At 63.6% G+C, this 57,671-nt stretch carries 55 protein-coding genes and 2 pseudogenes (1 of these 57 running past the window's edge); 36 read left to right on the plus strand and 21 right to left on the minus strand.

Annotated features, from left to right (window positions below; genetic code table 11):
- Window positions 1–767 precede the first annotated feature (767 nt).
- The gene (locus VJV41_RS09490; RefSeq protein ID WP_325333050.1) at window positions 768–1,079 is read left to right on the plus strand and encodes a DUF3303 domain-containing protein; all 312 of its coding nucleotides are present in this window, start codon (window positions 768–770) and stop codon (window positions 1,077–1,079) included.
- A gap of 157 nt (window positions 1,080–1,236) precedes the next feature.
- Here VJV41_RS09490 and VJV41_RS09495 read toward each other — a convergent pair whose 3' ends face one another.
- From VJV41_RS09495 to VJV41_RS09520, 6 genes are all read right to left on the minus strand, one after another.
- Window positions 1,237–1,986 carry an amino acid ABC transporter permease gene (locus tag VJV41_RS09495; RefSeq protein WP_325333051.1) on the minus strand — a complete coding sequence of 250 codons (750 nt, stop codon included), beginning with the start codon at window positions 1,984–1,986 and terminating at the stop codon, window positions 1,237–1,239.
- A complete protein-coding gene (locus VJV41_RS09500) occupies window positions 1,986–2,660 on the minus strand; it encodes an amino acid ABC transporter permease (protein ID WP_325333052.1) in 675 nt (224 codons plus the stop codon). The genes VJV41_RS09495 and VJV41_RS09500 overlap by 1 nt, the downstream gene beginning before the upstream one ends.
- Entirely contained in the window at window positions 2,660–3,538 is an 879-nt protein-coding gene (locus VJV41_RS09505; protein ID WP_325333053.1) for a transporter substrate-binding domain-containing protein, read from the minus strand. Before VJV41_RS09505 ends, VJV41_RS09500 begins: the two co-directional genes overlap by 1 nt.
- A gap of 73 nt (window positions 3,539–3,611) precedes the next feature.
- The gene (locus VJV41_RS09510; RefSeq protein ID WP_349254683.1) at window positions 3,612–4,337 is read right to left on the minus strand and encodes an amino acid ABC transporter ATP-binding protein; all 726 of its coding nucleotides are present in this window, start codon (window positions 4,335–4,337) and stop codon (window positions 3,612–3,614) included.
- 363 nt (window positions 4,338–4,700) lie between these two features.
- Complete coding sequence (locus VJV41_RS09515) at window positions 4,701–5,729, minus strand: asparaginase domain-containing protein (protein ID WP_325333055.1); 1,029 nt, start codon at window positions 5,727–5,729, stop codon at window positions 4,701–4,703.
- Window positions 5,730–5,759: 30 nt separating this feature from the next.
- On the minus strand, window positions 5,760–6,530 hold the full coding sequence (locus VJV41_RS09520; protein WP_325333056.1) for an IclR family transcriptional regulator: 771 nt from the start codon (window positions 6,528–6,530) through the stop codon (window positions 5,760–5,762).
- A gap of 176 nt (window positions 6,531–6,706) precedes the next feature.
- Here VJV41_RS09520 and VJV41_RS09525 point away from each other — a divergent pair, with 176 nt between their 5' ends.
- Window positions 6,707–7,963, plus strand: coding sequence for a lyase family protein (locus VJV41_RS09525; RefSeq protein WP_325333057.1), 1,257 nt, complete (start codon window positions 6,707–6,709; stop codon window positions 7,961–7,963).
- A 237-nt stretch (window positions 7,964–8,200) separates the two neighbouring features.
- Here VJV41_RS09525 and VJV41_RS09530 read toward each other — a convergent pair whose 3' ends face one another.
- Complete coding sequence (locus VJV41_RS09530) at window positions 8,201–8,830, minus strand: FKBP-type peptidyl-prolyl cis-trans isomerase (RefSeq protein WP_325333058.1); 630 nt, start codon at window positions 8,828–8,830, stop codon at window positions 8,201–8,203.
- A 281-nt stretch (window positions 8,831–9,111) separates the two neighbouring features.
- Here VJV41_RS09530 and VJV41_RS09535 point away from each other — a divergent pair, with 281 nt between their 5' ends.
- From VJV41_RS09535 to VJV41_RS09550, 4 genes are all read left to right on the plus strand, one after another.
- Entirely contained in the window at window positions 9,112–9,690 is a 579-nt protein-coding gene (locus VJV41_RS09535) for a dihydrofolate reductase family protein (RefSeq protein WP_325333059.1), read from the plus strand.
- A 257-nt stretch (window positions 9,691–9,947) separates the two neighbouring features.
- Window positions 9,948–10,709, plus strand: coding sequence for an alpha/beta hydrolase (locus VJV41_RS09540; protein ID WP_325333060.1), 762 nt, complete (start codon window positions 9,948–9,950; stop codon window positions 10,707–10,709).
- A 499-nt stretch (window positions 10,710–11,208) separates the two neighbouring features.
- The gene (locus tag VJV41_RS09545; RefSeq protein WP_325333061.1) at window positions 11,209–11,838 is read left to right on the plus strand and encodes a maleylpyruvate isomerase family mycothiol-dependent enzyme; all 630 of its coding nucleotides are present in this window, start codon (window positions 11,209–11,211) and stop codon (window positions 11,836–11,838) included.
- A gap of 279 nt (window positions 11,839–12,117) precedes the next feature.
- Window positions 12,118–12,657 (plus strand): GNAT family N-acetyltransferase, encoded by a 540-nt coding sequence (locus VJV41_RS09550; RefSeq protein ID WP_325333062.1) that lies wholly within the window; start codon window positions 12,118–12,120, stop codon window positions 12,655–12,657.
- Between the two features lie 304 nt (window positions 12,658–12,961).
- Here VJV41_RS09550 and VJV41_RS09555 read toward each other — a convergent pair whose 3' ends face one another.
- Both VJV41_RS09555 and VJV41_RS09560 read right to left on the minus strand, forming a co-directional pair.
- Window positions 12,962–13,417, minus strand: coding sequence for a DUF742 domain-containing protein (locus tag VJV41_RS09555; RefSeq protein WP_325333241.1), 456 nt, complete (start codon window positions 13,415–13,417; stop codon window positions 12,962–12,964).
- 3 nt (window positions 13,418–13,420) lie between these two features.
- Window positions 13,421–13,948, minus strand: a pseudogene (locus tag VJV41_RS09560) (peroxiredoxin); the annotation flags it as partial.
- A gap of 526 nt (window positions 13,949–14,474) precedes the next feature.
- Here VJV41_RS09560 and VJV41_RS09565 point away from each other — a divergent pair.
- From VJV41_RS09565 to VJV41_RS09585, 5 genes are all read left to right on the plus strand, one after another.
- A complete protein-coding gene (locus VJV41_RS09565; protein WP_019971094.1) occupies window positions 14,475–14,708 on the plus strand; it encodes a hypothetical protein in 234 nt (77 codons plus the stop codon).
- A complete protein-coding gene (locus tag VJV41_RS09570; RefSeq protein ID WP_325333063.1) occupies window positions 14,698–15,009 on the plus strand; it encodes a type II toxin-antitoxin system PemK/MazF family toxin in 312 nt (103 codons plus the stop codon). The genes VJV41_RS09565 and VJV41_RS09570 overlap by 11 nt, the downstream gene beginning before the upstream one ends.
- Before the next feature lie 56 nt (window positions 15,010–15,065).
- Window positions 15,066–15,461 (plus strand): hypothetical protein, encoded by a 396-nt coding sequence (locus tag VJV41_RS09575; RefSeq protein WP_325333064.1) that lies wholly within the window; start codon window positions 15,066–15,068, stop codon window positions 15,459–15,461.
- A 1,994-nt stretch (window positions 15,462–17,455) separates the two neighbouring features.
- Window positions 17,456–18,106, plus strand: coding sequence for a TetR family transcriptional regulator (locus VJV41_RS09580; RefSeq protein WP_325333065.1), 651 nt, complete (start codon window positions 17,456–17,458; stop codon window positions 18,104–18,106).
- A gap of 4 nt (window positions 18,107–18,110) precedes the next feature.
- Window positions 18,111–18,953 (plus strand): class I SAM-dependent methyltransferase, encoded by an 843-nt coding sequence (locus VJV41_RS09585; protein ID WP_325333066.1) that lies wholly within the window; start codon window positions 18,111–18,113, stop codon window positions 18,951–18,953.
- A 693-nt stretch (window positions 18,954–19,646) separates the two neighbouring features.
- On the opposite strand, the gene VJV41_RS09590 is transcribed toward VJV41_RS09585, so the two are convergent.
- The gene (locus VJV41_RS09590) at window positions 19,647–20,627 is read right to left on the minus strand and encodes an alpha/beta hydrolase (protein ID WP_325333067.1); all 981 of its coding nucleotides are present in this window, start codon (window positions 20,625–20,627) and stop codon (window positions 19,647–19,649) included.
- 83 nt (window positions 20,628–20,710) lie between these two features.
- Between VJV41_RS09590 and VJV41_RS09595 the strand changes: the two genes are divergently transcribed.
- The 8 genes from VJV41_RS09595 (at window position 20,711) to upp (ending at window position 32,985) form a co-directional block, all read left to right on the plus strand.
- Window positions 20,711–21,499, plus strand: coding sequence for a TetR/AcrR family transcriptional regulator (locus tag VJV41_RS09595; protein WP_325333068.1), 789 nt, complete (start codon window positions 20,711–20,713; stop codon window positions 21,497–21,499).
- A 1,030-nt stretch (window positions 21,500–22,529) separates the two neighbouring features.
- The gene (locus VJV41_RS09600) at window positions 22,530–25,283 is read left to right on the plus strand and encodes a helix-turn-helix transcriptional regulator (protein ID WP_325333069.1); all 2,754 of its coding nucleotides are present in this window, start codon (window positions 22,530–22,532) and stop codon (window positions 25,281–25,283) included.
- 401 nt (window positions 25,284–25,684) lie between these two features.
- Window positions 25,685–27,514: a phospholipase D-like domain-containing protein gene (locus VJV41_RS09605; protein ID WP_325333070.1), complete on the plus strand. Its 1,830-nt coding sequence runs from the start codon at window positions 25,685–25,687 to the stop codon at window positions 27,512–27,514.
- A gap of 496 nt (window positions 27,515–28,010) precedes the next feature.
- Window positions 28,011–28,415 (plus strand): hypothetical protein, encoded by a 405-nt coding sequence (locus VJV41_RS09610; RefSeq protein WP_325333071.1) that lies wholly within the window; start codon window positions 28,011–28,013, stop codon window positions 28,413–28,415.
- 405 nt (window positions 28,416–28,820) lie between these two features.
- Window positions 28,821–29,579: a hypothetical protein gene (locus tag VJV41_RS09615; protein ID WP_325333072.1), complete on the plus strand. Its 759-nt coding sequence runs from the start codon at window positions 28,821–28,823 to the stop codon at window positions 29,577–29,579.
- A 236-nt stretch (window positions 29,580–29,815) separates the two neighbouring features.
- Window positions 29,816–31,090 (plus strand): GTP cyclohydrolase II, encoded by a 1,275-nt coding sequence (locus tag VJV41_RS09620; protein ID WP_325333073.1) that lies wholly within the window; start codon window positions 29,816–29,818, stop codon window positions 31,088–31,090.
- Window positions 31,087–32,337, plus strand: coding sequence for a URC4/urg3 family protein (locus VJV41_RS09625; RefSeq protein WP_325333074.1), 1,251 nt, complete (start codon window positions 31,087–31,089; stop codon window positions 32,335–32,337). Before VJV41_RS09620 ends, VJV41_RS09625 begins: the two co-directional genes overlap by 4 nt.
- An 18-nt stretch (window positions 32,338–32,355) precedes the next feature.
- The gene (gene upp, locus VJV41_RS09630) at window positions 32,356–32,985 is read left to right on the plus strand and encodes a uracil phosphoribosyltransferase (protein ID WP_325333075.1); all 630 of its coding nucleotides are present in this window, start codon (window positions 32,356–32,358) and stop codon (window positions 32,983–32,985) included.
- Between the two features lie 3 nt (window positions 32,986–32,988).
- Here the strand turns inward: upp and VJV41_RS09635 are convergent, their stop codons facing one another.
- The 5 genes from VJV41_RS09635 to VJV41_RS09655 all read right to left on the minus strand — a co-directional run bounded on the left by VJV41_RS09635 (window position 32,989) and on the right by VJV41_RS09655 (window position 37,305).
- Window positions 32,989–33,810, minus strand: a complete 822-nt coding sequence (locus tag VJV41_RS09635) for an acyl-CoA thioesterase domain-containing protein (RefSeq protein ID WP_325333076.1) — start codon at window positions 33,808–33,810, stop codon at window positions 32,989–32,991.
- 28 nt (window positions 33,811–33,838) lie between these two features.
- Window positions 33,839–34,540 (minus strand): SDR family NAD(P)-dependent oxidoreductase, encoded by a 702-nt coding sequence (locus VJV41_RS09640; RefSeq protein ID WP_325333077.1) that lies wholly within the window; start codon window positions 34,538–34,540, stop codon window positions 33,839–33,841.
- Window positions 34,541–34,673: 133 nt separating this feature from the next.
- The gene (locus tag VJV41_RS09645; protein WP_325333078.1) at window positions 34,674–35,771 is read right to left on the minus strand and encodes a CapA family protein; all 1,098 of its coding nucleotides are present in this window, start codon (window positions 35,769–35,771) and stop codon (window positions 34,674–34,676) included.
- A 4-nt stretch (window positions 35,772–35,775) separates the two neighbouring features.
- Window positions 35,776–36,744, minus strand: a complete 969-nt coding sequence (locus VJV41_RS09650) for a substrate-binding domain-containing protein (protein WP_325333079.1) — start codon at window positions 36,742–36,744, stop codon at window positions 35,776–35,778.
- A gap of 72 nt (window positions 36,745–36,816) precedes the next feature.
- Window positions 36,817–37,305, minus strand: a complete 489-nt coding sequence (locus VJV41_RS09655) for a TspO/MBR family protein (protein ID WP_325333080.1) — start codon at window positions 37,303–37,305, stop codon at window positions 36,817–36,819.
- An 86-nt stretch (window positions 37,306–37,391) separates the two neighbouring features.
- On the opposite strand from VJV41_RS09655, the gene VJV41_RS09660 reads away from it, so the two are divergent.
- From VJV41_RS09660 to VJV41_RS09675, 4 genes are read left to right on the plus strand one after another with little or no spacing between them, the layout of a single operon-like run.
- The gene (locus VJV41_RS09660; RefSeq protein WP_325333081.1) at window positions 37,392–38,549 is read left to right on the plus strand and encodes an NAD(P)/FAD-dependent oxidoreductase; all 1,158 of its coding nucleotides are present in this window, start codon (window positions 37,392–37,394) and stop codon (window positions 38,547–38,549) included.
- Window positions 38,546–39,439 (plus strand): RNA polymerase sigma-70 factor, encoded by an 894-nt coding sequence (locus VJV41_RS09665; protein WP_325333082.1) that lies wholly within the window; start codon window positions 38,546–38,548, stop codon window positions 39,437–39,439. The genes VJV41_RS09660 and VJV41_RS09665 overlap by 4 nt, the downstream gene beginning before the upstream one ends.
- A gap of 54 nt (window positions 39,440–39,493) precedes the next feature.
- On the plus strand, window positions 39,494–40,006 hold the full coding sequence (locus VJV41_RS09670) for a GNAT family N-acetyltransferase (RefSeq protein ID WP_325333083.1): 513 nt from the start codon (window positions 39,494–39,496) through the stop codon (window positions 40,004–40,006).
- 35 nt (window positions 40,007–40,041) lie between these two features.
- On the plus strand, window positions 40,042–40,938 hold the full coding sequence (locus VJV41_RS09675) for an alpha/beta fold hydrolase (protein WP_325333084.1): 897 nt from the start codon (window positions 40,042–40,044) through the stop codon (window positions 40,936–40,938).
- Here VJV41_RS09675 and VJV41_RS09680 read toward each other — a convergent pair.
- Window positions 40,868–42,244 carry a purine-cytosine permease family protein gene (locus VJV41_RS09680; RefSeq protein WP_325333085.1) on the minus strand — a complete coding sequence of 459 codons (1,377 nt, stop codon included), beginning with the start codon at window positions 42,242–42,244 and terminating at the stop codon, window positions 40,868–40,870. The genes VJV41_RS09675 and VJV41_RS09680 overlap by 71 nt on opposite strands.
- 37 nt (window positions 42,245–42,281) lie before the next feature.
- On the opposite strand from VJV41_RS09680, the gene VJV41_RS09685 reads away from it, so the two are divergent.
- From VJV41_RS09685 to VJV41_RS09710, 6 genes are all read left to right on the plus strand, one after another.
- Window positions 42,282–43,415: a P1 family peptidase gene (locus VJV41_RS09685; RefSeq protein WP_325333086.1), complete on the plus strand. Its 1,134-nt coding sequence runs from the start codon at window positions 42,282–42,284 to the stop codon at window positions 43,413–43,415.
- A gap of 170 nt (window positions 43,416–43,585) precedes the next feature.
- Entirely contained in the window at window positions 43,586–45,052 is a 1,467-nt protein-coding gene (locus VJV41_RS09690) for an MFS transporter (RefSeq protein ID WP_325333087.1), read from the plus strand.
- A gap of 515 nt (window positions 45,053–45,567) precedes the next feature.
- Window positions 45,568–46,596, plus strand: coding sequence for an ABC transporter ATP-binding protein (locus VJV41_RS09695; protein ID WP_325333088.1), 1,029 nt, complete (start codon window positions 45,568–45,570; stop codon window positions 46,594–46,596).
- Window positions 46,597–46,645: 49 nt separating this feature from the next.
- Window positions 46,646–47,827: a spermidine/putrescine ABC transporter substrate-binding protein gene (locus VJV41_RS09700; protein WP_325333089.1), complete on the plus strand. Its 1,182-nt coding sequence runs from the start codon at window positions 46,646–46,648 to the stop codon at window positions 47,825–47,827.
- 4 nt (window positions 47,828–47,831) lie between these two features.
- The gene (locus tag VJV41_RS09705) at window positions 47,832–48,707 is read left to right on the plus strand and encodes an ABC transporter permease (RefSeq protein WP_325333090.1); all 876 of its coding nucleotides are present in this window, start codon (window positions 47,832–47,834) and stop codon (window positions 48,705–48,707) included.
- Window positions 48,704–49,561 (plus strand): ABC transporter permease, encoded by an 858-nt coding sequence (locus VJV41_RS09710; RefSeq protein ID WP_325333091.1) that lies wholly within the window; start codon window positions 48,704–48,706, stop codon window positions 49,559–49,561. The genes VJV41_RS09705 and VJV41_RS09710 overlap by 4 nt, the downstream gene beginning before the upstream one ends.
- A 149-nt stretch (window positions 49,562–49,710) precedes the next feature.
- Here the strand turns inward: VJV41_RS09710 and VJV41_RS09715 are convergent, their stop codons facing one another.
- Entirely contained in the window at window positions 49,711–50,064 is a 354-nt protein-coding gene (locus VJV41_RS09715) for a hypothetical protein (RefSeq protein ID WP_325333092.1), read from the minus strand.
- Window positions 50,065–50,077: 13 nt separating this feature from the next.
- Window positions 50,078–50,944: an EamA family transporter gene (locus tag VJV41_RS09720; RefSeq protein WP_325333093.1), complete on the minus strand. Its 867-nt coding sequence runs from the start codon at window positions 50,942–50,944 to the stop codon at window positions 50,078–50,080.
- Window positions 50,945–51,028: 84 nt separating this feature from the next.
- On the opposite strand from VJV41_RS09720, the gene VJV41_RS09725 reads away from it, so the two are divergent.
- The 6 genes and pseudogenes from VJV41_RS09725 (at window position 51,029) to VJV41_RS09750 (ending at window position 54,529) form a co-directional block, all read left to right on the plus strand.
- Entirely contained in the window at window positions 51,029–51,949 is a 921-nt protein-coding gene (locus tag VJV41_RS09725) for a LysR family transcriptional regulator (RefSeq protein ID WP_325333094.1), read from the plus strand.
- A 166-nt stretch (window positions 51,950–52,115) separates the two neighbouring features.
- Entirely contained in the window at window positions 52,116–52,424 is a 309-nt protein-coding gene (locus VJV41_RS09730) for a hypothetical protein (protein WP_325333095.1), read from the plus strand.
- A gap of 132 nt (window positions 52,425–52,556) precedes the next feature.
- Window positions 52,557–52,733: pseudogene (locus VJV41_RS09735) on the plus strand (sigma factor-like helix-turn-helix DNA-binding protein); the annotation flags it as partial.
- A gap of 22 nt (window positions 52,734–52,755) precedes the next feature.
- Window positions 52,756–53,211, plus strand: a complete 456-nt coding sequence (locus VJV41_RS09740) for a plastocyanin/azurin family copper-binding protein (protein ID WP_325333096.1) — start codon at window positions 52,756–52,758, stop codon at window positions 53,209–53,211.
- On the plus strand, window positions 53,208–54,134 hold the full coding sequence (locus VJV41_RS09745) for a metallophosphoesterase family protein (RefSeq protein ID WP_325333097.1): 927 nt from the start codon (window positions 53,208–53,210) through the stop codon (window positions 54,132–54,134). Before VJV41_RS09740 ends, VJV41_RS09745 begins: the two co-directional genes overlap by 4 nt.
- On the plus strand, window positions 54,131–54,529 hold the full coding sequence (locus tag VJV41_RS09750; protein WP_414684922.1) for a hypothetical protein: 399 nt from the start codon (window positions 54,131–54,133) through the stop codon (window positions 54,527–54,529). Before VJV41_RS09745 ends, VJV41_RS09750 begins: the two co-directional genes overlap by 4 nt.
- A 216-nt stretch (window positions 54,530–54,745) precedes the next feature.
- Here VJV41_RS09750 and VJV41_RS09755 read toward each other — a convergent pair whose 3' ends face one another.
- From VJV41_RS09755 to xylB, 3 genes are all read right to left on the minus strand, one after another.
- A complete protein-coding gene (locus tag VJV41_RS09755; protein ID WP_325333101.1) occupies window positions 54,746–54,976 on the minus strand; it encodes a DUF6400 family protein in 231 nt (76 codons plus the stop codon).
- 67 nt (window positions 54,977–55,043) lie between these two features.
- The gene (locus VJV41_RS09760) at window positions 55,044–55,736 is read right to left on the minus strand and encodes an MBL fold metallo-hydrolase (RefSeq protein WP_325333102.1); all 693 of its coding nucleotides are present in this window, start codon (window positions 55,734–55,736) and stop codon (window positions 55,044–55,046) included.
- Window positions 55,733–57,130: a xylulokinase gene (gene xylB / locus VJV41_RS09765; RefSeq protein ID WP_325333103.1), complete on the minus strand. Its 1,398-nt coding sequence runs from the start codon at window positions 57,128–57,130 to the stop codon at window positions 55,733–55,735. The genes VJV41_RS09760 and xylB overlap by 4 nt, the downstream gene beginning before the upstream one ends.
- Before the next feature lie 53 nt (window positions 57,131–57,183).
- On the opposite strand from xylB, the gene VJV41_RS09770 reads away from it, so the two are divergent.
- Window positions 57,184–57,671, plus strand: partial view of a dihydrofolate reductase family protein gene (locus VJV41_RS09770; protein ID WP_325333105.1) — the 5' portion only. Its footprint extends 61 nt past the window's final position; 488 of the gene's 549 nt are visible here — the first part of the coding sequence; its start codon is at window positions 57,184–57,186; its stop codon lies beyond the right edge, outside the window.

Raw genomic sequence — 57,671 nt, forward strand, 5'->3', positions numbered from 1 at the left:
GACACCAGCTACTAGCCGCGAGAATTCCTCGAGCGTGACCATCGCCCGGTCCTTGATTCGCTGGCTCGTATCCGCATGGGTTCCTCGCTCGCGTCGCCTGTGAAGACTAACTGGATCTCATCTATTCAGATGAGGTATTGGGCATCTCATGGTGCTTCTCTCATAAGTGCTCATTGAGGTGGTCGTCGTGCCAACCGCCAAAACGCAAGCGACAGTTCGAGGACCGCCGTTTTGAACCGACATCCAATCTTTGACTCCGGTAGGAGCCACCGACCTTCGGAGGAGGTATCTGCAAATGAGGCAACTATTACCGGGATCTACCGTGACATCGGACGCCGAGTCCGCTGTGTCAGCGGTGGGCTCCACTCAACGCAGCCGGATACCGATTCTTGTTACAGAACAGGAACTTTCACTCAGTACCGCAGCGGCGATATCGGTACCGTTAGCAACGACTGGCCACCGGTGGTGGCCAGGCGCAACACTGACCGCAGCAATCGGCCGCATTCTCACGCTGCCTGAGCCGCGACCGCACTATGTGCATCGTGAAGCAAATTATTTCGAGACGGCACGCATGTCTCGCGCGATGGATCACCTATGACGGCGGACACCGCCTGTGTGAGAAGGCAACCAACGCTAGAGCCAACGTTGTCATGACATGCAGGTCGGCTTGCAATGAATGGCTCTCGGTCGATTGTTTCGAAGTGAAAAAGCGCGGCGGGGACGGGACGGCGCGCTCGGACATACGGCTCACAACCTAGGAGGTACAAATGAAGTACGTCATGACTTGGACTCCCCGGCTAAACGGCTCCGCTGAAGAGAATGAAGCGGCCACGCGGCGCGGATTGGAACTGTTTTCAAAGTGGCAGCAGCCAACCAGCACCACGTTCCACCAATTCGTCGGCCGAGTTGACGGGATTGGAGGGTTCGCTGTTGTGGAGACTGACAATCCGGCGGACCTCCTAGAGGGCAGCGCTAAATTCGGTCCTCTCAACGAATTCCACCTTTACCCGGTCGTGGACGTCCCTGACTGGATGCAGGCGGCACAGGAAGGTGTGGAGTTCAGGGAGTCCATCAGCTGAGCCAGCAACCACATTGGCGCTGTTCGATAGGGATGGGCAATGCCGGTGTCGGCGGCGTACGCACGAACATCGGCACATACGTGCCTGCGCGTCTGGATCAGTCATGTCGATCGTGACAGGCTCATGTCTGTCGACAACAGCTGTTGTCCGGCGCATCTCAGGCTTGCTCGACAGGCTTACCTTGGAGTTCCCGTACGGGCGTTGAGGATTGGCGGGACGGTGACCGTGGCCGAATCGATTTGCGGCGCTCCATTCGACTCGCCAACAGGGTAAGCGGGTAGCACACGAGGAAGAAGAACAGCAGCACGGCGGCGAAGACTGGTGTGGCATGCCCGTCACCGGACGAGAGCTGGTAGTACTCAACCGCCTGGCGTGCCCTTTGAAGGATCTCGAGGACGCCGATCAGGGAGGCCAGTGTGGTTGCCTGGATCAGGTCGACTGTCAGGTTGACGATCGGAGGAAGCATTCGTCGCATTGCCTGTGGCAGGACAACCAGCCGCATGATTGACGTCCACCCAAAGCCGAGTGCAGATGCGGCTTCGAACTGCGCCCTGGGAATTGATCGAACAGCGCCGCGCACAACCTCCATCACGTTCGCGCTGCCCCACAATGAGAGCCCGACGATCGCGGCCGGGATTGACCCCAATTCCAGTCCCAGGGACGGCGAAACGAAGAAAACGATGAACAGGGTGACCAATACCGGCAGGCCGCGGAACAGCTGCAGGTAGGCGATCAGCCCCCACCTCACCAGGTCCGTCCAGCGCCCCTTGGGTAGGCACAGCAGCACGCCAAACGCGACGCCGAGGATGACTGAAACCGCCACGGACACGGCACCGATGATCACCGTCCACAGAGCGCCTTCGGCACCGAGGTCAAGTGTTGGTTTGATCCAGGTCAGGTCGTCCATCAGACTCCGGCTCCCAATGCGTAGCGGCGGCTGAGTAGATGCATGAACGAACTGAGGATCAGCACAAGCACGAGGTACACCACGCCCAGCACGATGAACAGTTCCACCGTCCGGAAGGTCTCGGCGGACAGCCGTTGCACCACGAAAGTCAGCTCGGCCAGTCCGATGCCCAGCATGAGCGCCGAGTTCTTCAGTACCGAGATCAACGTATTCGTAAGTCCGGGAAGGGATAGCCGAATCCCGATGGGGACGGTGATGTGAAGGAACGCCCGCCGTTTGGAGAACCCAAGCGCGCGCGCTCCTTCCAGATAGCGCACGCCGACCGCGGCCAGTCCAGCTCTGAAGTTCTCGACGTTGTAGGCACCGCCCCAGACGACGAGGGCGATGCAGCCGACAGCGAACGCGCTGAGGGTCACGCCGAGTGTTGGTGCGACGAAGAAGAGAAAGAAGACCTGGACCAGCAGGGGGGTGTTGCGGATGACTTCGACATAGATGCGCACGGCTTGCCGGATGACGGGCACACGCAGCTCTCCCGCTGCGGCGCCCGCCAAGCCGACGACCACGGACCCGATGATGCCGATCGCGCTGATTTCAAGGGTCATCAATAACCCCGCCCACAAGACGTCGGCGTACTTTACTGCGACGAAGTCAGTGGCCGCGAAAAGAGTTGTCATCAGCTGCAATCCGCGAGTGTGTCCTTGTCGGTGTATGCGACGTTGTGGTCGGGGCGAGGCATGTTCTCGGCGAACGCCTGGACCGCCTGCTGGTCCTTGACTGCGTTGCCGAAGATGTCCCAGAGGGTGTCCTTGCGCTGCATGTCAGCGAGCGCGGCATCCACCCACTTTTTGGATGCTTGGTCCCCTTGCCGGATGCCGATGCCCCACGGTGTTTGGGCCTTGTCCTCGCCAACGACCTTGAGGCTGTCGTCGTTCAGGGTCAGCCCGAGCAGCAGCGTGCTGTCTTCGGCGAATGCCACGGCACGTCCAGCCTTCAGCGCCTTCACCGCATCGCTGGTGGAATCGAGTAGCAGCTGCTCGGAATCGGGGTAGCAGTTTGTCAGGTAGGTGCTGGAGGTCGTACCGGTCTTGGTGGTAACCGGTTTTCCGTGGATATCGTTCCAGCCTTTGATTTGGGAATCGGCTGGCACCAGTAGCTTCGCGCCGCTGGTGAAGTACGGCGTCGAGTAGTCGATGGTCTCGTCTCGCTCTTTGGTGTAACCAAGGGTGGAGATGATGAGATCTATCTTGTTGGTTTCGAGATAGGGAATGCGGTTCTGGGGTGTCACGCAGGTGAACGAGACCTTGGTGCCGTCGCCGAACGCGTAGGCGGCCAGACTGCGCGCGACCTCGGCGTCATAGCCAGCATTCTGTCCCTGTATGTCGGTGTAGCCGAACGGTGGATAGTCGCAGGCGATTCCGACCCGGATCAGTCCCTGGTCCTTCCACTGCGTGGGCGTCGGGACGCCGACGTCGACCGCGGTGGTGGGCTTGGACGTCGAGGACTCGTTCGACGCGCTACAACCACTGAGTGCAAGCGCCAGTGTCAGTGCCATACAACCGATTACGGCGTGGATGATTCTCACAGGTCGGCCTTCCTTGTTTTGTGACGGTGAGGGACTGGGTTCGTCATGCCAAAACTTTTCGTAAAAAGCGCTGGGCGCGTTCACTGGTGGGGTTGGTCAGCACTACCTGAGGGTCGCCATCCTCGACGATTTCGCCACCATCGATGAAGATCACGCGATTGCCGACCTCGCGCGCGAATCCCATTTCATGTGTGACGGCAAGCATGGTCATCCCGCTGCCGGCGAGCTCGCGCATGACATCGAGAACTTCTCCGACCAGTTCGGGGTCGAGCGCTGAGGTCACTTCGTCGAACAGCATGACGTGGGGTTCCATCATCAGCGATCGGGCGATCGCCACGCGCTGCTGCTGACCTCCGGACAACTCGTGGGGCATGCTCCGTTCCTTGCCGGTGAGTCCGACGCGAGTCAGTAGCGCCTGGGCCTGTTCCTCTGCCGCCCGTCGTGGCTTCTTCAACAACTTGCGCGATGCCAAGGTGAGGTTGTCCATCACGTTGAGGTGTGGAAAGAGGTTGAACTGTTGAAAGACCATTCCAACGCGGCGGCGGACGGCATTTAAGTCCGTGGAGCGCGCGGTGATATCGACGCCCTCGATCAGCACCTGGCCGGCCGTGGGCTGCTCCATCAGGTTGACGCATCGCAACAGAGTGCTCTTGCCTCCGCCTGATGGGCCGATGACGGCGACAACGTCTCCGCGGTTGACCACCAGATCAACCTCGCGCAGAACGACGTGATCGCCGAACTGCTTTCGAACGCCCCGGAGCTCGATCATCGGTTCTCGCTCGGGTCTCTGGCCATTCGCTGTGCGTTGGAGTCGGTCGCCGGTCATTTGTGTTCCTCACCGCATATGTGCTGCGCGTCACCTGTCGTGGGCACCAAGGTAAGGCGGCGGGTGAGGCACGCACACACTTGTTGCTGTAGCAGCAACAGTTTCGGAAAGCAGCGGTGAGGCGGTGCCTCAGCGGCATCCCAACGGCACGTCCGGACGCGGCAGGCTGACGTAGTTGGCGGGCTGTAGACGCCCGAGCGCCGCAAGCTCTGGCCACCAGTGTCACGATGGCCCGGGAATGTCCCGTTGCAACCACAACAACCCCCGGCGAAGGCGCGCCGTCCCTGCGGTCCGGTTTCAGCGACCCTAGGCGACGCGCTGCGCAACGAACTTCGGACGCTGTCCGCTGCTGGTAGGGACGTCGAACATGTCCCAGATCGTCTGCATCGCGGCCGCGTCCGCGTCGCTGGCCAGGAGCAGTCCGAGGAGCAGGCGCGCCTTCAGGCCGTCGAGCAGCCCTGCCGGAGTTAACCCCATGCGGCGCAGATGGAGTTCAGCGCCAGTTCCGCCGTAGGTGGACCGCAACGTGGGTCCAGCTAGCGTGCGGGAGGTATAGACAACCGGCATCGTGGCGGTGAGTCGTTCGAGTCCCGGTGCCCAGTCGGGGGGTATCGAGCCTCCGCCCATGGTTTCCACGACGAGCCCGCGATAGCCCAGCTCATCGATGACTGCCAGCGAGCGGCCGTCGTCAGCCAGCGAAGCCTTCACAAGAGCGACAGCGGGGATTGAGGCGGCGGGGCCAAGTTTGAACGTCGGTCGGTCGATCACCGAAACCGATGTCATGCGAACCGTCTCCTCCTGCACCGATCCTGCTGGACCTCCTACCGTGGACTCGAATGCCGACAACAAGCCGGTGTGGCTCTTGCGCACCTGCCACGCCTGGTGAATCTCGCCGTTCATAACCACCAGACATCCCAGTCCGCGAACGCCGTCATGGGCTGCGACGCGCAACCCGTCCTGGAGGTTCGCAGATCCGTCAGCACCGGGCAGGCCTCCATGGCGCATGGCACCGAGGACGACGACCGGCTCTTCCCGGCACCAAAGAAGGTCGAGGAGGAAGCCAATCTCTTCGAGGGCATCGGTGCCGGTGGTCACAACCAGTCCGCAGGCTCCTTCGTCGACCAGTCCCTCGAACCGTCCGATCAATGCGGACAAGTCCATTGCATCCAATGCGGCTGAAGCCACCGAGGGCCCCGCCAGGAGGCGAGTCTCAGGCAGATCTGTCCCGGATCGAATGGCCTCGCCGAGCACGCTCGCCATGAACTCGGGATCAGTCGATGGCGTGACTCCGCCCTGCGGATCGGATACGCAGGCGATGGTGCCGCCCAGCGTCACGACTCCAACGGTCCTGTCGCAACCCATGGCCTAGCCCTGTCGCTTGCCAAGGGCCCGGGTGATCGTCGCGCTCGCGGCGATGAGCAGCCGGGCGGTGTTGCCCACGTGGTCGATCATCCGCGGGGTGGGGCCGGAGACGTTCACGACGGCGACGATGTGCCCCTGTGTGTTGCGTACGGGGGTGCCAAGCGACGTCAGTCCGACTTCGATTTCCTCCGAGGCCACCGCGTACCCTTGCCGACGCTCGGCGTGAAGCCGCTCGAGCAGTTCCTCGAGATTCCGCGGCGCGTTGCGTGCAGATCGGGTATGCGGGCCGAAGTCTTCGGCGGTCAGTGCCTCGACGAGCTCGTCGTCGGCGTCGAACATCAGGGCACGACCCGAAGCTGTGTAGTGCATGGGTGAGCGACGGCCGACCCATCCACCGCCTTGCAGTGAGTTCTGCGACTCCTCTCGCATGACCGTCAGCGACCTGTTGGCCTCTTGCACCGATAGCAGTGCTACTTCGCCGGTGCGGGCGACCAGGGTCTGCAGCATGGGACGAGCTGCCCGGAGAAGCATTTGGTCGCCGGCTCCGGCGGCCATCACGCGCACTCTCCAACCGAGCCGGTAGCGGCGAGTCTCGGGATCTTGTTCGACGACATGGGCTTGCCGCAACGACTGCAACATCCGGGAAACCTGGCTTCGCTCCCGGCCGACAATTCGGGCGAGGTCGCTCACCGAGCGATCAATGCTCCCACCGGCGCTGTCGACCTCGAACGCGAGTAACAGCTGCGCGACCTTCTGCGCGGTCGACGTTGCCATGGATTCCTGCGACCTTTCGCGATTGTGTGCCGTCATAACAACACTCCCTTCCCTATTTCAGTCCGGCGTGGCAGAGCCGTGCACATTTGTTGCTCTCACAGCAACAGAATGCCTCGGCGGCGAGGCCCTGACCTAGCCTGGCCTCACCGATGTCCACCTCGAAGGGAACCCGTCACGTGTCGAAAGATCCTTCGGCCAAGCAGACGCCAGAACCGCTGTATGGAACGCAGACCCGGTTGTCGCTGCAGAACTTCCACCCACGTGGTCGCCGCGTTGGCGACATCCCCGCCTTCATCCGCAACTACGCGCTCGTGAAGAAGGCGGCGGCCGCGGCGAACCGGGCACTCGGCGTCCTCGATTCGTCTCGCGCCCAGGCAATCATCGACGCCTGCGACGAGATCGCTGCCGGCTCCCATGCAGGACAATTCCCCACCGCTTTGGTGCTGGGGGGAGGTGGCACCACCACCAACATGAACATCAACGAGGTCATCGCCGCGCGCGCCACGCAGTTGGCCGGCATTCCGGTTCACCCGAACGACCACGTCAACGCTTCGCAATCGACAAATGACACATTCCCCACGGCAATGGCGCTGACGATCATGGAATTGGCCGAAGGCCCGCTGAGTGCGCTTGACGAGCTGGCCGAGACCCTCGAGGGGAAGGCCGCCGAGTACGCCGAGACCCGGTACCTAGGGCGGACATGCCTACAAGACGCCGTCAGCGTCCGCGCGGGGCAGACACTGCGGGGGCAAGCGCGTGCTGTCCGTCGCGGTGCCGATCAACTGGGGGAGGCCGTTGGCAACCTGAGTGCACTACCGCTCGGAGCGACCGTCCTCGGCACCTCCATCGGGTCTCCGGATGGATTCGCGGCGACATGCTTCGATGAACTGACGCGCCTAATCGACCAAAATGTGACGCTCTCAGAAGACTTCTTCGATGCCCTGGCCCATCTCGATCCCTACGCCGCTGTGGCCGACGCGGCGAGCCGGTCCGCCATCACAGTCGCCAGGATCGCCGCCGACCTGCGATTGCGGTCCTCTGGCCCACACGGAGGCTTGGCGGAGGTAACCATCCCCAGGCTTCAGGCGGGGTCGTCGATCATGCCCGCCAAGGTCAATCCCGTCGTGCCCGAGTTCGCCATGCAGCTGAGCTACCGCGTACGTGGAGCTGCCTACACCATCAGCTGCGCTGTTGCTGCCGGAGAGTTGGAGCTGAACGTCATGGAGCCGGTCATCATCGACTCGCTGCTCGACATCTTCGAAGACCTCCAGCAAGCCGCTCGGACGATGGCGACCCTATGCGTCAGTGGACTCGAATGGAGCGGGGCGCGACGGGAAGAGAACCTTGCGCACGCGGTAGACAGATGGGTGGAACTCGCCGGCGTTTCCGGGTACGACGAAGCCTCCCGCCATGTAATGACCATGCGCGACTGAACATCTCGCCAATCAGACCGGGACGACGTCGATCAGGTCGTCGAAGCCGTGGAAGTCGTCGGCGTTGCGGGTGTAGAGCCGCGCTGAGTGTGCGTGCGCGGTGGCTGCGATCAGGAGGTCCATCGATCGCGCTCGTGGTTGACGCCCCGCATCTACCGTCGCAGCCGCCAACTGGCCGTAGCTTGCTGCCACGGAGGCGGGTGCCGAATCAGCGTGCGCGGCTCAGATCGTCGCAGCTCAACTCGAGGCGTCGAGGATCTTGATCGCGAAGATGAGCGTGTCACCCTTCTGAATTCCAGCGCTGGGCTGACCGTCGGGGTAGCCGTCGGCAGAGGTCATTGCGACAGCGACCGTGGACCCGACCTTCTGTCCCGCGATGGCCTTCTGGAAGCCCGGCACGACTCCGCCGAGAGGAAATTCGGCCGGTTCGCCACGTTCGTAGCTGCTGTCGAACACGGACCCGTCACGTCCATTGACGCCCATGTAGCAGACCGACACTTTTGCAGTGTTTGCGACAACCGGCCCGTCACCGGCCTTCAGCGTGTGGACCTGGGTTTCGGTCACGCTGAACGGTCCGTCCACCTTTACGAGCGGCGCCGCCGCATCCGTGGATCCGGTGACCGCGACGCTGCCGGTGGTCCCGGACAGCGTCCATTCGGGTGTGCCGCTGCTCGCCGGCGCTGCCGTCGGGCACGTGCTGGCTTCGGTTGCCGTTTCCGCAATCGAGGGCGGTGTGAAGACGTCGGAGACGGAGGATGAGCTTGCCGCCGGAGGTTTCGTGTCGGAGCCGCACGCGGCGAGCGTCACAACGATTGACGCAGCACAGGCCACGAGCGCGACGAAAGAAGGCACAGGAGAGGGGGTCACGGTCGTTACGTTAACTGAAGAAGGGCGGGGAGCGAGCAACCCGACAAGCTGCGAGTTGACTCGCAGCGAAAGCTCATGCGGGGCCGTGATTCATCTGACGAAAATGGCGAGTGGCACCGACGAGCCATGTCGCCCGTCTTGCCGACCGCGCCTTGGCCATGGTCGAGTCTTGGGCCGCATGCGGGGCGACCGGACTGCAGGAGTCGAACGGCGATGAGTTTCGGCGTGGTGCCTCGTCTGTATCCACACACACTCAATCAACGGCACCCGAGGAGAGCATTGTGACTGCCACTTACACCTTCGACGTCTTTTCCAGCCTTGACGGCTACGGTGGCGTCAGCAGCGGTGACTGGGGCGGCTACTGGGGCAAGCAAGGCCCCGAACTGCTCGGACACCGCCTCGCCTTGTACAGCGAGGAGCAGCGGATGGTCTTCGGGGCCAACACATATCGGGCGTTTACGCAGTTGCTGGCCTCGGGCACCGAGGAGTCGGTGCGTGACCCATGGGTCACCCGGATGAGGAGTCTGCCGGCTACGGTGGTCTCCACGACTCTGCATGGGCCTCTCGACTGGCCGGACGCGATCGTCGTGAGCGGTGACGCCGTCGACGTCGTCGCCCGGCTCAAGGAAGAGTCCGAGGTGCCGTTGCGCTCGCACGGCAGCCTGTCGATGAACCGGGCGCTGATGGCCGCCGGCCTGATCGACCGCGTCCAGGTGACGCTCTTCCCCGTGACCACCGGTCAGACCGGCGATGACCCGATCTTCCAAGGTGCGGCCGACTTCGACCTCGAGCTGATCGAGAGCCGCACGCTCGACGGCGACATCCAAGAGCTCATCTACCGGCCCACCCTGCACGTCTGAGTCCATCCATGCACTGATAACCCGCCATATTCGCGCGGATCTCGGCAAGATTCCGAGGTCGGATTGGTGGGCAGGAAAATGGGTTGGACGGCATTCGGTGCAGGTTGATAGCGTGCGCGAGACCGTGACATCTCGCGAGGAGGTGAGACCCATGAACGCAGTAACCATGTGGGTGCTCCCACTCGTGTTCACGGTCGAGCGATAGACGTAGGTGTCGCCGGGAGCGCCTGAACAAGGCAATCCCGAAAGGCAACACCATGCAATTCACCTCTGAGGCATCGTCGAACGGCGTCATCGAACGTAATTTCATCCTGGATGAGATCACCGGCGTGCTCTGGTCGCCCGCATCCGGAACCGTCGGCTCACCACTGCTGCTGGCGGGGCACGCCGGCGGTATGCACAAGAAGGCGCCGGGGCTGGTAGCCAGTGCACTTCACAGCGTGACCACCCATGGGTTCACGGTCGCCGCCATCGACGCGCCCGGACATGGTGACCGGCCGCGAAACCTTGAGGATCAACGGTGGGCAGAGGCGATCCATCAGGCCCGGGCGGCGGGCGAGCCGATCGCCCCGATCGTCATCGACTACAGCATGTCGCTGGCCGACCGTGCGGTGCCCGAATGGCAGGCGACCCTGGACGCCCTGCAGGCGCTGCCCGAGATCGGCGTCGAAACGCCGATCGGCTACGGCGGCGTGTCGTTGGGTGTCGTGACCGGGCTGATGTTGACGGCGGTCGAATCCCGGATCGCTGCCGTGAGCTTCGGTGGGGTTTTCGTAGACGACGATCTGATCGAGGCGGCAGGAAAGATCACCGTCCCGGTCGAATACCGGATTCCTTGGGACGACGAGGAATTCGACCGCACATCCGGGGTCGCGTTGTTCGACGCTTTCGCCTCGAAGGAGAAGACACTGCACGCCTACTCGGGCAGGCACTACCCAGTGCCCGAATACGAGCGCGACAGCTCGGCTCGGTTCTTTGCCCGCCACCTCGGCCGGGCCGACGACACGGCCGCGGACTGACGTGAACAGGTATCGGCGTCCGGCCCCGCGCCGGGGCGCAGTTACCGCCATTGGCGCCCTCCTGCCGGCCTGGATCAGAACAGCGTGTCGCGTAAACGCAACGGTCGGTAGCCGGTCGATCCGCGACGTTCCTGTTTCCCGATCAGCACCCGGCCGCGATCGTTGGCCACGATGGGCTGCGTATAACCCACTCGACCACTTATGTGCTCGCCGTCGCACCCCGACTAGCGGCGAGGCCGCAACCCGAACGTTGGCGGTGTCGTTCTCAATATCGCTCGTCCGTTGAAACATGTTGCTGCACAACATCATAGCGATTACGGCGAACTCTAATGGTAATGCGTCATATTCAAACCCATCGTAACGTCCCGCAGGGGAGTCCTCACGGAATCGGTGGCAGGAGGTGCCGGTTCGGTGGCCATTCGCACCAGCCCTTGGGGGATTGGACGAATCTGAAGTCGGATGCGGTCGCGTCGTGTCGCGGTGTGGTTTGCTGATCTTCATGGCTGCCGCGACGCGCGATGTGTGGGCGGACGTGCACGTTGAGCGAAGCGCACTCGTCGAGGACTTGGCAGGGCTCAGGCCAGCACAGTGGGAGGCCGCCTCATTGTGCAATGGGTGGTCGGTTCGCGACGTGGTGGCCCATCTGGCCGCCACAGCTGCTCTGTCAAAGCGCGGTTTCGCCCGAGAGTTTATTCGCGCGGGTTTCAGCTCTGATCGAATAGTGCAACGGCAGGTGGCGGCTGGCCGCAGGCACGACCCCGCGGAACTGTTGGCGGCAATGCGGGCATCGGTGACATCCACTGCGTCCCCGCCGCTTCCCACAATCACGCGCATCACTGAGATCGTTGTTCACGGTGAGGACATTCGGCGCCCGCTTGGCCTGCGACGCGCCTACTCCGCGGACCACATTCGTGCTGCTATCGCTTACCTAGCTGGCGACCGATTGTCCGGCGGCAGAAAGCGACTCGCTGGCTTGCGGTTGATCGGAACCGACGCCGGCTTCACCGTTGGTGACGGGCTAGCGGTCGAGGGGCCGGCGGTGTCGGTTCTCCTTGCGGCTTGCGGTCGTCGTGTTGCGCTGCCAGAGCTATCCGGACCAGGCGTAGCAGAGTTGGCTCGACGGATGTGATTAGGGGAGCGTTGGGTCCTGACGTGAAGAACCGGGGCCGGCCGATGCCGCGCCGACGCGGCGAACTCGTGCGGGGCAGACGCACAACCTCTGCGGGATCCCGGTCTTTGCGGGCATACCCTTCGCTGGCCTGTCTCAATAGCGATTTCTGAGCGGACGCCCCCACTGCTCGACCACCGATGCGGCGAATGGTCCAGTTACTGCGTAGAAGGCGTGGGGGTGGGGATCGCGCGCGCCATCCCCACAGAAGCCATGCCTGCGTGGCATTCTGGGCTAACTGTGGGCGTACTGATCGCGGAAGCGGACGAACTGAGCCAACACGACTTGGACGCCGCTGAAGCGTTGGTTCGATTGGCATTCGGTGACAGCTTTCGTGCCCACGACTGGCTCCATCGTGTTAATGGTGTTCACGTGTTGGTCGCCGAGGACGGTGTGCTGTTGGCTCACGCTTCTGTGGTCACTCGCACCCTGCGCCACGATGGCGAACTCTTCGATACCGGTTACGTCGAGGGGGTTGCTGTGCGCGGCACCGAACAGGGCCACGGGTTGGGATGTCTCGTGATGGATCACACCGAGTCCATCATTCGCACACGGCACGCCATCGGTGCTCTGAATGCCGTGGAGAGTGCGGCGCCGTTCTATGCCAGTCGTGGCTGGAAACCTTGGGATGGTCCTACCCAGGCCGATACGCCCAATGGGTTAATCGATACCTACGACGCTGCCGACCGGATCTTCCTTTTGACGCCGGCAAAAGCGCCGCCCGGTTTCGCGAAATCAACACCGTTGACCTGCGATTGGCGCGTCGGCGATCTCTGGTAGCAGGCCGACAGGTTTGGTGACGTGGGCATCGTTTACGACTACACAGACATCCACGCGTTCAAAGGTGCCGTGGAGAACGCGGCACTGTGGGCCACCGACTTCAGGTGCCTCAACAACTCCCGTGAGCTTGTCTACCCTTCAAGTCCTGATTGCTGAAGAGCATCGGTTACCGCCCCACCGATTCCGCAGTGAGGTCGGCCGTGACGAACCTGTTCGGAGCAGCTCAGTAGCGTCGGGTGATTCCTTTTGCCGGCCCCGAACCCGCCGGAGATGACGATCTTCGTCGAGGCGGCGGCCCCTACCCTCAGAGTGCTCGTAGGCCACGCAGGGTCCTTCTAATCAGTTCACGTCGGTCGTCGATGGTCATCGAGTCACCGGGGCTGGCGTGCACTCGCACGTAACCCTGCGTCACCAGGTCGTCGACCAGGAACCGCGTCGCACCGAGCGGCATGGCCAGTCGAGCGGCGATCTCTGCGACCGAGGTGCTGTGCATGCACCACGTCAGGATCTGGCCCCGCACATCATTTTTCGGCCAGTGCGGCGGCTTCGCTGTGGCGTTCAGCGTTTCGACCGGAGCCTCGAGTGCCAGCTCGACGCCGGAGTCGATACGACCTGCCGTCAGCTTGTATCGCCGGACCAAGCTCGGCTCGTCCACGGTTTCCGGTTCTGTGAACCAGTCGCCGATCGGTTCGCCCTTGCCCTCCGACTGCCGATGCGTGTCGGCGTGCTTCCCCCGGAGATGTGGCGAACTGTGCGGCACGTTGCGGTTCTCCAAGAACCACAAGGTCTGGTCGGCATGCACCGATGCGCGCACCTCGTTGGAGACGACCTTGAGTACGGTGCGGTCGGTGTCGATGACGAATGTGGTCCGTCTGACCGGCAGCAGCCGGGCAAGCAGGCCACGGCGCCGAGTGTGCCGGGCATGCCGGGCCTTCTCACGCGCAACGACGGATCTACGCAGCTTGGCGAACCTGCCTCGGCGCACCCCGAACAGCTCGGATACCACGCCGTCCGCGTCGGAGAGCAGCGGGTAGTCGAACGAGCGCTGTTGGGCAAAGTGAGCCTGCCTGCCGACGGTGTCGGTGCTGATGCCGACCCGCTGGGCGCCCACTCTGGCGAATTCGTTGCTCAGGTCCCGAAAATGACAAGCCTGAGCTGTACAGATCGGTGAGGACGCCAATGGGAAGAAGAACAGCACAACCGGCCCTTCGGAAAGGAGCGCGGACAGAGTCCGAGGCCGACCGGTGTGATCCAACAGGGTGAAGTTAGGCGCCTTGTCGCCCGCGATCATCGGCAAAGAGTAACGCGGGGAAGCTCTGCGCGATCGCCGCTCGGAGAATTCGGTCATCGCCGAACAGCTACCAGGTGGGAACCGCCAAATGTGTTGCGAAAATCCCCAGGTATATCGAGGCAGCCAAGGTTGACCGAGAATTCTGATGCGCTCGGTCGACCGCCAGGTTTGATGCGAGAACTACCAAATTAACTGAGACCGGACACGGCAGGAGAGGGGACGTATTCGCATCGCATGCGAATAACCAACTTACTACTGGTAACCCGCCATATTCGATTCCGCCGTATTCCTTCTTGGATCGAGCGCCGAGGCGAGCGTGCTGGGGAAGGCTGGAACCCCTAATTTTCGTAGCGGCGACGCGGGCCATTGTGAGCGATGCCCGAGACGTTGAGAATGCCCGCGTTCTGTTTGCTGGAGGGCCACGCCCGGTCGTCGGCGGACGCCGCTGCTGGGGTTGCCACTGCTGCGCCAAAACAGTGATCATGTGGAACCGGTACTGTCTTACAAAACGTCGTACACTGTTGCTATGGCTGACACAATCACCTTCAGGCCCGACGAAGACACATCGAAGGCGCTGGAGGTCTTGACCAAAGATGGAACGGCCGTGTCCGTAGCCGTTCGATCTGCTCTTATCGATGCCGCACGACGGAAGGCCGGCGCGGCGATTCGTGCCGAGGCGGAAAGGCTTGCTGAAGACGAGTCCGACCGCGCTGAGGCCATGCAGGTGCTGCGCGACATGGAGACGTTGCGTGCGTGGTGAGGTCTTTCAGTTGCGTGCCCCGCGGGGGAGTCGCGGTCACGAGCAGTCCGGTTCCCGCTACGCCGTAGTCGTCCAGTCAGATCAACTGCCCCTGTCGACCTGGCTGGTTGCACCAACATCCACGTCGGCTCGTGCCGCCAGCTTTCGTCCCGAAGTTGAAATCGGCGGCGTGACCACCCGCGTGCTTGCCGAACAGGCCGCCGCGGTCGACCCGGGCCGACTCGGCACGAGCGTCGGGTTCCTAAGCTTCGATGAGATGCGCCGCGTTGATGCGGCACTACGCATCGTCCTCGATCTATGAGCGTCGGGCAGCCTCGATGGCCAATGGATATGCGGTCTGCAGTGCAGAATCAAACCATGGCTCAGCTGGGCGACGACGATTTCGATGAGGGCGTTGAAACCTTTTGGCGACTATTCGCCGCCAATCTCGGTGAGATCGCAGAACAGAAAACCATTACGTTGGGGTTCCCGAGAGTGGAGTTCACCGGAGGATCTGCTGCCGGCTACGATCTCGACATCACGGGCTGGCGCGGCAGCATCACCATGTACGTCGAAGCCGATGGTGTCGCCGAGGAGACCAGCCTCGAGATCGGGTTTCTGGAGCTATTCACTCTTCCGTTGAACGCCAGCACCGCGGAGTCGCTGGATGGCGTATCAGCAGACACAGCAGCGTATCTGGAGCTGCTGTCTCATGGCTACGTATCTGACGCGGTCAACGAACAGTTGATTATCCCATCGTGTCGGGGTTGGTGATCCTTGACCGGGCCTACGTGCATTCAACATTGCGCGGACACGACATTGGGGCGTGGGCCGCGGTGCAAGCTGTGCACGACCTCACGTTTGGATCGTCGGTTCTAGTTGCCGCTTACCCCACGCCGACCGAATCACGTCGAGGACAAACAACCCAAGCCGGTGCGCAGTTACTCGGGGAGTACTGGGCCAAAGCCGGATTGGAGCGAATCGAGGCCTGCCCCAAGCTGATCGGTCAGACTACCGATGGCCCCGCCTTTTCTAATGCTCGGAGTGAGCTCGCCGGCATAGCTGAGCTTCAACTCTCCGTCGCAGTCAACGATCTGAAGAGGCCATAGACCTTGCCCAAGTCCCAATCACAGTGTCATCTAACAACCAAACATGGTGGGGGACAACATGTTAACGAATATGCGGAGTTTACTGGTAACCCACCGAATTTGATCCTGTCTTATTCCTCGTGTGATAGTCGTCGGGTTGCTCAGCTTGTCAGGCGCGTGGCGGGGCGTAGTCGTGGGGCTTGCGGCGTTGGTGGGCATAGGTTTCCTGGTGGCCGGCGACTATTGACCCACTTGGTTACGCGCCCCTGCCGTGCTCGAGCACGAAGTTACGGATGCAAGCGTTCACTTCGTCAGGAGCCTCTGCAGGCAGCGAGTGAGAGGCGTGGGGCCACAGATGGTGCTGCCATGCCGGTACCACCGATTGCATCCGGTTGATTGCCTTATCAGAGTCATGAATCGTGTTGCCGGCCAGCAGAACTTGGACCGGGATGTGCACTGAACGTAGTAGGCGATCGGAAGCAAAGAGCAGAGGAGCAGTTCGATGAGGCGGTCCGAAGGTAGCGAATCCGGCGAGAAAGAGCCTAGTCATCATGTCGATCGAGTTGCCCTGCTTGGGGTGTCCGGTCACCCATGCCGCCGCGCGACTAGCTCTTGCGGAACGCGGGCGCGTTAGGAGCAGTGCGAGACTTCGCCAGAACTGAGGGGAGAGTCGAGCCACCGTATGCGCGGGATTCGTCGGATGAAAACGGCGTAGTTGACTTGACATAATGTGGCTTATCGGCATAAAGCTAGTGCGAGTTGCATCTAGTGAAAGTGCTCGCACCCCTTGGCGATTGGCCGATCTGAGCACGTCACGGTGCCTATTGCGGGCACTCGCCTCCCTAACGAGCTCCCTGACTGGTTGGGCATTCACCGAGGTTGCCGTACGGTTCAATCACTTAATGAATGATTCGGGTGTTAGGTGAAAGCATGCACATGCCCCACTCGGCCGGCCCCATAGGCGGCGATCGACCACCCACCCTGCCTCCCCCCGTGTCACCGTCAATACGTCACTGTGACGAATTAACTTGTGGCGCAGGGCTATTGGAGCAACGCGTTGAGTCGATGGTCAACCAGGCTCGGGGCGGCCGCCAGCATGGTTGAGGAACTGCCAGGCTTCATTCCACAGGTTCTGCGCCGCGATGACGTTTCGTTGCTTCGAGCTGACGAGACTGTGTTCAACGCGATGAGCCTCGGCATCGACCTACTCGAGATATATCGCTACCCAGCTTGATTGACCTGGATCTCCGGTGGGATCTTCGTCATTGACCAGCGGTGGGATGTCGCCATCGCGGGACGTAGTAACTCGGGCCTGTTGAACACGCACCGCTACCAGCTGAGTTACATTGTGCTGCACGGCAATTCGTCGATTTCGCCGCGGCGAGTCGCTGTCCTTTCTCAGTCAATCGTCGCCTTTCTCACTCTTTCTGCGCCAGCCGATCATTTTCTCACTGATTCTGCGCTGAAGTCGTGTTCTCGTCGCCGGTCCGATATGGGCTTGTTCGCCGCCACGGCGATCCTGGTGGCCACCCGCCAAGCCCGCCGACACGTCACCGCGGCTGAACTCCCATGTCGTGCGACGCCCTGATCGAGGGGCGCCGCGCGCATGCGTTCATCACGGGTCCACTGAGCATCGAATCGTCTTGCGACGCCGCTGAGTGCTGACTTATTATACTGATCATGGACTCAGCCGATCTGACCGCCAAGGCTCGGATTCGCAACGCGGCCGTCGCCTGCTTTGCCCGCGACGGCTTCCAGCAGGCGAACGTGCGGGGTATCGCCGCGACGGCCGGGGTCAGTGAGGCGCTGGTCTTTCACCACTTCGGCAATAAGGATGGTTTGCGAACCGCCTGTGACGTGTACGTCCTTGGCGTCCTCGTCGAGAGGGCACACGCCGCAGACAACGCCACCAAAGGCCAGCACGACCTCCTCGGCGTCTACCTATCGAACCCCGACGAGTACGTGCTGTATGCGCAATACATGGTCCGCGCCATCCAAGTCGACGCACCCGCGGCCGCCACCTTCGTCAACAAGATGGTCGAGGAGTCCGAAGCGATCTTCCGAGCCGGCGCCGCCGACGGCACCATGCGGCCGTCCTCGGACCCCCGGGCATTAGCGGTTCTGAATCTCCTTGTCAGCCTGGGCCTTTTGACCATGCCGCCACCCCTGGCGCGCGCATTGGGTTATGACCACTTCGGCCCAGGCATGCTGCAGCGCATGACCGTTCCGATCCTTGAGCTCTACACCCACGGGCTCTACACCGACGACACACTCCCCAAGACCGCCCAGGACGCGTGGGCCGCCGCGCGTCCACAACCAAAGGAGGACTGACAACGTGAGCATCACGCTTCCGGCGCTCACGCCGGCACAGGAAAGCCTATTTCTGACACTGGCTGGCAGGGCACTCGACAGCCGCCTGCCGCGCCCGTTCCTCGGCGACACCATGGCCGACGAGGTTCTCAGCAAGTCCGGCTACGACATCGCCAAGTTCCCCCCATTGACCACAAAGCTCCTCAACGCACAGTTGAAAGCCTTCGATATCGCGGTGCGCGCCAAGCGACTTGACGAGGTGGCGCGCCGGTTCGTCGACCGCCACCCGAACGCGATCGTGCTGGATCTGGGCGCGGGTTTGGACGGCCGGATCTCGCGCGTCAAACCGCCAGCCACGGTGAGCTGGTACGACGTCGACTTCCCCCAGATCGTCGACCTCCGTCACCAGTTGCTGCCCGAGCGCGTCAGCGCCCACAGCGTCGGCGCCGACCTGACAGATCCGAACTGGCTCAACGAGATCCCCGCCGACCGGCCTGCCGTAATCGTCGCCGATGGCCTGGTCGCCTTCCTGCTCGAGGACGACTTCGTGTCGCTGCTCAACCGGCTCACCAATCACTTTCCCAGCGGCGAGATTGCGTTCAATCTCTACACCACCTGGGCCGTCTGGGGGTCCAAACGCATCTCGGCGATCAGCACTGCGGTGGTCAACCCCGGATTCAACGACCCCCGCCAGCCCGAACGATGGGTTCCTGGCCTCAAGCTGGTCGAGGAGATCTTCCTCACCCGAGCACCCGAGGTCGCAGAGTTCTCCCGAATCGTTCGGTTGGCGACAGCGGTCGACCTTGTGGCACGCAGCGCGACCGCGTCCCGCATGCTCGGCACCACGCTCGAACGCTACCGCTTCTAGGGACCGCCACAAAGAAACTGCTACGCCCCAGCAACTCGCACCTGTTGAGCACGCACCGTTACCAGTTCGGTGACCAGGGGGTGCCCACTGGTTGTTGTCCGATTCGGGCGATATTCCGCGAATGCATGCGAGTAGTGAGCGCGTCCGCCCGACGCCTCTGGTGTTGACCTGTGGTGAGACAGTGACTCTTCATGCGCGCCGGGGCTCGTTGACTGCTGCACGTCAGAGGGCGCGGGTTCGCCCCACGCCTTCGCCATCAACGTCGGATCGTCGAGGTCCGAAATCTCTCGACTACTCGTCCATTCGTCACAGTGACGGTTCTCGTCTGGGTCGCTGCAACCTATTGTCCCACAGCAGATTTCGGCGATTTGATGGATAATGTTGATTATCGACCTTTTTCTACGCCAGCCTCGAAGTGTGGAAGACAGTCCCGCCCCACCTCAATGAGTACGGAGGTCGTGCCGGCGGGTCCAGCCCACCGATGGGGCGAGCACATGGTGTTCAGTTGAGCTTGGCCGCCCACGCCAGGGTGGGAATTGTTGACAACAAATAACGCAGAGATTGGTGTGAATAAATGCCACTTATGTCGTATGCAATACGAGAAATAATATTCCACGAATGTCATATACACGAAAAGGGAAAAGCTGTCGCAAACGTGATTTGCGACGCTAGCCGTGTGGGCGCGGCAGGTGCCTAGTTGACCGCACTCGCCGGAGGGTTGCCCCCGACGCTCGAGCAGAACTCGTTCAGCAGTTCAACGAATGTCGCCGGATACTCCACTGTCACCAGGTGCCCGGCCCCCTTGATTGTGTGGTGACAGGCGTGAGGAACGGCGCGCAGAAAGCTTGCGACATCGGCGACCGGGACGAACGCGTCGCGATCGCCGTTGACGACCAGCACTGGGCACCGGAGTTGATGCATAGGCACTGGTGCGAACCCGCGTGCCTTTAAGGGAAGGTGAAAGTAGGCGGGCGCGCCGACGCCGAGCATCAGGTTCTCGGCAAGGTCGGCGGGTAGGTCCGCGGGACGTGCAACGTAGGAGGAAAAAGCCAGCCGACGCAGCCATACACGCCGGGCGGCTAAGCGTCGAAGCCACACCGGAATCGGCAGACCCGCGGTGCACATGTCGCCCAGCACCGTCAATGCCAGACGCGGCTGCCGGATCGCTGTGTGTAGAGGACGTTGAAACAGCGACACGATCGAACTCGCCGGGCCTCCGGCGAGGGTAAGGGTGTTGATGCGGTGTGCATGACCGACGGCGAGTTCGATGGCGACGATCGTGCCGAACGAATGGCCCACCACATCGGATCGAGTGATGCCCAGACCGTTAAGAAGCTCGCACAGCGCGTCGACCATGCCCGGCATCGACGCAGTTGAGAACGAATGCGCCTGGGAGTCACCGAAACCCGGCAGATCGACCGCGATGACCCGGCGTCCCGCGTTGGAAAGCAGTGCGATCGTCTCCAACCAGTACTGCCACGTCGAACCGTGCCCGTGCAGCAGAAGGACGGGGGCGCCGTCGGAACCCGTGTCGACAAATCGAAGCCGTGCGCCCGCCACGATGAGCGTGTGTCCGTAGCGCGGCCAGTCGATGCGGCGCCACGCGGCGTCGCAGGCACCGCCGTAGCGCTCGGCACTCGCTGCGACCAGCTGCGCCGGCTCTTCGTGACTCATCTTCGGCCCAACCCTTATCGTACGTTCACGACGAATGTAGCATTCATTATGAATGTACGCCTACTCAGGTGATGAGGCACACCATGACCCAATCTGTCGACCAGCCGGCGACACGCCGTGACCGCAACGCCGAGGCGACCCGGCAGGACATTCTGAATGCGGCCCTGGAAATCTTTGTTACACAACCGTATTCCGGGGTCAGCGGCATGCAGATATGTACGCTTGCCGGCGTTACCCGCGGCGCTCTGCAGCACCATTTCGGCAGCAAGCTCGGCCTGTTCATGGCCGTGTTCGAAAAGCTCCAGCAGGACGTCGTCACCCAGGTGCTCGAGGCGGTCGACGGCGTCGATGATGCGTGGAATCAGGCGTCTGCCGGTATCGCGGCGTTCCTGCAAGCATGTACCACCCCGGCTTATCAGGCGGTCGTGCTGAAGGAGGGACCCGCCGCCATCGGCTGGCAGCGGTGGCGTGAACTGGATGTCGACTACTTCTCAGGAATTGTCGAAACCCTAATCGACGCACTGGCCGCCGAGGGGCTGGCCCAACATCCGCCGGTTCTGCTGGCTGCCCTAATCCGCGGCACCTTGACCGAACTGTCCTTCGAGATCGCGCGATCCGACGATCACCAGCATGCGCTGAACGACGCTCTGAGCGTGATACGTCGGCTCCTCGACGCTTTCCGCATCACGCACTGCGAGCCACACGGGGCCGTCATCGCCGACGTTGCCCATCGCGGCCCGAGAATCGGTGTCGGACAGCTGCGCTCGAGCGCGGGAATGTACATCGATCAAGCAGCTGCGGGCCAATGCATCGAAATCGTCAGGCGTGGGAAGGTCGTCGCACAGTTGGGGCCGTCAGGCGACGCCGAGTGATATCCCGAACCGCTGACATGTCCCACATTCCGACTACTGGAAGTACTGGAAGGCGCTGCGCGACGATGCCCAGCCGCCCCGCGAGCCGCTGGTGATCACTTCCGAGCACGGTGTCCCGCTCACGGGTGCGCGTCCCATCAAGACTGCATCGAGCGTTGTCAACCAAAAGAGCGCGTTACCCCACGGATTCGTCACAGTGACGCTACTCCCCTTGCGGCTCGTGGGCCAAAGGCACTGCCTTGCATCATTTTTTTTGCTTCATTTGATGGATCGCCTCGGCATCCTGCAGCCATTTGCAGATCAGTTCGCCTCATACGTGCAGATCTATTCGTTATCCTGCTGTGTACCACAATATTTCACCGTATGCGTGACCGCCGGCCCCGAAGGGGGCGCACACCCACCTTTCCGCCGCCGCCTGAGATGTGCTGCCGGCGTAGCATTTGTCGTTTAGGGCCTTCTTCGCCTGGGCACCATCTGCGGTCATAGGCGATCCATCGCGCGGGACATTCGCGCTGCCTCGAAATAGTTCGGTTCACGCCGCGGATATCTCGGTCGGGGCTCGGGCAGCCGGATGTGGATGTGGCCGATTGCAGCAATGAGCATTGCGCCTAGCCGGCGATCGCGGGCAGTTGCCGGCGGTACTGAAATCGCCGCTGCGGTGCTGAGTAGAACTTCACTTTCTGTGGCGAGAACTCGTGTCGTGGTGGATTGCGTGGGCTCATGCGCGGATGGAGCCGACCCGACGTCCGGTGTCGCGGTAGAGCCCGGTGGTAACTGCGTCATGGTGCGCATGCCTCCGGCTGGTAAATGGACTCGTACCGATGGACGCTAGGGCCGCATCCGGGGAAAGTAATCAGGGCACTCCCTACAGTTTTGCGGGCTTCCCGCCCATCCGGGTCAGCACGGCATGCTCCGACCACGCTGTTGGACCGGTGTTCAACCAGGTCACAGCAAGCTGGGGAACCCGTGCGGGCGGGGCCGATACTCTAAATCCAGGCCGGCCCTCGGGGCAGCCGGGAGGGGGTCGACGATGCCCAATACCGTTGTCGGCCGCCCGGAGGAGTCTCGAGCGGTGGCCGATTTCCTCACACATGTCGCGGCCGGGCCATCGGCGCTGCTGGTGGAGGGTGATGCCGGAATCGGAAAGACCACGCTGTGGATAGCGGCGTTGGCGCAGGCACGACACCGCGGGTTTCGGGTTATGACCTGTCGCACGGCCTCCTCAGAGTCGGTGATGGCGTACGCCGCGCTGGCGGATTTGCTCGGCGAGGTCGACACAACTGCATTAGCTGGTTTGCCATACCCGCAGCGGATAGCACTAGATCGGGTGTTGCTGCGAGCTGGTGCCGACAATGTGGCGACCGAGCCGCACGTCGTGGCGGCGGCGTTCTTGTCGGTTGTTGAACTCCTTGCGGAACAGACGCCGGTGCTTGTGGCGATCGACGACCTGCAATGGCTTGATGCATCCAGCGCGCTTGCGATCGGTTTCGCCGCACGGCGATTCGCGTCACCCGTTGGCGTGTGCTGTACCCTGCGCGCCGATTCAAGCGGGCCTGCGTCGCTGCCGGTCGGCTTGCCCGATCACGTTGTCAGACTTCGAATTCGCCCACTGAGTTTGGCTGGCGTCCAGACGATGCTGTGCGAGCGGCTTGGACGGTCATACCCTCGGCCGACACTCGTGCGCATTTTCGAAGTGTCGGGCGGTAACCCGCTGTATGCGCTGGAGCTGGCGCGCGCGATAGACGAGGCGGGCACCAGTTGGGAGGACCGGTTACCCGGCACTCTGGCCGAACTGGTGCGCGCCCGCATCGGCGGCCTCGCCGCCGACAGTTACGAGGCGTTGTTGGCGTCGGCTTGCCTGAGCACGCCGACGGTCATGATGGTCGCGCACGTCCTCGACACTACGGCTGAGGACGTCTTGAAGGCGCTCGAACCTGCTGAAACCAAAGGCATTGTCGGCATCGACGGTGTACGGGTTTACTTCAGCCACCCCCTTTTCGCTCACGGCATCTACACCGACGCAACGCCCGCCCAGCGGCGCCGGATGCACCGGCGGCTGGCCACCGTTGTCGAGGAGCCCGAGCTTCGGGCGCGCCACCTGGCGAAGAGCGCAACCGGGGCCGACGAGCGCACGATGCAGTCCTTTGATGCCGCCGCACAAGCGGCGCGGCTTCGCGGCGCGCCCGCCGCGGCCGCCGAACTGCTCGATCTCGCAATCGGCCTCGGTGGTGACCAGCCACGACGCCTGATCTCCTCGGCGAGCCACCATTTCGACGCCGGAGACACCGCGCGGGCGCGAAGCGCCCTCGAACGTGCCATCGCGCAGTTGGAGGCTGGGTCGCTGCGAGCGCAGGCGTTTTGGCTTCTCGCCGTTATTCGACTGTCCGGCGACAGCTTCGTAGAGGCCACCGACTTGCTGTGGAGCGCTCTCGGCGAAACTGACGAAGATCGCCCACTGCGCACACAAATCTTGGTGACCCTCTCGTTCGCTTTGTTCAACGCCGGCCAGCTCGACCGCGCGATGCAAACGGCTGAACGCGCGGTGACGACAGCTGAGCGGCTCGCCCTTCCTCACCTGCTCAGCGAGGCGCTCAGCATGCGAGTCATGTTGCGGTTCATCACAGGCGCGGGTCTTGACGTGCCGAGCATGCGCCGCGCGCTGGAGTTGGAGGACCGCCAAGCCGACAACCCTGTCGTGATGCGGCCAAGCGTGCATAACGCCTTGCTGCTGGCGTGGACCGGCCAACTGGACCGGGCCGACGCGCAGATGCAGTCGGTGTGGCGGTCATGCGGCGAACGCGGGGCGGAAAGCGATCTCATATTCCTCGCCGTGCATCGCGTCATGATCCATATCTGGCGCGGATACCTCGCCGACGCCGCCCTCGTCGCCGAGGACACCATGCAACGGGCGGTGCAGCTCGGCGGCGACTTCCCGCTCTTTGTGGCCCTCACAACGCGCGCAGTGTGCGCCGCATATGCCGGTATGGAACTCGACGCCCGCAGCGACGCGCATGAGGCCCTCGCGGCCAGCGAGCGATGCGGGTTACGGAACCTACAGGAGTGGACGCTCGGAATCCTGGCGTTTCTCGAGGTGTCGGTCGGCGACCATGAGGCCGCGCTGGCCGCGGTGCAACCGTTGATAGCCGGGCTGCGGGCGGCATTGGATGGGACCGAGGTCGTGACCGCGGCCTTTGTGCCCGATGCCGTCGAAGCCATGATCGCGCTTTCGCGGTTTTCCGACGCCGAGCCGCTGATCGACGCGTTTGAACGCAATGGTCGTCGCCTCGACCGGGCGTGGATGCTCGCCATCGGCGCCCGGTGCCGCGCCATGCTGCTCGCCGCGCAGGGAAACGTCGAGGCCGCACACAACGCCGCGCAACAGGCGATACGCGAGCATGAACGGCTGCCGATTCCGTTCGAGCGGGCTCGTTCCCAATTGCTGCTCGGTCAACTGCAGCGTCGCCATCGCGAAAAACAAGTGGCCGCAGCGACGATACGCGAGGCGCTGGCTGTGTTCGAGAGGTTGGGCACCCGGCTGTGGGCTGACCGTGCCCGTGCCGAGCTTGCTCGGGTGAAGGTCGGGCCACGCCAAACCACAGTGTTGACCCCGTCGGAAGAGCGCGTCGCCGAGTTGGCGGCCTCGGGGATGACCAACCGCGACATCGCGGCAAAGCTGTTCATCAGCCGCAAGACGGTCGAGGTCAATCTGTCTCGGGTCTACCGCAAACTGGGTATTCGGTCCCGGCACGAGTTGGGCCGAGTCATCGCTCAATCCGGCGGATAGGGAAACGCCAGATTACTTCCACACCGGCGCGATTCGTCGTTCGCCAACCTCAACAATCAACCCGGTGACGTGTTCGGCCCCTGCTCTCTACATTTGCCCAGTGTTCCCTCAGGAGTACCACGAGTTCTTCGTTGCGACGGCGGTGTTGACGTTGAGCTTCGTCATCGTCGGTGATCTGTTTGTCGGAATCAGTCCACGGCGGGTTTGTTCCGGGGTCCGTGTTCTTGCTGAGCGTCTGCTGTGTGTTTACTGAAAAGCGAAGGTGGAGAGGGGGATAACACTTCTGCCGCGCGACCTCGACCAAGTAACCCGACCGGATTCGAGTACTGCACTACTCGTGACGTCCCGCGGTCCGGCTGCTGGGATCTGGATAAGTGTCGGATCACACGCGGGGAGAACCAATGTCGGTAGTTCACACAAGTAACGGACCTCTGTCGGTAAGCGCCTACCGTGGCGACGCCAAAACACTGCTGGCTTTCGACGTTACAGACGCTGCACGCCATCAGCTTGCGGGCTTCACGATCCAGGTGAAACCACCGGGAGTTGACCCGTTCTACATCTGGAACACATTGCGATTCGCGAAACCTGCTGACCACGCACAAGATCCCAACGAGCCGGCCAAGTCCAGCGTCAACGCACCGATCCACAAGTTCCGCTGGGTGCACGTCCCCGGACAAGCGCATCAGGACCTGTCACCGGCATTCGGCACCTACCGGTACACAGTGACGCCGCGCTATTTCGCCAACGGGACGATGACTGCTCTTGACGACTCGCTCGGCGTGTCCGTCGACATCGACGTTGAGCCGTTCGTCAAGGGCAATCTCCAGGTCGCGTTCACGCGCGGGTTCACCCAGTCGCAAGCCTTCGTTCGTCACTTCGGCATCAAGGCGCCGATCCAGCCGAAGAACGCCGATTTACTCTTCGACACCTCGCAACAAGCCGGCACCAACGACAAGGGCGAGCACTTCACGTTCGCCCAAGAGTACGACTGGCTTGGCTTCACCGCTCGCAAGTGCATCCTTGACCTGCTGCAAGAAGTGGTTGACGACAACACGCTGTCGCTCGACGTGTTCGCCTACGACCTCGGCGAACCCGACGTGATGAAGCTGCTCGTACAACTGGGAGCCGACAACCGGGCACGCATCATCCTCGACGATGCCGCCTTGCATCACAACGCGGGTAACACCAAACGTGAAGACCAGTTTCAGCAGGCGTTCGTCGAGCAGGCCGGTGTCGGCGCGATCAAGCGCGGCAAGTTCGGCCGCTACGCCCACGACAAGGTGTTCATCGTGTCGGATTCCACAGGCCCTAAGACGGTGCTCACTGGATCCACCAATTTCTCGGTGACCGGCCTGTACGTCAACTCCAACCACGTCATGGTGTTCGACGACCGCGACGTGGCCGGCACGTATGCCGCGGTGTTCCAGGAGGCATGGAATGACGACGTGCGCATGGTGTTCGCCGATTCCCAGTGGGCGCAACATCCGTTCGAGTTCGGCGGACCCGATCAATCGACACCACAGACATCCATCACGTTCTCGCCGCACCGCCAGCCTGTCGCGCAACAAATCATCGACGGGCTGACGAACCGCGTCGAACAGGAAGGCCAGCAGAACCCCACCGTCGGCAGCGTGTTGTTCGCAGTGATGGAGCTGCAATTCGACAACAAGACGTCGAACCCGGTCTACGAAGCCCTCGGCAACATCCACACAAACCAGTCGATCTTCAGCTTCGGCATATCCGATTCACCCCAGGGGATTTCGCTGTACCCGATAGGTAGCAGGGAAGGTGTCCTCGTCACCGGCAAGCCGGTGGGCACGCAGCTCCCGAAGCCGTTCAGTCAGGTACCCGGCGTCGGCTCCGGGCACCAGGTCCATCACAAGTTCGTGGTGTGTGGCTTCAACGGTCCGGACCCAGTGGTCTACTGCGGGTCGTCGAACCTGGCCCTCAAGGGCGAGCAAGTCAATGGCGACAATCTCCTGGCCATCTCCGATGGGGACGTAGCGACGGTGTTCGCGATCGAGGCGCTGCTGCTCGTCGACCACTTCAACTTCCTAGACACGTTGTCGAAGGCGCCTAAAGCGCCCTCTGTCGCGGTGGCAGCCGCCGCACCAGAGGCCGCTGCAGAGGACGCCGAGTGGTTCTTGGGGACGACCGACGCCTGGACGAACAAGTTCTTCGACCCCAACGACTTGCACTTTGTCGATCGCCAACTCTTCGCGCAGGCGTGACTACAGAAACCAGGATGGCGCCGCGCGCGAGTCGTTGAATTGAGCTCTCGCGGCTCTCGAGTGGGCCCCCTGTTCGACCGAACAGCTCACAACCCGCCCAACAGAACGGCCGTCGCGGCCTAGCAAAGTGAATTGCCTTCCCATATACCGACTTCCCCGTCGGGCTGTGAAGGTGCTGGATCCGAGAGATCGCGTAGCTGCCTGAATCTCCGCGGACCGGGGTTTTTTCATGCTGTTGCTGAATCCGTTCCTCGTTGTTGGTGGTGTCGGCCCCATGTGCCAGGCCGTTCGGCCGGCCCTCCACGCCACAGGTCCACCAGCTCCCGCGAGATGGCGGCTCGCACGGCGCACAGCAGAATGTCGGCGGCATCGGCTTAAAGGGCGTACCAGATGCCCGGGTCGACCACTCCAATCAGATTCCAAACCCGCGTTGTTAGCTTGGCTCGGCGCCGCCCCGGGCGCACTGATGGCGCAATTGCGTGGAAGGTCTGTCTCTATGTATCGATTGATGGCAGTTGCAATCACATCCGTCGCCTTGGCCGTGTCGGGTTGCTCAACTACCAAGCCGACCATCCCTTCCCCGGCAGCATCCAAGCCGAGCGTGTCGGCACCTTCGCCATCGCCTCAGACGAGCTCGTCCGAGACAGAGGCAGCTGGCCAGCCGTTAGATGGAAGCGCGTGCGTCGAAATCACCCAGGCGAACCTCGATCTGGCGACGGCAACCGACGCCGATGCCGCGCGCAAGGCCGGCGACGCTTTCGCCAAATACGATCTCCCCGCGCCGGTCAAAGCGGCGGTCGAGCATTTTGTCGGCACGGGCGGCGCGCAGTTCGACGACCCCGATTACGACAAGTACAACAACGCCATCGAAAACTGGATTAAGCAAGTCTGTCCGCTCTAGAACCAAACCAGTCGACATATGTTCTCGCAGGCCGTTGTCGCTGGCCCCGGCTCAATATCTCACACTTTGAGCCGCTGACGACGCTGATGATCGTTTGAATCACCTGCCCGCGTTCGTAATTCAACGATCTCATCTCCGACGACGTCGGTGCGATTGGTCACTGTGACGCCATGCCCCCGGGCCCGCTACCGAGTGTCCGGGACCGGCCGAATACAATACGTCACAGTGACGATTACCTGCTCGGGTAGCCCGTGTCCACTTTGGTGAATTCCCTTCCCGCGCTGCGGTGTTCGTCTGTTTGCGCGGGCCATCGATACGATCCACCACGGCGCGCAGGGGAAATGGTGGCTTGACCTCCGTATGAACGCCCATGTGGCGTCAACGTTGGCGCGCTAGCATCGATGCGTGACCGAGCGCGGAGTCCACAGCGATTTGGACTTCGATTACCTGCAGGCCGAACCGGATGACGGCGACGGCTGGTACGGGCACGACCGGGATCCTGGTACCGAGCCTATTCCAGTGGCTGACATCCATGATCGTCTCGAAGATCAACCCGATCATGTCGAAGATCAACCCGACTACCTGGACGAGCAGCCCGTAGTCCCGGACGATCAGCCGCAGCCAACCGTCTGGGAAGACGACGATGCGGCTCCACCTCACGTATTCCGGCCTCGTCCGATCGGCTCGGATTTTGCGGACAGCTTTCGCACGCTGAGCTTTAAGTCGCCTACGCCGCCGTGGTACCGCACCAAGAAGGCGCTGGTGGTCGTCGCCGCCGTCGCCGCCGTAGCAGCGGTCGGCGTGCTGATCATCCAGATGCCCGGCGGGGCTGATGAGGAGTCGACGACGGTGGTGCCGGACGCCTCGACCAGCGCCGCGCCGCCCCCGTCTAGCGCCCAGTCAACGGTGACCCACGTGGAGACCACACCGCCTGCTCCTCCTCCGCTCCCACCCCCACCTCCTCCGCCACCGGCCGAGCCCGCCAGCCCGCCGGTATATACCGGCGACAGCCAATGGGAACCGTCTGCGCCGTCTTCTCAAAAACCACCCCAGCGCGATGTGACGCGGGCGCCGATCAGTGTGGCGCCACCGCCGCGACCGGCACCCGGACACAACTCCTCCACCCCAGGGGACGGACGCAAGGGCGGCGGCTGGGGTTGGTGACTTACACCCCCAATTTCTCCCCTCCCGCTACGCCGCGTTATACGTCACTGTAACGAATAACGCTGTCATGCTTCGTGTTTCGTCTGTCTAATACGTCCCGTGGGATGTCTCTTCGTAGCCATTCCGCTACGCGATCCGCACCAGCGTTCGCGACCGCCGACATGATTGCTACAGAGTCGCTATGCTGGCGCCTTTCCGGTGGCGTGCCACCGGGCCTTCTTGGAGAAGGAGCGACCATGTCCGCTGAAGCCGGCGCCGCGCCGCTACCCAAGCCCGCCAGCGGCCATATCCGGCTGACGTCGCACGCCGCCGGGACGGGAGCTCCGCCCATCCGATGGGGCGCGGCCACCGCGGCCGAGCGTGGGCCGGTGATCGGCACCACCAGCAGCCGTGCCCACCGCAACGCAATCGGTACCCACAGCGGCTCCTACAGCGTCTACCGTGCGCTGGCCGTCGCAGCCGGCGCGCTGTCCCGCCAGCACAAGGCGGATCTCACGAACACCACACCCACGGATGTCTTCGGCCCGTACCCCCAGTGGAGCGATCCGGCCAAGATCGTCAGCCTCGACCCCTGGGGCGCCACGGTCGCCGACGCCTTCTCGGCCGAACTGGCCGCCGGCTTGGACATCCGTCCGACAATCGCCGTCACCAAAGCACACGTGATCGTTCCGGAGATCACCGACGCGATACAGAAAGGCCGCCTTCACCCGGATGGCCGCATCCTGCTGCCGAACGGCGCTGCCCTGGTCACCAAGGCGGCGATCGAACCCGTCTGGTACCTGCCCGGTGTGGCGCAGCGGTTCGGCTGTAGCGAGGCGGACCTGCGTCGTGTGCTGTTCGAGGAGACCGGCGGCATGTACCCAGAGCTTGTGACGCGCTCGGACCTCGAGGTCTTCCTGCCGCCGATCGGCGGGCAAACGATCTATATCTTCGGCAATTCCCGTGACCTGGCCGATCCCGGTGTCGAGCTGACCGCGCGCGTGCACGACGAGTGCAACGGCTCCGACGTGTTCGGCTCGGACATCTGTACCTGCCGCCCGTACCTCACTCATGCCATAGAGGAATGCATCCAGGGTGCGCAGCGCGGCGGCGTCGGGCTGGTCGCATACTCCCGCAAGGAAGGCCGCGCCTTGGGCGAGGTGACCAAGTTCCTGGTCTACAACGCGCGCAAGCGCCAGGTCGGCGGCGATACCGCCGACCAGTACTTCGCCCGAACGGAGTGCGTAGCAGGCGTGCAGGACATGCGCTTCCAGGAACTCATGCCCGACGTCCTGCACTGGCTGGGCATCACAAAGATTCACCGCCTTGTCTCGATGAGCAATATGAAGTACGACGCCATCACCGGCGCGGGCATCGAGGTGGGCGAGCGCGTGAACATCCCCGAGGAGCTCATCCCCGCCGACGCCCGGGTGGAGATCGACGCCAAGATGGCCGCTGGTTATTTCACCACAGGGCCCGTTCCGGGCATCGACGAATTGAAGAAAGCCAAAGGCAGGGAACTACATCCATGAGCGTCGGCGTCAGTCCCGGTCTGGACACCCGCCGGCCCGATGGCGCGGCCGCGGCGTTGCGCACCACGACCGCGATCCGGGAACGCGCAGGACAGCTCCTGCAGAGGGCGCGTGCCGGCGACTCGCGCTGGTTCAGCGTGCACGACGACGCACTGCACAGCGCTGCGGTCGAGGTCGCCGACGTGACGCGTCGTCGCTATCCGGGCCTGGACATCCCGATCCATGGCCGATGGCGGCATTTCGAGGCCGGCGGTGTGGATCGCAAGGCGCACTTGGATGCTCGCCTATCCGGGATGGACGCGCCGGCACGCGCCCGCGTAATGATCGACCTCACCGTGATCAGCGTGTTGCTCGACGCCGGGGCCGGCCCGGGATGGCAGTACGACGAGGCCGCCACCGGGCAACGGTTCACACGCTCTGAAGGCCTGGCCGTGGCCAGCTGGCACGCGTTCCTGGACGGGCTGTTTTCCAGCGACGCCGCGAACCCGCTTCAGGTCGACGCGGCCGGGCTGCGTGACCTGACTGCAGACCAGTTGGCCGACGCGTTCCAAGCCGGATCGTCCAATCCGCTCATCGGCCTGCAAGGCCGCGAATCGGTGCTGCGTCGTCTAGGCGAGGCCCTGGCCGCACAGCCCGACGTGTTTGGCGCCCCGGGCCGGCCCGGCGGCCTATTCGACACACTCACCGCGTCACGCCACTCGGTTGGCGCCCAGGACATCTTATCGCTGCTGTTGACATCGCTGTCCCGAATCTGGTTGTCAGACAATGCAATAGATACGCAACCGCTGGGTGACTGCTGGCGTCACGATGCGGTAGAGGGACCGGGGCTCACACAAGGTTGGATGCCGTTTCACAAGTTGTCGCAGTGGTTGACCTACTCGTTATTGGAGCCTTTCGGATGGGCCGATGTGCCCGTGACAGGCACAGACACGCTGACCGGGTTGCCCGAATACCGCAACGGTGGACTGCTTCTCGACACCGGCGTGTTATGTCTGCGCGACCCCGACTGGGCGGCGCGCACCTGGGCGGTGGGCGACGAGCTCGTGGTCGAATGGCGGGCGATGACCGTGGCACTTCTCGATGAACTGGCACCGCTCGTGCGCGCGCTGTTGGGTGTTGGCACAGAACAGCTGCCGTTGGCCCGCATTTTGGAGGGCGGCACCTGGGCTGCCGGGCGCGCGCTGGCCCAGAGCCTACGAAATGGACTGCCGCCGTTGACCATCGCCAGCGATGGCACGGTCTTCTGAAACGAGGATTTCGACGACATGGGCGACGTACACCTGATTGACCACCCGTTGGTGAAGCACAAGCTGACGCTGATGCGTCGGAAAGAGGCTTCGACCAACACCTTTCGCCAACTCCTGCACGAGATCTCCGCGCTGATGGCCTATGAGGTGCTGCGCGATATGCCGATGCATGAGATCGAGATCGAGACGCCGTTGGAAACCACGACCGGCAATGTCATCGACGGTAAGAAGCTGGTCTTCGTATCGATCCTGCGGGCCGGCACCGGCATTCTGGACGGCATGTTGACCGTGGTACCGGGCGCCCGCGTCGGCCATATCGGCCTGTACCGCGACCCCAAAACCCTGGTGGCCGTGGAGTATTACTTCAAGATGCCCGGCGAACTGCACGAGCGCGATGTCGTTGTGGTCGACCCGATGCTGGCAACGGGGCATTCTGCCGTCGCTGCGGTCGAGCGATTGAAGGAATTCAGCCCCAAGTCCATCAAGTTCGTCTGTCTGCTGACCTGCCCCGAGGGCATCGATGCCATGCAGAGTGCCCATCCCGACGTGCCGATCTACACCGCCGCGATCGACCGTCAACTCGACGAGCACGGCTACATCGTGCCCGGCCTCGGGGACGCGGGCGACCGCATCTTCGGCACCAAGTAGCAGCTATTCGTAATTGATGCCCTTCAACGGGAAGGCTTGGTCCGAAAAGTCAATCTGCGCAGCAGGGTTGGCGACCGCGGTCACCATCCCGGACCCGAACGCACCCTGATGGTCGAACAGGGTTGCAGTCCCGACCGCGACGCCCTCAGATGCCCAGTGTGAGTCGCCTTGAATACCGATCCACTCGTCGACCGGCAGACGCGATAAGCCCACAGTCAGGTCACCATTGATGTAGCCGATGCCCTTGGACCCGAGGTTGGTCACGAGGCTGGTGGCCTCGGCGAGCATCACGGCCCGGACGAACGGAGAGTTCTTCTCCCCCACAACCACTTTGATCGAATCGTTGTAAAACCGCTTCCGCGAGTCGTTCTGATGGGCTGCCGGTGAGCGCGTCCAACCGACAGACTCGCTGCCGACGTACGGGAACACCGTGTCGTCGGGTTCCGGCAGGTCCCCGAACGATGCGTCGGATGTCCACAGCTGGCCAGGTGGTGGGGACGAACGCCGGTATTGCACAAGCGTCGCACGCGCTACCGCGCGGCCGTCCTGCACGACATCGCAGTCCGAACTGCGCACCCGTCGCCCATCGCGGACCACACGCACGTCGACAGTCGTCGGCACGTTGCGCGCGGCCCTGAACAGGTCCGCGGTCAACCGGGCCGGCGTGAAGTCGGGTGATCCGCTGTGGTTCTCCAATGCACGCGCAGCCAGCCCGACGACGGCGGGGCCATTGAGATGGTCGTCGCCCCAATGGCTCTGAGCGAAAGGCGTCGGGATGAACTCGCCGCCTTCGGTCAGCGTGAAATGCGCCGGCTCCGTCGACATCCGATCATGGTCGCACAGCGCCTAGACGCTAGGTGTTGCGCCCTCCGTTCACACCCAGGATCTGGCCGGTGATGTAACCGGCCTCCTCCGAGATCAGGAATGCGCATGCGGCTGCGATGTCTTCGGGCTTACCGATGCGGCGCACCGGCGTCTTGTCGATGGTGGCCTGGATGTCGCCGAGCCTGCCGCGGGCTTCGGCATTGCGCAGCATGGGCGTATCGATGAAGCCCGGTGGCACCGCGTTGACGGTGATGCCCTCGGGCCCGTATTCCAGCGCCAACGACTTGGTGAGACCGTTGACCGCAGATTTGGCCGCGACGTAGTGCGACATGTACGGCGTGCCCGAATGGGTGCTCGACGAGGAGATGTTCACGATGCGTCCCCAGCCGGCCTCGAGCATGTCGGGCAGCACGGCCTGGATGCAGTGGAAGACCCCGTTGAGGTTCACGTCGACGACCCGTTGCCATTCGTCGAAAGTGATGTCGATGAAGTTCTTGAACCCGTCCAGCCCGGCCGCATTGACCAGGATTGTCACCGGCCCCACCTGAGTGCGGATGGCGGCGAGCGCGGCATCGATCTGCGCTCGATCGGTCACGTCCGCCGTATGCGCGAACTCGTCGTCGGACGGGTTGAGGTCGATCGTGGCAACGTGATAGCCGTCCGCGCGCAGACGATTGGCGATTGCCTGTCCGATACCCGAGCCGCCTCCGGTGACGACAGCCGTCTTCATAGAAGTTTCCTTTCTTGCCAATGGGTTTGAGGATTACGGGGAGCGTTTTGGTCTACGCAGCCCCAAGGTGCGGCGGCCGACCTCCACCCGATTACGCATTGCCAATTCGGCGTAGCCGAGCTGCATCTCGAGTTCACGCTCCGACCGTAAGGACGCTATCGGCCGTACGGTCGATACGGGTCCCGAAACGTCGGCTCGCTTGTTCGACGGTGGTGCGTAGCCATTCGGCGTCCTTGTCGGGGACCCGTTCGAGCCGCATCCTGCGCATCCGCATCGGCATCATGCGCAAGAGGCTCAGGGTGCCGGTAGAGCGGTCGATCGTCGGAAAGTACAGCAGCCGAAGCTCGTGCCGGAACGACTCGTAGGTCCCGATGCCTTCGTAGTCGTCGATGGTGTCCCCACATCCGTAGAGGATGAGCTTGCCGCGGTAGACCTCGATCGGTCGCGGATGGTGCGACGAGTGGCCGTGCACGACATCGACACCCTCGTCGACGAGTCGATGTGCGAAGCGAATCTGCGCGGGGTCAACGTCATAGCCCCAGTTCGAGCCCCAGTGCAGCGAGACGATCGTGATGTCTCCCGGTCTCTTCAATGCCAGCACGCGGCCGGCCAATCGTCGGGCGCTGCGATCGGACATGTCGGGTATGAACGCGACACCGGGCCGGTCGTCGGTCGCCTCCCAGCTGTGTGGAATGCCGCTCGACGCCATGCCGCACGAGGCGATCACCACCCGGCTGCCGTCGCGCTGCTCCACCACCGCCGGACGCTCGGCCTGTTCGGCATCCAAACCCGCTCCTACACAGCCAATTCCGCAATCAATGAGGGTGCGAAGGGTATCCGTAAGCCCGTCGTGCCCGAAGTCGAGGATGTGGTTATTGGCGAGTGCGCAGGCGTCTGGCCGGACGACGGCGAGGCATCCGATGTTGCGTGGATGCATCCGATAGTGCACCCGCTTGTGGGGCGCGAATTCGCCACGGCCGGTGATGCTGGTTTCCAGATTGATCAGCCGGACGTCGGTCGCGAACTCGTCGAGCATCCCCAGCGCTTCGCCCCATGGCCAGGTGAACTCGATCGGGGCGGGAATGCGGCCGTTCGTCTGCTCGGCGAGCCGGACGTAGGTTCGGGCGTCGCGGACAACGGATTCCCGCAGTGTCGGGTCACCGGGATGCGGCAGCAGTTGATCGATTGCCCGCCCGGTCATCACATCGCCGGTGAGGAAGACGACCGTCACGGCATCAACGGGTGCCGGCCTCGGCCAGCTCGGCGACGGACTCGATGTTGGACTCGTCCACGAACGACGGCCCCGTCAATGTCGGTTGACCGCCGCCGATCACGTCCTTGTTGATCAAATACAGCCACAACGAGTCGACCGCCAGATAGCCCTGCAGGAACGGTTGTTGATCGATCGCCCACTCCACGGTGCCGTTCTTGATCGCCTGGACGACCGCCGCGTTGGTGTCGAATGTGGCCACCCTGGCGTAGCTGTTGGCTTCACCGACCGCCTCCAACGCGGCCAGCGCGATGGGCGCGCCAAGCGTGAGGATCCGGTCGATGCCGAAATCCTCCTGCAGCTTGGCCATCACCGCGCGTTTGACCGTCGACTTGTCCACACCGTCGACGTAGAGAATCTGCGTTCTGCCGTTGAAGCCCTTCGCCACTCCCGCGCAGCGGGATTCAAGTCCGACGTGACCAGGCTCGTGGATCACGCACAACGCGTCCTTGGCGCCCTCGTGTGTGAAGCGTTCTCCGGCGGCTTGGCCGGCGACCATTTCGTCCTGGCCGAAGTACTCCAGCACACCCATGGCCTTCCAGTCGGCAATCCCCGAATTGACTGCGACGACAGGGATTCCGGTAGCGATCGCCACCTGCACCGCCGGCGCCATCAGCTCCGGCTTCGCGAGCGTGACGGCGATACCGGCGACCTTGGTGGTCACCGCCGCGCGGACGAGGTCGGCTTGTCGGGCGGCGTCGGGGTCGTGGGAGTACTTCAAGTCGATGTTGTCCTTGGCCGCTGCGGCCTCCGCGCCTCTGCGGACCAGATCCCAAAATGTGTCGCCCGGTGTCTGGTGTGTCACCAACGCGATGGTCGTTCGGGGCGCGCCGGCGAGTGTTGGGCTCGTCGAGGTGGCGCTGCCACCCCCGCCACCCGAGCATGCGGCCAACGCAATGGCTGCCGCCGCACAGAGAATCGTTCGAAATCCCATCGTGAACACTTCGCGCCTCCTCCGCTGCGCTCAATCGCCATAATCGCAGGTGAGGGCGGGTCCCGTGGGGGTTTAGCAGCCTCGGCGGTTAAGTTGCCAGATCCGTGTCGACAACGCCGTCGCGAACGCACACCACAACGGGTATAGGCCGAGTACCGCTGCCCGGCGACCGCGAGCAGCGACAGCCCGTCGTGCGAGATCGGCACTGCTCGCGGTCAAAACCCCGGCCGCCACGGCCGAAGCGCCGAGTCGGCGCCGCGCGAAAAACAGCCACGTCCAACCGGCGTTCAGCACGAGATTGACCGCGAGCAGCCCGCTGTACTCCGCTGCCTGTTCGGCCCGGTCGGTGTCGCGTAGGTGGTCGATCGTCGACGCGGACACCGCGGCGATGTCGGCATACAAAACTGGCCACACGATCGGAAATACCTGCCGCGGTGGCTGAAACGACGGCTTCTTCAGCCGCGCATACCAGCTGGACGCCGCCGGCCGACTCGCCAGCCCACCCACGGCGGCGGTGACGATAACTGCTCCGGCAGTGCTGACCAGTGTCTTTGGACGCATGTGCCTATGTACCCCGATACCGATGTCACAAATCCAGCCGTTGCATGCGTCGCGTGTATATCCCCCACCAAACGAAAGGCAGACCGATGAACGAGATCTTGATTCTGGGCGCGGGATACACCGGCATGGCTGCCACCATGGGGCTGGGCCGCCTCAAAGGCCGAGACGACGTCCACGTCACCCTGGTGAATCCGCAGAGTCGCTTCACCGAGCGGCTGCGGCTGCATCAGATCGCGTCCGGCCAGACGCTGGCCGATCTGCAAATTCCTGATCAGCTCGCCGGTACCGGCGTGGACTTTGTCCAAGGCTGGGTGACGGGCATCGACGCGGGCGCCAGGACCGTGCGGATCGACGATGCGTACACGCTGCGCTACGACATGCTGATCTATGCGCTGGGCAGCGCTGCCGACACTGAGGTGGTTCCTGGCGTCGACGAATTCGCCTACACGCTCAACAGCGCGCAGGACGCGATGCTGCTCGCCAGGCACCTCGACCGGATCGCCGACGGCACCGTCGTGGTGGCCGGCGGCGGGCTCACAGGCATCGAGTCCGCGGCCGAGATCGCCGAACAGCATCCCGACCTCGATGTCGTCCTGCTGAGCCGGCAGGTTCCTGGGTCCATGATGGGCGACAAGGCGCGGGCGCGGCTGCACGCCGGACTGGAGCGGCTGGGTGTGCGCGTGCGGTCTGGCGTCGACATCGTCAAGGTGATGTCCGACGGTGTGGCTCTCGACGATGGTGAGGTGGTCGCGGCTCAGGCGGTGCTGTGGACGACGGGCGTGCGCGTCTCCCCGATCGCCGCCGCGGCGGGGTGGGAGGTCGACGAACGCGGCCGGATTGTCACCGACGAGTCGCTGCGTTCGGTGTCGCACCCCGGCGTATACGCCATCGGTGACGCCGCCGCGATCCGGCAGGGCTACGGCGTCATGCACGGCACCTGCCAGAGCGGCATCCCGACAGCCCTGCACGCTGCAGGGTCCGTCGTGCGTGAGCTGAAAGGCAAGCAGCCCAAGACGTTCCGCTTCGGTTACGTCCACCAACCGGTCAGCCTGGGCCGCAACGACGCCGTCATCCAATTCACCCACGCCGACGACAGCCCCGGGCGGTTCTACTTGGCCGGTCGGCTAGCCGTCGCGTACAAAGAAACGGTGAGCGCCAGCCCGTGGTCGACGTACCGCCTGATCAAGGCATTGCCGGCGCTGGGCGCGGCAACCTGGCGGCGCGGCGGCCGGTCAACGCGATGAATACCGACCAGCAGACGTTCGCCGATCACCGAAACCTGTTGTTCTCGATCGCCTATCGAATCCTCGGCTCCGCCGCGGACGCCGAGGATGTGGTCCAGGACGCATGGTTCAAGTGGTCGGCGGACGACCGCTCACAGGTCTCCGATCCCAAGGCCTACCTGGCGCGGATCGTGTCGAATCTATCGATGGAGCGGCTGCGTTCGACCCGGCGGCAACGCGAAACCTACGTCGGGCCATGGCTTCCCGAGCCCATCCTGACCCAAAGCGACGCCGCCGACGACATCGCCAGAGCCGAATCGGTATCGATGGCGATGCTCGTCGTGCTGGAGACCCTGAGCCCGCTCGAACGTGCGGTATTCGTGCTCAAGGAAGTATTCGACTTCAGCTACGCGGAGATCGCCGAAGCAGTCGAGCGATCCGAGGCCGCCGTACGTCAGGCGGCGCACCGCGCTCGTGAACACGTGCAGGCGCGGCGACCGCGGTTCGAGGCCGACCGAGCCAAGAAGCAACAAGCCACCGAGCGGTTCTTCGCGGCCGTCACCGGGGGCGACATCAACGAACTGATGGAATTGCTGGCGCCGGAGGTCACATTGTGGACCGACGGCGGCGGCAAGGTCCGCCAGGCGATGCGTCCGATTATCGGTGTGGAGAACGTCGCCCGTTGGATCGCCGGCACCATCAGGCGGCCCTACGAAGGCGTCGAAATCGCCGATATGACAGCCGAACTCGTCGACATCAATGGCGGCCCGGGCATCGTGATGAGCGGGGCGGGCCGCGTCATCGCGACCATCACCGTGGATCTGGACGCCGACGGCCATATCGTCGCTGTCCACAACGTCGCCAACCCGGACAAGCTGCGTGCGGTCGCCGACGGGGTGCGGCGGATCTGAGCGGCGCCCGTTACATCGGCCGCTGTCACCGTCGCGCCGGGCTAGCGTGGCCCGATGGTCAACGAATGGCAGATCCGCACCGGCAGCGCCCAGGACTTGCATCTCATCGAGCCGCTCTGGGTGGCGGTGCACCACCGACACGCGGAGACCATGCCGCAACTCGCCCCGTATGTCAGCGATGCCGAGACCTGGCGTGTTCGGCGGGCGTTGTACGAGGAACTACTCGCCAAGCCGGATACCTTGCTGTTGTTGGCCTTCGTCGACGAGACACCTGTTGGCTACGGACTGGCGCATGTCATGCCTGTCGGCGACACCTGGATCCCGGACACATGGGCGACGGGTTCGCGCATCGGCGAGATCGAATCGCTCAGTGTGCTACCGCAATACCGCGGAAGCGGTCTCGGGTCAGAGTTCTTGAACCGGCTTGAAGAACATCTGCACGGGCTCGGTGTCGACGACCTGATTCTGGGCGCGCTTCCGGGGAATACGGACGCGATTCGCCTCTACGAACGGAGGGGTTATCAGCCCACCTGGGTATACCTGTCACGGTTCAACGGGCGCAGCTAGCATGGCGCCGAGTGCGCCGAAGGGGGAAGCCACACATGAGCGAACTGAAGTACCTGGAATTGCATGGCGATCGCATCGCATACCGGGACGTCGGTACCGGCGAAACACTGCTGCTCATCCACGGGATGGCAGGTAGTTCGGAAACATGGCGCGCGGTCATTCCGCAGCTGTCGAAGAAATACCGCGTCGTCGCGCCCGACTTGCTCGGGCACGGGCGGTCCGCGAAGCCGCGAGGCGACTATTCTCTCGGCGCGTTCGCGGTGTGGCTGAGGGATCTGCTCGACGAACTGGGCGTTACCCGCGCGACCATCGTCGGTCAATCGCTCGGCGGCGGCGTGGCCATGCAGTTCGTCTACCAGCACCCCGACTACTGCCAACGGCTCATTCTGATCAGCAGCGGAGGTTTGGGCCCCGACGTCGGGTGGACACTGCGCCTGCTGTCGGCGCCAGGGGCCGAGCTGATCCTGCCGGTGATCGCCCCGCGGCCAGTCCTCGGTGTCGGCAACAAGTTGCGTACATGGTTCTCGGCGGCAGGGATTCAGTCGCCCCGGGGCGCGGAGCTGTGGAGCGCTTACTCGTCACTGTCGGACGCGGAGACGCGGCAGGCGTTCCTGCGGACGCTGCGGTCCGTCGTCGACTATCGAGGCCAGGCGGTCAGCGCGCTGAGCCGTCTGCACGTGCGGTCTGAGCTGCCCACGATGGCGATCTGGGGCGACAAAGACCAGATCATTCCCGTCGATCACGCCTACGCGGCACAGGCGGCGCGGCCGGGAAGCCGCCTCGAGGTGCTCGACGGCGTCGGTCACTTTCCACACGTCGAGCGCCCCACCGAAGTGGTCGACCTGATCGACGACTTCATCACTACGACGAGCGAGACGACGACCGAATCAGTCGATACCCGCCATACAGCACCGCAGCCACCAGCAGATTGACGAAGTACGCAATGTCGGCTCCGTGCAACATCTTTGCGACTGGGCCTTCGATCAGCGATGTGTTCATGAACGGGATCGCCGCGGCGTAGGCGAGGACGAACACGATCAACGCGGCCACGGCGTCGAGGCGGTCGGTCGGTTCCTCGGCCGGGTTGATGCTGGCACGCCCCCGGATGCGGATGAGCCAGTCGATGACGACCACGGCCACGAACGCCGGAATCCAGTAACTCACCAGCAGCAATACATCCTGAAAGCGAGTCGCGGTGTCGGCGGCGTGCAGCCACAGGATCAGCGCGAACGCAAGGGCGGTGACGATGACAGCCGAGAACGGCCGCCGAACCCGCACGCCGATGGTCTGCAGTGCCAGAGAACCGCTGTAATCGTTCATGACTCCCGAACCGACCGACGCCAGGGCGATGACGACGAGCGCCACCCCGCCCAGCAGGCCACCACCCATCACGGAGCGCACCCCCTCGGCCGTCTGCTCCGAGACAACGTCACCCGCCGCGATACCGATGCCCTGAACGAAGATGTACGCCAACACAATTCCGGCAAACGTGAACCCGAACACGCGGGTCCGCGAGGAGTCCGCAGGTAGGTAGCGGCTGAAGTCGGCGGCATAGCTGGCCCACGACACCGCAAGGCTGAACGCGATGGTCACCTCGAGGACAAACGCACCGGCGAGGTCGGCGCCGTGCACACTCGCCGGCGTGACAATCTCATGTCCGCCAACGAGTTTCACCGCGAATACCACGAACGTGGTGAAGAGCACGACGGTGAGCACGGCCTGCAGTCGGTGGATCACCTCGTACCCGAAAAAACCGACCGCGCCCTGCACCCCCAGCACGATCAGCACTGCGATCCAGAACGGGATACCGAGCAACACCGCCAATGCTTCGCCACCGAAAAGGCCGACCAGCGCGTCCCATGCGATCGATGACAGCCACTGCAGAACTCCGGGCAGGACGACGCCACCGCCGAACGCCATCCGTGAGTTGGGCAGCTGGCCGGTGCCCGTGCGCGGACCCCACGTCGACAGGTAACCCACCACGAGCGAACCGAGCACCGTCCCGATCACCATCGCCAGCAGTCCGAGCCAAAAGCCCAACCCGAGCACGATCGCGAGCGTGCCCGTGAAGACCCCGGTCATGTTCACCTGCGGCGCGAACCACACCGTGAACAGTCGGGCCGGCGATCCGTACCGCTGGTCCTCCGCGATCGGCGCGATGCCGTGCGTCTCGACGGACAAATCACCGGCGCCGGCAGGTTGATGACCGGCGAAGGCCGGTTCGGTCAATGCGCTCATCACTCCATTCGATCACGTGTGTTGGCAGGATTGGCCGGTGACCTTGACCCAAACCGCCGACGGCCGACCGCGGGCCCGCGGCCTCGGCCTCGCCCTGCCCGGGCAACCGGGCCCGCTCAACGCGATCACCGACGTGGGCGGCGTCGAGGTCGGCGTGACGACGTTGATCGACGGAGCGTCGGTGCGCACCGGCGTCACCGCGATACTGCCGCGTGGCCGAAGCGGCGTGGGGCAGCCGTGCGCGGCGGGCTGGTCCTCGCTCAACGGCAACGGCGAGATGACCGGCACCACGTGGATCGACGAAGCGGGATCAGTAAATCTGCCGATCGCGCTGTCGAATACGCACGCGATCGGCGCATGCCACACCGGGGTCATCGGTTGGGTCAACCGCGTTAACCCGCTGCTCGCGCGGCAATGGCTGCTGCCGGTGTGCGCCGAGACGTGGGACGGCTACCTCAACGACATCAACGGCGGCCACGTCCGGCCCGAGCACGTCGAGGCGGCGCTCGACGCGGCCGCCACGGGTCCCGTCACCGAGGGTTCAGTCGGCGGCGGGACAGGGATGAACTGCTACGAGTACAAGGGCGGTAACGGCACGTCGTCGCGGCTGGTCCGCTACGGCGGTCAGATGTTCACCGTGGCCACCTTCGTGCAGGCCAACTTCGGATCCCGCGCCGAGTTGACCGTCACCGGAAGGCATGTCGGCCCCGAACTGCTCGACGACAATCCGCCGGCATCTGACTGGTTCGAGGTCGACCTCGGAATCAGACCACCGGCCGGCGCGGGTTCGGTCATCGCCGTCGTCGCCACCGACGCTCCCCTGCTGCCCGGCCAGTGCAAGGCGCTCGCGCGACGAGTTCCGTTGGGACTGGCCCGAACTGGGACGGCTGGCAGCCATTTCTCCGGCGACATCTTCCTCGCCTTCTCCACTGCGGACGTGCCCGGACTCGCCAGCACGTTTCCCGTCGGACCCGTCGGCGACGACGAGTTCGGCACGCTTACGTTCGTGCCCTGGGGGCGCATGGATGCCCTTTACACCGCCGTCGTGCAGTCAGTCGAGGAAGCCGTGCTCAACGCGCTCGTCGTCAACGACGACATGATCGGCCGCGACGGTCACCGCTCGCCACGCCTTCCGCACGAGCGGTTGTTGGCGCTCATAGCGCAGCAGTAATCGCACGAGGTCCGGGTCGAACGTTCCTTACCGCTCGATTTTTCGCCGATTTTTCGAGCGGTAACGAACGTTCGCCGAGTGGCGGGCCAGATCACACGCGGTTGTTGGCGCTTTTGGCGCACGGGACATAATCGAGAGAACCGAAGATGAGCTAACGATCGGAGCGGGCCGTGGTCGAGACCGAAGCGACGCGGTCCGGTCTCGACGACGTCGCGCGGCCCAAACTGCTCGTCGCCGGCCTGTCCGTCGTCGTGCTGACGGTTGCTGTACTGCAGACGGCGGTGGTCCCAGTCCTGGGCATCATCGCCGCCCAACTGCACGCCTCGATCGTCGCGACGAGCTGGGCGGTGACCGCGAATCTGCTGGCCGCGGCCGCGGCGACACCGTTGATCGGCCGGCTCGCCGACCTGCACAGCAAGAAACGCGTGTTGCTCGTCGTGCTCGTCGTCGTGCTCGCCGGTTCGGTGCTGGCGGCCACCACGACGTCGTTGCCGTTGCTGGTCGTGAGCCGCGTATTGCAGGCGGCATCGTTCGCGCTCTACCCGATCAGCATCGCGATCCTGCGCGAGGAATTGTCTTCCGACCAGCTGATGTCGGCCATGGCGGTGTTGTCGGGAACGTTGGGCTTCGGCGGAGGCACAGGTCTCGTCGTGGTCGGGCTGCTGATGAGCGGCCACGCCGGCTATCACCGCGTCTTCTGGCTCACGACGGGATTCACGATTCTGGTCCTCGCGATCGTCGCGCTGATCGTGCCCGCCCGGCCGCGCACCTCGACCGGATCCATCGACTGGCTGGGAGCCGCCGGTCTCGCGGCGGGGTTGTCCGCGATCCTGCTGGCGATCACCCAGGGCCATTCATGGGGCTGGACCTCACCAGCCACACTCGGCTCGGCCGTTTGTGGTGTGGCCGTGCTGGCCGGCTGGTGGTTGTGGGAACAGCGGGCCCGGCAGCCTTTGGTGTCGACGCAGATGCTGATGCGCAGGCCGATCATGCTGACCAACCTGGCCACGATGTTCGTCGGGATGGGGCTTTACTTCGCATTTCTCGGCCTGACGCAGTTCGTCCAAATCCCGCACGGCGCAGCGGGGTACGGCTTCGGCGCGACCGTGTTGCAAGCCAGCGTCGTCTACCTGTTGCCCGGCGCGATCACGGGCTTTCTCATCGCGTTGGCCAGCGGCCGGTTCATCGACCGGTTCGGTGCCCGGCCCGTGCTCGCCGTCGCCGCCGTCGCGGGAATCGCTGGCTTCCTGTTCATCGCGCTGGCGCATTCGGCGCCGTGGCAGGTCATCGTCGCCAGCATCTTGGCCAACGCCTACATCAGCCTGGGCTACGGCGCGCTGCCGGCGCTTGTGGTCAGTGAGGTCGATGCCGGCGAAACGGGCGTAGCGACGAGCGTGAACGCCATCGCCCGCACAGTCGGCAGCTCCACGGCCGCTGCCCTCGTCGCGGTCCTACTCGGCCGCATCACCGTGGCGGGGGTGCCCATGGAGAGCAGCTTCGTGGCGATTTTCACCGGGGGTGCCGCGACAGCCGCCCTCGCGCTGGTGCTGATTTCGCTGTCACGTCCGCCTGGCGGAGCCATCGAATCCGTCGAGGCCCGCTACGAATCCCGTGCCATGAACCACGAGTGGGGTTAGACGGACGACGATCAGCGGCGGCTGAGATCCGACGGCACCGACACATCCACCCTTGCCATTCCTGAGCACTACCCGGCGGTACGGGCCGGGTAAACGGGTTTCCACCGACCGCCAGCTGCCCGGCTGCGAAACTGACAAGACGAGCGTTCACCCCACCGCACCCGGCTGCCGACGGCCAGGCGGTAGCTGATCACGCCTGGTTCAGCGGATTCTCTCCGTCCCCAGCCCGCATCGCGAAGGATTCCATTGTAAAAATGTAAATTCGTTGCGGAATCGCTTGCGAAGGACCGCCCGATCCGCGATGGTTTACCCACAGCTTTCGAGGCTGTACTCAAGGAGGATCTGCCCTGACCGGCACGCATACCACCGCCGTAGGCAACGCGGCGGGACAGGACGGGGCCACCCGCGCGAAGGGCGGCCCGGTCATCGAGATCGACCATGTCACCAAGCGCTTCGGCGAGTACGTCGCCGTATCGGACGCCGACTTCTCCATCGCATCGGGCGAGTTCTTCTCGATGCTCGGTCCGTCTGGCTGCGGGAAGACCACGACGCTGCGGATGATCGCTGGCTTCGAGACTCCGACCGAGGGCGCGATTCGGCTGGAAGGCGCCGACGTGTCCCGCGTGCCCCCGCACAAGCGCAACGTCAACACGGTGTTCCAGCATTACGCCCTGTTCCCCCACATGACGGTGTGGGACAACGTCGCCTACGGCCCGCGGAGCAAGAAGAAGGACAAGGGCGAGGTCCGTAAGCGGGTGGACGAGCTGCTGGAGATCGTGCGGCTGACCGACTTCGCCGAGCGCAAGCCGGCACAGCTCTCCGGTGGTCAGCAGCAGCGAGTCGCGCTGGCCCGTGCGCTCGTCAACTACCCCAGCGCGTTGCTGCTTGACGAACCGCTCGGCGCCCTGGACCTCAAGCTGCGCCAGGTCATGCAGTTCGAGCTCAAGCGCATCCAGCGCGAGGTCGGGATCACATTCATCTACGTGACCCACGACCAGGAGGAAGCACTGACGATGAGCGACCGGATCGCGGTCATGAACGCCGGCAACGTCGATCAGATCGGGACGCCAACAGAGATTTACGACCGGCCGTCGACGGTGTTCGTCGCCAGTTTCATCGGACAGGCCAATCTGTGGGCCGGACGGCAGACCGGCAGAAGCAATCGTGATTTCGTCGAAATCGAGGTGCTCGGAACGACATTGAAGGCTCGTCCCGGAGACACCACGATCGAGCCGGGCGGCCAAGCCACCCTGATGGTGCGTCCGGAGCGCGTCCGCGTCTCGATGGACGCACCGACCGGTGATGTTGCGACCGTGCAGGCCACCGTGACCGACCTGTGCTTTCAGGGACCGGTGGTGCGGCTGTCGATGGCTGCCGACGACGATTCGCCGATCCTGGCCCACATCGGCGCGGAGCAGGACCTGCCGATGCTGCGTCCCGGCGACCGGGTCCACGTCTGCTGGGCACCCGATGCGTCGCTGGTGCTGCCCGCTGCCGACATTCCCACTACCGAGGATCTCGAAGACATGCTCGCCGACTCGTAACCGATGGCCGTAGTCCGTCCCCTCCCCTTCATCGAAAGGCACAGCTGCCATGTCCTCCAACGACATTGACCCCCGGCTCATCGCCCGACTCGCGACCAACCGGACTTCGCGCCGGCGCTTTATCGGCGGTGGCGCCGCGGCCGCCGCAGCTTTGGCGATGGGTGGATCCTTCCTGGCTGCCTGTGGCTCGGACAACAAGTCCGCGACCGGCACCACATCGACCCAGGAAGGCCCGGCCAGCGGCACGCTGCGAATCTCGAACTGGCCGCTGTACATGGCCGACGGCTTCGTGGCCGACTTCCAGAAGGCCACCGGAATCACCGTCGATTACAAGGAAGATTTCAACGACAACGAGCAGTGGTTCGCCAAGGTGAAGGAGCCGCTGTCGCGTAAGCAGGACATCGGCGCTGACTTGGCTGTGCCCACCACGTTCATGGCCGTCCGCTTGCACGGTCTTGGCTGGCTCAACGACCTCGGTGACATCCCCAATAAGAAGAACATTCGCCCCGACCTTCTCGAAGCGAGCGTGGATCCCGGGCGAAAGTTCAGCGCGCCGTACATGTCGGGGATGGTCGGGCTCGCCTATAACCGGGCTGCCACCGGCCGCGACATCACCAAGATCGACGACTTGTGGGATCCGGCGTTCAAGGGCAAGGTGAGCCTGTTCTCCGACGCCCAGGACGGGCTTGGAATGATCATGATGTCGCAGGGCAACTCGGTCGAGAATTCGACCATGGAGACCGTCCAGAAGGCGATCGACTTGGTCAAGGAGCAGAAGGACAAGGGGCAGATCCGCCGGTTCACCGGCAACGACTATGCAGACGACTTGGCGGCGGGCAATGTCGCTATCGCGCAAGCATATTCGGGCGACGTGGTCCAGCTGCAGGCCGACAATCCCGACCTCCACTTCGTCGTTCCCGAAACCGGCGGCACCACGTTCGTCGACACGATGGTGATTCCGTATACCACGCAGAACCAGAAGGCGGCCGAGGCCTGGATCAACTACGTCTACGACCGGCCCAACTACGCGAAGCTCATCGCGCACACCCAATACGTGCCGGTGCTTTCGGATATGACCGACGAGCTCAACAAGATCGACCCCAAGCTGGCGTCGAATCCGTTGATCAACCCGTCGAAGGAGACGTTGGCCAAGCTGAAGGGCTGGCCCGCGCTCACCGACGAGCAGACCAAGCAGTACAACGACGCGTACGCCGGCGTCACCGGCGGCTGATCAGATGGCAGGTGTCGCCAGCAGCAGTCGACAGCGGAGCAAGATCGCCCCGTACTTGATGATCCTGCCTGCACTCGTGTACCTCGGGATCTTCTTTGTGGTGCCATTCTTTTCGCTGGCGCGCACGTCGCTGTCGTCGTCGGCCGGTTCGGTGTATCTGCCGACGTTGACGTTCAATTGGGACTTCGGCAACTACCTCGACGCGTTCAGCCACTTCCGCGATCAGATCATCCGGTCGTTCACGTATTCATTGGTGGCGACGGCGGTGTGCCTGCTGCTGGCCTTTCCCCTTGCCTACGTCATCGCGTTCAAGGCGGGTCGGTACAAGAACCTGATCCTGGGCCTGGTGATTCTGCCGTTCTTTGTGACGTTTTTGATTCGGACGATCGCGTGGAAAACGATTCTGGCAGATGACGGTTGGGTAGTCAGTGCTCTCAACGCCGTTGGGTTGCTGCCCAGTGAGGGACGGCTGCTATCGACGAGTTGGGCGGTGGTCGGCGGTCTCATCTACAACTGGATCATCTTCATGATCCTGCCGTTGTACGTCTCGCTCGAGAAGATCGACCCACGGCTGCTGGAGGCGTCGAAGGATCTGTACTCGACGGCCCCGCGCAGCTTCCGCAAGGTGATCCTGCCGCTGGCGATGCCCGGCGTGCTGGCCGGCAGCCTGTTGGTCTTCATCCCTGCATCCGGTGACTTCATCAACGCCGACTATCTGGGCAGCACCCAAACCACGATGATCGGCAACGTCATTCAGAAACAGTTCCTTGTGGTCAAGGACTACCCCGCGGCGGCCGCGTTGTCCCTGGTGTTGATGGCTATCATCTTGGTCGGCGTGCTGCTGTACACCCGGGCGCTGGGCACCGAGGATCTGGTATGACATCGCAGGGAGTGCCCGCGGTCATCGAAGCCGTCGAGGCGCCGAGGACGACGAAAACCGTTAAGGGCGGCCCTAAGTGGGGCGATCTGCTGCTGCGTATCGTCGCCGGGTTGGTGCTTTTGTACTTGTTCCTGCCCATCTTCGTGATCATCTTGTTCTCGTTCAACCATCCGGCGGGAAAGTTCAACTACAGCTGGCAGGGCTTCACGCTCGACAACTGGGCTCACCCATTCAAGTATCCGGCGCTGACGAATGCATTGAAGTTGAGCCTCAACGTCGCCGCGGTGTCCACCGCGATCGCGCTAGTTCTGGGCACGTTGGTGGCTATAGCCCTTGTGCGCCAACGCTTCCGCGGTAGTTCGGCGGTCGACACGTTTCTGGTGCTGCCGCTGACCGCACCCGAAGTCGTGATGGGCGCGGCGCTGCTGACCCTGTTTCTGGACTTCGGGTGGGCGGCCGGCTACACCACGATCCTGATCGCGCACATCGCTTTCGAGATCAGCTTCATCGCGATGACGGTGCGGGCGCGGATGCGCGGCTTCGACTGGACACTGGAGGACGCGTCGATGGACCTCGGCGCCAGTCCTACCCGTACGTTCTTCAAAGTGACGCTGCCACTGATCGTTCCGGGCATTGTGGCCGCTGCAATGTTGTCGTTCGCGCTGTCGCTCGATGACTTCATCATCACGTATTTCGTCAGCGGGTCGACGGTGACTTATCCGTTGTACGTCAACGCGGCGGTGAAGGCCGCCGTGCCGCCGCAGATCAACGTGCTGGCAACAGCGATCCTGGTGATCAGCCTGATCTTGCTCGGGGTGGGAACGCTTTACCGGCGCAAGCGAATCGAGTCCTGAGCGTTATTTGCGCCCGATGAGCTCGGCCGCCACCGCGGGCCAATCTGGCGCATGGATGACCCACTCCGGGACTTCGCCGACATGCGGGTCGAAAGGATATCGGTACGGGAGTTCCTTGAATCACCCGGCCGAAGTCGTCTTTCACGCAGTTAGGTGTCGAGGCGCACTTTGACAGAGACTTTCCCGCGCTCGTCGCGGTGGGCGACAGCACGGCCCGTGTGGTCATGACCGTCAAACTTCAACAGGGTGATCGATCCGCCCTCGCCGAGGAAGTTGCGCCACCAGTTCTTGGCGTCTGGTGATGTGACGTTGATGATCAGAGTGTCGCCCGATCGGCGATAGCCCACCGGGATTTCGAATGGCTGGCCGGAGCGTCGGCCGACATAGCGGATCACCACGAGCCCACGGCCTACCAGGTTGCCGAGCAGCGGCGCGTTGATCATTCCGACGAAGAATTTGTTGACGATGCCCACTATTGGTGAATCGAAGATGCCGCGTGCCATGACGCGCACGCTATCAGCCGACTTCTGCTGGCACCGGCGTCGACCTTGCACCAGTGCGTGCCGCACCGACACCGGCGGCCACCACAAAACAGATGCCGACCACACCGGCTGGCCCGGGCACTTGATGCAGCATTGCCAGGCCGACGATCATCGCGAACGCGGGTTCGAGACTCATCAGCGTGCCGAATGCGGCTGTGGTCAACCGGCGCAGCGCCAAGAGTTCGAGCGCGAACGGCACAACTGGCAGAAGGATCGCCAGTCCCACTCCAATCAGCAGGATCTCGGGCGTGATTCGCGGCAACACCCATGGGCCAACCGCGATGGTGGCGACCAGACCGGCGACGGGCATCGACACCGCGAGTGCGTTGATTCCCGTGACCTCGTCTCCTGCCCGTTGAGTGAGCAGGATGTAGCCGGCCCAGCAGACGGCCGAGCCGAGTGCATAGAGCACCCCGACGGGGTCGACCGCGCCGGCCCACGGCTGGGTGAGCAGGACGACACCTACCGCGGCTAATCCGGGCCACGCCAAACGGTGTCCGCCCTTGCCGTGCGCGACCGCGACCCCGAGCGGGCCGAGGAACTCCAGCGCGCTGGCGGTGCCGAGCGGGATCCGGTCAACCGCGGCCATGAACATCAGAGTGATGAGCGCCGTGACGACGCCGAGTAGCACACACACGCGGAAGGTGGCCCAGGTGAATGCGGCGACGCGAGGCCGGACGATCACGAGCATCAGCACGCCGGCCCACGCGAGACGAATCCAGGCCGCACCCTCGACGCCGATGCGGTCGATCAGCGACACGGCGATCGCCAGACCGACCTGGACGCACAGCATCGACCCCATCGCCATCAAGGCGCCGGAGCGGGCTTGGCTCGTCATCACTCCTGCATTGAACGGCACCGCAACCGTTCGCGTCCACTTGATTTATCTGGACATACCGTTCGCGAATCATGAACAATCGTCTGCGTGGACACCCGTCGTCTTCAAGTGTTGCTGTCCTTGTCCCGGCTGGGCTCGATGCGTGCCGTCGCTGAGACGCATCACCTCACCACGTCGACGGTGTCGCAGCAGATCGCCGCTCTTGCAAAGGACACCGGCGCTCAGTTGATCGAACCCGAGGGGCGGCGGGTGCGGCTGACGCCGGCGGGTCAGCGCCTGGCCGATCACGCGGTGACGATCCTCGCGGCCGTCGACGCCGCCCGGCTGGACCTCGACCCCGACGCGGAACCGGCCGGCATTGTGCGTGTCGGCGGCTTCGCCACTGGCCTGCGTCTATCGCTGTTCCCGATCATGGCCGACCTCGCAGAGCGCTATCCCAAAGTCGAATTCGTGATCAGTGAGTACGAACCCATCGAGGTCTTCGCGCTGCTCACCGACGACGATCTCGATCTGGCACTGGCATATGACTACAACCTGGCTCCGGCATCTTTCAGCCCGGTGCTGGAGACGCTACCGCTGTGGAGCGTCGCATGGGGGCTCGGCGTTCCGGTCGATGCTCCCGATGGTCCAGCGAACATCACCGACTACGCGGACCACGCATGGATTGTCAACTCCCGCAACACCGCTGACGAAGACGCGGTGCGAACATTGGCGGCGATGGCGGGATTTTCGCCCAAGATCGCACATCAAATTGACAGCCTTGACTTGGTCGAGGATCTGATTGTGGCGGGCTACGGAGTCGGATTGCTTCCGATTGGACGGCCGACCGGTGTCGGCGTCAAAGTACTTCCCCTGGCCGACGCCAACCCCGTCCTGACCGCCTATGCGGTGACACGCCGCGGCCGCTCGACGTGGCCGCCGCTTCGGGTAGTGCTGGACAGGCTGCGGCCGCCGAGCGGAGCCGAACTCCCTCTTCCTGAATGGCCGCGGCCGGTACCCGAGTCGTAAAGATTCAGGCCGCTCGAACCGGCAGATCCAAACGGGTTGTTCGTCAAGCGATCTCAGTAGCTTCCATTCGAATGTAACCCGAGCACGTACCTCTTTGTAGGGGTACCTCATGGGCTCCGCCATCCGTATCGCGAGCAATTCTCGCGCACAGAATAAGGAGCCGACGTTGAATACGTTCACCATTGCGATCGCCTGCGTTGGCGCCGTGGCAGTCGCGACTGTGGGGTCGACTGCCGCGGCTGCGGCGGCTCCGTCCGGCTTTTCCAACTTCGGCAACGCGCAAGATACCGTGAATGCGCTGCAGGCCAAGGGCTTCAACGTGGTGCTGAACGGAGCGGCGGTATACCCACTGTCTTCATGCAAGGTCATCGGTGTTGAGGGACTGAACAACTCCAACATCGATTCATCAGGATCCCGGATCGACCCAACACAATTCGACACCGTCTACGTCGACATATCGTGTAGGGGCGGATAAGCCGTCGGTTTCGCTGTTTCCCTTGATTGATATCCGATTTCGCTCTGCGGATGTCTGCGGGCTAACGCATGGCCGTCTTCACCAGAGATGACGGCGCGACGAGATCTCTCCGCCAGACGCAGCCTGCGAGTTCGTGCGGTGCTCGCCGCGCTACCGGACAACTACCGACGCATTCTGGAGCTGCGCTTCTTATAAGGCCGTTCGATCAGGGACTCGGCCAGTGAGATGGGTATCAGCCGTGCCAACGCCAAGGCATTGCAGCACCGGGCCCTGCGACGAGCCGCCGTGCTCAACGGGCCTGAGGTGTAACCGCCCCACCTATCTCTAGGGCGTGAAGGTACTTTTTCCGCTCGCCGCGGCGGGCATTCTGCTCAGTACGGCCTGCTCCGGGCCAGCATCCAACACCACCCCCACCGCCCCATCGATCACCTTTCAGCCGGGCATGACACCGGGCATGTCCGGCCATGCCATGCCGGGCATGCAGTCGCCTCCCGCTTCGGCCTCGGCGACCCTCAGCGACTCACCTGCACCGCAAGGCGGGACGGCGGTCAGCATCAGTGACTTCAAATTCAACCCGGCGACTCTCACCGTGCCAGTCAGCACGACTGTCACCTGGACCAATCAGGACGAGGAGCCGCACACGATCGCCGCTAAGGACGGTTCTTTCCACTCGCCGGGAATGGACACCCACGGCACCTACAGCTTCACGTTCACGACGCCGGGCTCCTATGAGTACATCTGCTCGATCCATCCGTTCATGACCGGCACTGTGGTGGTGACAAAATGAGCGGCGACCCGGAGGGCATGAGCCGTCGACAGTTGATCCGCCACGGTGCCTGGTTCGGCGCCGCCGTCGTGCTGACCGTGGCCGGAGGCGAAGTGATCTCCCACGTCGCGGGGTCGGCGGGCGGTGCGCAATCCGCGAAGCCGGCGCTGCGGTTCGCCCAAATCAGTGACAGTCACATCGGATTCAATGGGCCGGCCAATCCGAACGTCACCGACACGTTCAGCCAGGCCATCGGCCAGATCAACAGCCTCGGCTACACACCGGATTTCGTGATCCACACCGGCGATCTCACCCACCTGGCCACCCCGGCGCAGTTCGATCAGGTGAAACAGATGTTGACCGAACTGAACACGCCGCACGTGTTCACCGTGCCGGGCGAGCACGACTCGACGGACGACGCGGGACAGAAATATCGGCAAGCGTTCGGTGCGGGCACCCGCGGCGACGGCTGGTACAGCTTTGACATCGCCGGTGTGCACGTCATCGGCCTCGTGAACACACTGCACCTGCAGAAGCTCGGGCATCTAGGCACGGATCAGCTCGAGTTCATCGAGAAGGACGTCGCGGGCCTGTCCAGCGACACCCCGATCATCGTGTTCAGCCACATTCCGTTGTTCGCTATGTATCCGGACTGGGGATGGGGCACCGACGACGCCACGCAGGCCCTGAGCTATCTCAAGCGCTTCTCGTCGGTGACCTGCCTCAACGGCCACGTCCACCAACTGTTCTCCAAGACCGAGGGCAACGTGACGTTCTACAGCGGCACCACCACCGCCTATCCCCTGCCCGCTCCAGGTCAAGGCCCTGCGCCGAAACCCGTGACCTTGCCCGCCGGGAAGCTGCACGATGCGCTGGGCATCCGCGAAGTGAGTTACACCAAGGGGCAGCAGGCGCTTGCACTGAAAGATCAGAGGTTGACATGACGATGACGAACTTTGTCGTCGGGGTGGCCATCAGCGCGTCGGTCGCAGTAAGCGGCGTCATCCACGCTTACCTGTACGTCGATGGCTACCGCGACATTCCTACGGTAGGGCCCGCATTCCTGATGCAGGCCAGCGTCTTCTGCGCACTCGCGATTCTGATCCTGATCGGCGGACCGGTATGGCTGCGATTGGCCGCCGCGGCGGGAGCGGTTGGCTCACTCGTTGCGTTCGCGCTTTCGCGGACCGTCGGCCTCTTCGGATTTAGCGAAACCGGTTGGCAGCCATCGCCATACGCGATGCTCAGTGTAGTCGCCGAAGTACTGACCGTCTTGCTCGTTGTGGCCACGGTCGTGCCATCAGTTCGCAGGCGACGACCTGTTTCGCTAAGCGGCTAGGCCACGTCGCGGCGACGGTCTGCACGCTTGCGGGTGTCGGTCGACCAGACCTTGCCGCAGTCGCGACATTGCAGGTGGACCACCGTGCCCTTGTTGCTCAGCAGGTACTGCCAGTGGATCGCGCAATTCGTCCTGCCTTGGCATTCGCCGCACTGAGCAGCGTGATTGCAGCTGGGGCATGGCAGCCAGGCGCGACGGCCGCGATCGGCCGTCGGGTCAATCGGCAACACGCTTCACCGTCCGATCCGGTAGCACGCCGGCGGCGACCAGTTCGTCGTAGATCCGCTGTTGTTCTTCGTCGAGGCCGGAATACAGCATGTCGTAGGCCGTCTCCTCCTCGGCGAGCACCGCGATCGGATCCCAGTCGTCGCCGATCGCTTCGAGCACGGCGCTGCGCCGACGCGCTTCGTCGAGCGTGAGGTCGTAGGCGAAGTCGAGATTGGCCATCGCGACAGCTTCCGAAAAGTCGTTAGCCTGGGCAATGACCTACGTCACGTTGAGTAGTTGAAATTCGTCACACTCGTTTGCGTAGCCAGTCCCGCTGCCTGCGGACGAACGACGCGTCGACGACGGCGCCGTGGCCTGGCACGAAGATCGCAGCCTCTCCCCCGGCCTGGAGCACACGCTCCAGCGTGGCCGGCCACGCCTGCGGATCGGAGTCGACGTCGATGCACGGATCGCCGGACTCTTCGACGAGATCCCCGCAGAACACGACCGTTGACTCTGAACCGGCGACGACGGCGATCAAGTCGTGGCCGGTGTGCCCGCGGCCCGGATGGCTGATCGAGACGGTGCGGCCACCGAGATCGATGACTGCGCGATGGACCTGCTGTTCGGGCGTGCGCAATGCCGCGATCGCCCGATCCACTTCATCGGAGTCGGCGCCGTGACGCCTCGCGTCGGCACGCAGATTCTCGATTCCCTCAGACATCGTCGCGGCGACCTCTGGCGCGCAATAGATCGCAGCGTCGAACGCCGACGACCCGAGCACATGGTCGAAGTGGTTGTGCGTCAACAGGATGTGAGTGACATGGTTCTGTGCCAGCTCCTGCACGTCATGCGCGATCGCCCGCGCCTCGGTCAGCGTGGTGCCCGTATCGATCAACAGCGTTCCCGCCGCTCCAATAACGAGGCCCACGGTCACATCGAGGAACGGAAGTCGGCACCGAAAAACGCCATCCGCCAGCCGCTCCCACGTGAAGTTCACTGCCCCAACGTCAGCGGCTGGGCCGCGCGGTACTGGTCGAGCACCTCCGGCGTGGGCTCTGCGGTGTACGACGCCGTCACGCCGAACAACCATGAAGGTGGCGAATCCTGTTGCGACAGTGTCCAAGCCGCCTGCCTGGCCGCGCCGAGCGCGACGTACTCCGCCGGCGTCGGCACATCCACCGGCGCACCGAAGATCGCGGGCGCGATGCGTCGCACGGCCTCCGATCGCGCTCCCCCGCCCACCAGGATGATGCGTCGCACATCGACGCCCTGCGAGGCGATCTTCTCGATGCAGTACGCCATCGAAGCCAGCAGCCCCTCTACGGCGGCGCGAGCCACATTCGCAGGGGACAAGTTTCGCTTTGTCACGCCTTGCAACGCACCGGCTGCTGCCGGCAGGTTCGGTGAGCGTTCGCCCTCGAAGTACGGCACCAGAGTCAGGCCTTCTGCGCCGGACGGCGCCGACAAGGCCAGGCGGTCCAATTCGTCGAAGTCCAGGCCCAGCATCGTCGCGACCGCGGCCAGCACGGGTGCACCGTTCAATGTGCATACCAGCGGCAGTTGTTGGCCAGTGGCGTCGGCGAACCCGGCGACGATGCCTTCCGGGTCATGGGGTGCGGCCTCCCCAACGGCGCTCACCACGCCCGACGTGCCGAGCGACACTACGCAGTCACCCGGGCCAGCACCCAAACCGAGCGCTGCCGCGGCGTTGTCGCCCGCACCGGGGCCGAGCACCGCGCCCGCGGACGTCTGCCCGGCCGTGTCGTGCGGCCCCAGCACCGTCGGGACCGCGGGCCGGCGTCCCCGCATCGCCAGCTCGAGCAGGTCAGGCTGGTAACTGTTGGTCTCAGAGGAGAAGTATCCGGTTCCGCTGGCGTCGCTGCGGTCGGTGCATAGGGTGCCGATGTCGGTCGAGCCGGACAGCCGCCACGTCAGCCAGTCATGCGGCAGGCACACCGCCGCGGTCGCATCGGCGTGCGCCGGTTCATGGTCGGCGAGCCAGCGCAACTTCGTCGCCGTGATGGCCGCTACCGGCACCACACCGATCCGCTTTGCCCACTGGTCCGGTCCGCCCAACGCCGCAACCAGCTCGGCGGCTGCGGCACGGGATCGAGTGTCGTTCCACAGCAATGCATTTCGAATGACGCGGCCGGTGCCGTCGAGGCATACCATGCCATGCTGCTGCGCGCCGACCGACACCGCGGCCACGTCGTCGAGTCCCTTGGCGGCGTTGATGCTGGACTGCAGCGCCGACCACCACAGGTGCGGATCGATCTCGGTGCCGTCGGGATGCGGCGACGACGCCGAACGCACGATCTCGCCGGTGTCGGCGTCGCAGATCACCACCTTGCAGGACTGGGTGGACGAGTCGATACCCGCAACGAGTGCCACGCATGCGAAGTTACTCCCGATGACTTCGGCGGTCGGTCGGTGTCATTACCTGTATGCGAAAACTCGTGATCACCGAAAACATCACGCTGGACGGGGCCATCGAGATGCTCGACGACTGGTTCGATCCCCAGCTTCAGGATCAGGACCTGCTCGCCGAGTCACATCGCCAAGACGCGCAGTCCGACGCACTGCTGCTCGGGCGTCAGACGTTCGAGGACTTCCGTGGCTACTGGCCCAAGCAGACCGACGATGCGACCGGGGTGACGGAGTACCTCAACAAGGTCGCCAAGTATGTGGTGTCCTCGACGATGCGCGATCCGCAGTGGCAGAACTCGACCGTGCTTACCGGCGATCCCGTCGAGCAGGCCACCGCGCTGAAGGCGCAACCAGGCAAGGACATCGTGCTGACCGGCAGTATCACCCTGGCGCACACGCTGATCGCCGCGGGCGTGGTCGACGAATACCGGCTGTTCGTCTATCCGACCGTCCAGGGCCGCGGCCGCCGGCTCTTCCCCGACGCGACCGTGATACCGCGGCTGAG

It is taken from the genome of Mycobacterium sp., assembly GCF_035274705.1.
GTDB lineage: Bacteria > Actinomycetota > Actinomycetes > Mycobacteriales > Mycobacteriaceae > Mycobacterium.

Excerpts from the sequence above, each read along its gene's own strand:
- VJV41_RS09565 (WP_019971094.1), top strand. The coding sequence starts at position 14,475 with ATGGCTGACACAATCACCTTCAGGCCCGACGAAGACACATCGAAGGCG.
- VJV41_RS09655 (WP_325333080.1), bottom strand. The coding sequence starts at position 37,305 with ATGCGTCCAAAGACACTGGTCAGCACTGCCGGAGCAGTTATCGTCACC.
- VJV41_RS09505 (WP_325333053.1), bottom strand. The coding sequence starts at position 3,538 with ATGGCACTGACACTGGCGCTTGCACTCAGTGGTTGTAGCGCGTCGAAC.
- VJV41_RS09605 (WP_325333070.1), top strand. The coding sequence starts at position 25,685 with ATGTCGGTAGTTCACACAAGTAACGGACCTCTGTCGGTAAGCGCCTAC.
- VJV41_RS09670 (WP_325333083.1), top strand. The coding sequence starts at position 39,494 with ATGGTCAACGAATGGCAGATCCGCACCGGCAGCGCCCAGGACTTGCAT.
- VJV41_RS09595 (WP_325333068.1), top strand. The coding sequence starts at position 20,711 with ATGACCCAATCTGTCGACCAGCCGGCGACACGCCGTGACCGCAACGCC.
- VJV41_RS09545 (WP_325333061.1), top strand. The coding sequence starts at position 11,209 with ATGGCTGCCGCGACGCGCGATGTGTGGGCGGACGTGCACGTTGAGCGA.
- VJV41_RS09705 (WP_325333090.1), top strand. The coding sequence starts at position 47,832 with ATGGCAGGTGTCGCCAGCAGCAGTCGACAGCGGAGCAAGATCGCCCCG.
- VJV41_RS09675 (WP_325333084.1), top strand. The coding sequence starts at position 40,042 with ATGAGCGAACTGAAGTACCTGGAATTGCATGGCGATCGCATCGCATAC.
- VJV41_RS09755 (WP_325333101.1), bottom strand. The coding sequence starts at position 54,976 with ATGGCCAATCTCGACTTCGCCTACGACCTCACGCTCGACGAAGCGCGT.
- VJV41_RS09665 (WP_325333082.1), top strand. The coding sequence starts at position 38,546 with ATGAATACCGACCAGCAGACGTTCGCCGATCACCGAAACCTGTTGTTC.
- VJV41_RS09640 (WP_325333077.1), bottom strand. The coding sequence starts at position 34,540 with ATGAAGACGGCTGTCGTCACCGGAGGCGGCTCGGGTATCGGACAGGCA.
- VJV41_RS09710 (WP_325333091.1), top strand. The coding sequence starts at position 48,704 with ATGACATCGCAGGGAGTGCCCGCGGTCATCGAAGCCGTCGAGGCGCCG.
- VJV41_RS09625 (WP_325333074.1), top strand. The coding sequence starts at position 31,087 with ATGAGCGTCGGCGTCAGTCCCGGTCTGGACACCCGCCGGCCCGATGGC.
- VJV41_RS09495 (WP_325333051.1), bottom strand. The coding sequence starts at position 1,986 with ATGGACGACCTGACCTGGATCAAACCAACACTTGACCTCGGTGCCGAA.
- VJV41_RS09500 (WP_325333052.1), bottom strand. The coding sequence starts at position 2,660 with ATGACAACTCTTTTCGCGGCCACTGACTTCGTCGCAGTAAAGTACGCC.
- VJV41_RS09750 (WP_414684922.1), top strand. The coding sequence starts at position 54,131 with ATGACGATGACGAACTTTGTCGTCGGGGTGGCCATCAGCGCGTCGGTC.
- VJV41_RS09660 (WP_325333081.1), top strand. The coding sequence starts at position 37,392 with ATGAACGAGATCTTGATTCTGGGCGCGGGATACACCGGCATGGCTGCC.
- VJV41_RS09620 (WP_325333073.1), top strand. The coding sequence starts at position 29,816 with ATGTCCGCTGAAGCCGGCGCCGCGCCGCTACCCAAGCCCGCCAGCGGC.
- VJV41_RS09680 (WP_325333085.1), bottom strand. The coding sequence starts at position 42,244 with ATGAGCGCATTGACCGAACCGGCCTTCGCCGGTCATCAACCTGCCGGC.
- VJV41_RS09540 (WP_325333060.1), top strand. The coding sequence starts at position 9,948 with ATGCAATTCACCTCTGAGGCATCGTCGAACGGCGTCATCGAACGTAAT.
- VJV41_RS09745 (WP_325333097.1), top strand. The coding sequence starts at position 53,208 with ATGAGCGGCGACCCGGAGGGCATGAGCCGTCGACAGTTGATCCGCCAC.
- VJV41_RS09695 (WP_325333088.1), top strand. The coding sequence starts at position 45,568 with ATGCTCGGTCCGTCTGGCTGCGGGAAGACCACGACGCTGCGGATGATC.
- VJV41_RS09600 (WP_325333069.1), top strand. The coding sequence starts at position 22,530 with ATGCCCAATACCGTTGTCGGCCGCCCGGAGGAGTCTCGAGCGGTGGCC.
- VJV41_RS09520 (WP_325333056.1), bottom strand. The coding sequence starts at position 6,530 with ATGGCAACGTCGACCGCGCAGAAGGTCGCGCAGCTGTTACTCGCGTTC.
- VJV41_RS09610 (WP_325333071.1), top strand. The coding sequence starts at position 28,011 with ATGTATCGATTGATGGCAGTTGCAATCACATCCGTCGCCTTGGCCGTG.
- VJV41_RS09590 (WP_325333067.1), bottom strand. The coding sequence starts at position 20,627 with ATGAGTCACGAAGAGCCGGCGCAGCTGGTCGCAGCGAGTGCCGAGCGC.
- VJV41_RS09715 (WP_325333092.1), bottom strand. The coding sequence starts at position 50,064 with ATGGCACGCGGCATCTTCGATTCACCAATAGTGGGCATCGTCAACAAA.
- VJV41_RS09575 (WP_325333064.1), top strand. The coding sequence starts at position 15,066 with ATGGCTCAGCTGGGCGACGACGATTTCGATGAGGGCGTTGAAACCTTT.
- VJV41_RS09700 (WP_325333089.1), top strand. The coding sequence starts at position 46,646 with ATGTCCTCCAACGACATTGACCCCCGGCTCATCGCCCGACTCGCGACC.
- VJV41_RS09490 (WP_325333050.1), top strand. The coding sequence starts at position 768 with ATGAAGTACGTCATGACTTGGACTCCCCGGCTAAACGGCTCCGCTGAA.
- upp (WP_325333075.1), top strand. The coding sequence starts at position 32,356 with ATGGGCGACGTACACCTGATTGACCACCCGTTGGTGAAGCACAAGCTG.
- VJV41_RS09635 (WP_325333076.1), bottom strand. The coding sequence starts at position 33,810 with ATGTCGACGGAGCCGGCGCATTTCACGCTGACCGAAGGCGGCGAGTTC.
- VJV41_RS09580 (WP_325333065.1), top strand. The coding sequence starts at position 17,456 with ATGGACTCAGCCGATCTGACCGCCAAGGCTCGGATTCGCAACGCGGCC.
- VJV41_RS09510 (WP_349254683.1), bottom strand. The coding sequence starts at position 4,337 with ATGATCGAGCTCCGGGGCGTTCGAAAGCAGTTCGGCGATCACGTCGTT.
- VJV41_RS09650 (WP_325333079.1), bottom strand. The coding sequence starts at position 36,744 with ATGGGATTTCGAACGATTCTCTGTGCGGCGGCAGCCATTGCGTTGGCC.